This is a genomic window from Roseobacter sp. HKCCA0882 (assembly GCF_037805225.1).
Taxonomy (GTDB): domain Bacteria; phylum Pseudomonadota; class Alphaproteobacteria; order Rhodobacterales; family Rhodobacteraceae; genus M30B80.
The window spans coordinates 788,563-844,279 of sequence record NZ_JBBLYI010000001.1; the positions used below are offsets into that span (position 1 = coordinate 788,563).

A 55,717-nucleotide genomic window follows, 5' to 3' on the forward strand; every position below is an offset into this window, starting at 1 on the left:
GATTGCCGCCCTTGCCCCGATTGCTGAAACCGCAAGTTTGGATGATTTGCACAGCACCGCCTTTCTTTCTGACATTGCCGCCGCACACCACGGGTTGGCCCCTGCGAGGATGTTTCAATCATGACCAATCTTTCCCCAAATGGCCCGCTTCGAATTGGGATCGGTGGCCCTGTTGGCGCGGGTAAAACCACGCTGACCGCAAGGCTCGCAGCGCGTCTGAAAACCCAGTTTTCCATCGGTGTCATCACCAATGACATTTACACCCAAGAAGATGCAGAGGCGCTGATGCGGATGCAGATCCTGCCCCTTGATCGGATCATTGGGGTTGAGACGGGGGGGTGCCCCCATACGGCCATCCGCGAGGATGCCAGCATCAATTTGGCCGCAATTGCGCAAATGCAGGCGCGCCACCCTGACCTTGAGATCGTGTTGATCGAAAGCGGCGGCGATAACCTATCGGCGACCTTCAGCCCTGAATTGGCGGATTTGACGATTTATGTGATTGATACGGCATCGGGCGAGGATATTCCGCGCAAAGGCGGGCCTGCACTGACACGCTCGGATATCTTGGTGATCAACAAAACTGATCTCGCGCCTTATGTCGGGGCGCGGCTTGAGGTGATGGAGGCTGATGCCAGCCGCGCACGCGCAGGGCGGCCTTTCGTGATGGCGCAATTGCGCAATGAGCAAGGCGTGGAGAAGATCGTTGATCTGATCCTTGAGATGGGCGGCTTGCCTAAGGTGCAGTCTGCAAAAATTGCCTAATAGAGTGCTGTGATTATCAAAGAAACCCGAAAACTGCCTTCGTGCTTTTTGGGTGCGACAGCGTCGCAACAAGCGCCTATCATAGCCTCAGTTTTCAATGTGAGTTGCCCTTTATGAGCCCCAAATATTTCGCCCCCACAGGCGGCCATCCCCCGCAGGAACAGCTTTTGACAGATCGCGCGGTCTTTACCGAGGCCTATGCCGTGATCCCACGCGGCACGATGCGCGATATTACCACCAGTTTCCTGCCCTTTTGGGAGAAAACCCGCCTTTGGGTGATTGCGCGGCCCCTGTCGGGCTTTGCTGAAACCTTTTCGCATTACATCATGGAAGTCGCGCCCGAAGGTGGCAGCGCGCGCCCTGAAACCGATGAGGAGGCCGAGGCGGTTCTTTTTGTGGTGGAGGGCCAAGCAAGCCTGACAGTGGATGGTCAAACCCATCTGTTGGAGGAGGGCGGTTACGCCTATCTGCCGCCTGCCCATGCATGGGAATTATATAACCCTGGGCAGTCGCCTTTGCGGTTTCATTGGATCAGAAAGGCCTATCAAGAGGTTGAAGGTCTTGATCACCCTGATGTTCTAATCTTGAACGAGCGCGATATCGCGCCCACGCCAATGGCGGGCACAGAAGGGAAATGGGCCACCACGCGCTTTGTTGACCCTGCTGACCTGCGCCATGATATGCATGTGACCATCGTGACATTTGAACCGGGCGCGGTGATCCCGTTTCTGGAAACCCATGTGATGGAGCATGGTCTTTATGTGCTAGAGGGCAAGGCCGTCTATCGCCTCAACACGGATTGGGTCGAGGTTGAGGCGGGAGATTATATGTGGCTGCGCGCTTTTTGCCCGCAAGCCTGCTATGCAGGGGGGCCGGGCAAGTTCCGCTATCTGCTTTACAAAGATGTGAACCGCCATATGCCCCTATGAAGGGGCGATAATCACCTCATCAGGCAGCCAATATTCTTCTAAATTGGGGCCTTCGCCGATGCGGTCGATGACCGCGAAAAGACCCGGGTCATGAAGCGGCGTCAGCACCCCGTGCCAGACGCCGCGATGAATATTGATCGCTTGCCCTGCCTCGGTCAGGAAGGCGCGGATGTTCTGCGGTGTGCCGTTTTGATCTTCTGCCACGACCACCAAAAACGGCTGGTGGCTCATCGGAACAAAGGCCTGAGATCCGTCAGGGTGCCGCTCGACCAGATCAAGCTTTAAGGGCAAATCGCGCTTTTCTGCGTGAAAGATACTGATCCCTGCACGCCCATCCGAAAAATCCATCCGCGCGCGGTCGTGGAAACGGCCACATAGGCCTTGATTTATGATCTTATCTGGCGTGCCCTTCGCCTCAAGCAGATCGCCAAACGGGGCGAAGGCATCGGCGGTCATGGGTTCGATGATGATTTTCATTGTGCGAACCGATCTATCAGACGCAATTCTGCGATACGCTCGACCTGACGGCAGGCTTCGGTGAATTCCACATCGCGCGATTGCGTCACACGGCGCTTGAAGGCCTCCAAGATACTGGCCTTGGTGTTGTCGCGCACGGCGATAATAAAGGGAAATCCGAAGGCTTCGGTATAGCGGTCATTCAAGGCGGTGAACTCCGCGCGTTCTGCATCTGTCAGGCTATCAAGCCCGACTGAGGCTTGCTCGGCGGTGGAGTCTGCCGTCAGACGCTTTGCTGCGGCCAGTTTCCCTGCCAGATCAGGGTGGGCTTGCAATACCCCAAGCCGTTCCGCCGCGCTGGCGCTGCGAAAGGCGCGGGCGAGAACCGAATGAACCCCCGCCGCGCAATCATGTGCGGCACCAAGTTCCATCTCAAAGGCACGTTCAGCAATCCACGGGCTATGCTCAAACATCCCGCCAAATTCGGCGACAAATTCCTCTCGTGTCATTTGCGAGGGGGTCATGCGCGCGGTCACGGGGTGGGTCGCGGCCCAATGATCGGCAATCTCCGCTCGGGTGGCGAACCAAACGCCCTCATGTGCTTGGAAATGCGCAAGCGCGCGTTTCAGCGCCAGCGCACGGGCAGGGCGCCCTGCAAGGCGGCAATGCAGACCGATCGACATCATCTTGGGCGCGCCTGCCGCCCCTTCGGCGTAAAGCTGATCAAAGGTGTCGATCAAGCTGCGCTCGAATTGCGCGCCTTCGGTGAAACCTGCTTGGATTGCAAAGCGCATATCGTTGCAATCCATCGTATAGGGCACGATCAACTGATCCTTGCCGCCCGCCTTGACCCAATAGGGTAGGTCATCGGCATAGCTGTCTGCGATATAGGCCAGATCCCCCTCTTGCGCGGCAAGATCCACAGTGTTCATGGAACAGCGCCCCGTATACCACCCGCGTGGCGGGGTTCCGGTCACCTCGGTATGCAGGCGGATGGCCTCGCGGATTTGCGCGCGCTCCTCTTCGGGGGGCATATCTTTGTGTTCCACCCATTTCAGGCCATGGCTGGCAATTTCCCAACGCGCCTGTTTCATTGCCGCCACCTGTTCGGGGCTGCGAGCAAGGGCCGTGGCCACACCATAAACTGTCACGGGCAGGTCGGACATCATGGAATAAAGCCGCCAAAACCCTGCACGCGCGCCATATTCGTAGATCGACTCCATATTCCAATGACGCATCCCAACCCATGGTTGCGCGCCTGTAATCTCGGATAAAAAGGCCTCGGATGCAGCATCGCCGTGCAGGATATTGTTTTCGCCACCTTCCTCGTAATTCAGCACGATCTGCACAGCGATTTTCGCGCCATTGGGCCAAGCGGCAAGGGGCGCGTCTGGCCCGTGGCCGCGTAAATCTCGGGGGTAGCGTGTCATATCAGCCTCGTTTGTTTTTCTATGGCATAATGCAGATAATCACAGATGATTTTAAAAAAAATATATAAGCACTCTTTTGATCGCTCTACACTGTATCAGGCGCATAATCTCGCCTATCATGGGCGCAAGTTTTGAGATTTTCTAGGGTTCATTTACAGGCAAAAGGACGCGCGCCATGGCGGGATATTTGACCACCCATGTTTTGGATACGGCAACGGGCCGCCCTGCGGCAGGCATGAAAATTGATCTTTATCGCATCAGCGATGCTGGGGCGGAGTTGATCAAAACTGTTGAAACCAACGCAGACGGGCGCACCGATGCGCAGATTTTACCAAGCGCGGAATTTGCGCGCGGGGTTTATGAGCTCTGCTTTCACGCAGGCGCCTATCTTGACGCGCAAGGCGTGCCAAAAGAAAGCACCCGTTTCTTGGATATGATCCCAATCCGCTTTGGCATGTCAAAAGACACGCATTACCACGTGCCGCTTTTGCTGTCGCCTTTTGGCTATTCCACCTATCGCGGCAGTTAATCGCGCGCGCTGTTGCGGATCACATCCCCCACGCGGTCGATCATGAATTCCATGAAAAGCCGCGTTTTGGGGTCTTGTCTGCGCCGGTGGGTGAAAAGACAGGCCATTTGAATAGGGGCGGGCGGGGCTTCTGTTGCCACAGGCACAAGCGCGCCTGAGCTCAGATGCTCGGCCACCTCAAAGATGGGTTTCATCACAATGCCATGCCCCGCCAAAGCCCAGTCTGTCAGGACATCGCCATCATCGGATTCGTATCGCCCTGCCACGCGGAACCGCTCAAACCCTGCTTTGGTTTGCAACCGCCATTTAAATTCCTTTGCCCCTGGAAAGCGCAGGTTGAGGCATTCATGCCGCTCGGTCACGAGGTCAGCCCCTGATTTGGGCATCCCCCGCGCGGCGATATAGGCAGGCGCTGCACACAACACCCGCGCGACATCCGCAATCTTGCGGATGCGCAGATTGCTATCCTCGGGTTCCCCAAGGAAAAACGCCAGATCAAGCCCTTCGGTGGTTAGATCAATCTTGCGATCTGACAGGCGCAGACGCACATGAATTTCAGGGTATTGCGCAATGAAATCTGGCACATGAGGCGCGATCAAGCGCCGACCCACCCCCAAAGGTGCGGCCACGTAGAGACTGCCTTTGAGGTTCTCAGTGATGTTAACGATCTGCGCTTCGGCGTCCTCGACCGACTCCAAAATCCGCGTTGCCCCCCGATAAAAGGCTTGGCCCTGCTCGGTCGGGGTGAGGTTGCGGGTTGTGCGCTGAAACAGACGCACGCCCAAATGTTCCTCTAATTGCGAAATCCGCGAAGATGTCACGGCAGGTGAGATGCGCAAATCGCGCCCTGCCGCCGACATTGACCCAAGCTCGTAGACACGGACAAAGGTTCGGATATTATCAATATAGGACATTGTTTTGCTTTTTTTGATACTGCTTGGCGTTTGCTCGTAATAGCAGAATAAACCTCAGCCGCCTAGTATGCAGGAAACACAAGTAACAACAGGGAGATGCCGGTATGTATGATCTGGCCATCATTTGGGATTGGATCGCGTTTTCCGTCAGGTGGCTGCATGTCATCACGGCGATGGCGTGGATTGGCGCATCCTTGTTTTTCATTGCCTTGGATTTGGGGCTGCGGCCTGTGCCGAATATGCCCAAAGGGGCCTATGGCGAAGAATGGCAGGTGCATGGCGGTGGCTTTTATCACATTCAGAAATATCTGGTCGCCCCTGAAAACATGCCCGAGCATCTGATCTGGCACAAATGGCAAAGCTATATGACTTGGGTCTCAGGTGCAGCTTTGTTGATGATTGTCTATTGGGTCGGGGGCGAGTTGTTCTTGCTTGACCCGACAAAGGCCAATCTGGCGCTGTGGCAGGGGATTTTGATCTCGGGCGGCTCGCTGGCCTTGGGGTGGGTTCTATATGACCAATTGTGCAAATCGCCTTTGGGTGAGAACCCCACGACCTTGATGTTGATCCTGTTTGTAATCCTTTTGGTGATGTCTTGGGGGTATCATCAGGTCTTTACGGGGCGGGCGGCGCTGCTGCATTTGGGGGCCTTTACCGCGACCATTATGACGGGGAACGTGTTTTTCCAGATCATGCCAAACCAACGCATTGTGGTGGCAGATCTCAAGGCGGGGCGCACGCCTGATGCGAAATATGGCAAGATCGCCAAGCTGCGCTCGACCCATAACAATTACCTCACGCTGCCCGTTATTTTTCTGATGCTGTCCAATCATTATCCGCTCGCCTTTGCGACCGAATATTCGTGGATCATTGCAAGCTTGATCTTCCTGACGGGTGTGACCATTCGCCATTATTTCAACACGATGCACGCCACGGGCAAGGGGCCGCATTGGACATGGGCGGTTACGGTCTTGCTGATGATTATCATCGCTTGGCTATCAATCCCGCGCATGGCGGAAACCTACGAGGCCGCCGCAAGCCGCGCCTTAACGCCCTATGAGGCCGAGATGGTTGCGGCAGACGGGTTTGAAGAGGCCTATTATGCCGTGATCGGCAATTGCTCGATGTGCCATGCCCGCCAACCCGCATGGGATGGTATCCGTTGGGCACCAAAAAATGTCTATCTCGAAACCGAGGCGGATGTGGCCCGTCATGCCAGCCAGATTTATACACAGGCGGGCGTTTCCCATGCGATGCCGCCCCCAAATGCCTTTGCAATGGATGAGGAGGCGCGCCGCGCCATCGTGGCATGGGTGCAAGCCGCGCGCTAGGGCGCTTTAGGGGCAGCGCCCCCCAATAGCGGCGGTGACCTGATCGGCGGCTTCGCGCACCATACTGCCAAAATCCATTGAACGGGTCAGAGACAGTCGAAATGCGGGGCCAGAGATTGAGATGCCCGCCACAGGTTCGCCATGCACATTGAAGATCGGGGCTGCAATGCAGCGCATTCCCTCGGCGCGCTCTTGGTCATCAATGGCAAATCCGCGCGCGCGGGCCTGATCAAGATCGGCGCGCAAGGCTGCCTCATCTGTTAGGCTATGCGGGGTAAAGGCCGACAAGCCCCGTTTGAGGATGATTGACTGCACATGGGCGGGCGGAAGCCATGCCAATAGCGCCTTGCCAATTCCAGAGACATGCATCGGCGCGCGGGTTCCAGGTGGAAAAAAGGCGCGGATCGCCTCGTGGGTTTCGACTTGGGTCAGGAATAAAACCTCATCCTGCATTTCGACACCCAAATTTGCAGTCTCGCCCGTTTCGCGCATCAGCCGCGTCATGCCTGCGCGGGATCGTTCCACAACATTGGTGCGGCGCAAAAAAGCAGACCCGATTTGAAAGGCGCCTGCGCCGATATGCCAGACCTGCTGCATCTCATCGCATTCGACCATCCCGCGCGTCTGCAATGTGGTCAGCGCACGATAGAGCGTTGCGGTGGCCTGACCTGTTTCCTCGGCCAGTTCAGAAAGCCGCAAACCAGGTTTTTGTGCCACCACCTCCATCACCGCCAGCGCGCGATCTAGGGCCTGCACCGTGTTTTGTTCGGTCTTATCATGAAAGGCCTTCGGACGGCCCCTTTGACGCGTGGTTGATGTCATATTTGCGGCCCTTTCATCTGCAAAGAGAGAATTGAAAAACTGCAACACTCTGAAATTTAACATGAAAAAGTATTTTTTCACCTATTAAAAAATTATTTCGAAAAAATTGCGAGCTGTAAAGCCCCCCTGCTAATCTGCATCCAACCTTTGAAGGGAGGGCCGCACGAAATGTCGTTTCAACATCCAGTTTTCATTCCTGGGCCAACCAATATCCCAGAGAGCATTCGCAAAGCCTGTGATATGCCCACGCTTGACCACCGCAGTCCCGCTTTTAGCGCGATGTTCAAGCCTGCCGTGGCGGGGGTGCGCCGCGTGTTGAAGATGACCGAGGGCGAAGTGATCTTGCTGCCCTCGACAGGCACAGGCGGGTGGGAGGCGGCCATCACCAATACATTGAGTGCGGGTGACACTGTCCTTGCCGCGCGGTTTGGCATGTTCAGCCATCGCTGGATTGATATGTGCCAACGCCACGGTCTGAACGTCCAGATCATTGATGTGCCATGGGGGCAGGCGGCCCCGATTGCGCAGATTGAGGCGGCATTGCGTGCGGATGTTCAGGGTAAGATCAAAGTCGTTCTTGCCACCCATAACGAAACCGCGACAGGGGTGCGCTCCGATATTGCGGGGATACGCGCGGCCCTTGATGCCGCAGGTCATGATGCGATGCTGTTTGTCGATGGCGTGTCGTCCATTGCGTCTATGCCGTTTGAGTTTGACGCATGGGGGGTCGATATTGCCGTGGCAGGTAGCCAGAAAGGCTTCATGCTGCCTGCAGGTCTTGCGATTTTGGGCGTCAGCCCCAAGGCCTTGGCGGCAATGGACAGTGCCACCTTGCCGCGTTGTTTCTTTGATTTCCGCGATATGCTTAAATCCTACGCGGCGGGGGGATACCCCTATACCCCTTCTGTTGGTCTGATCGCGGGCCTGTCTCACTCTATCGCACTTCTTGAGGGCGAGGGGTTAGAGGCTGTTTATGCCCGCCATCATCGACTGGCCGAAGGGGTGCGCCGCGCTGTTGCGGCATGGGGTTTGCAGATTTGTGCAACTGATCCTGCCTCGGCCTCTGACACAGTGACGGCGGTGATGGTGCCTGCGGGGAAATGTGGCACCGAACTCGCGCAGCTTGCCGCCACCAAATACGGCGTGGCCTTTGGTGTGGGGCTGGGCGAGGTCGCAGGCAAGGTGTTTCGCATCGGCCATTTGGGGATGCTGACCGATGTTATGGTTCTTTCTGGTCTGGCCACTGCCGAAATGTGCATGGCCGATCTGGGATGGGACATTCCGCTTGGTTCGGGGGTTGCCGCTGCGCAGGATTATTTCCGCGCGGATCAGACCGCCCTTCGCCAAGCCGCTGAATGAAAGGGTAAAAATATGAACGACCTTAGCCCAATTTCCGTGCCAAGTTATCAAGACAGCCTTGATGCCTACGCACGGATCACGCCGCATATCCACCGCACGCCCATTCTGACCTCGCGCTTCTTGAACGAGTTGGTCGGGGGTGAGATGTTCTTTAAATGTGAGAACTTTCAGAAGGCAGGCGCCTTCAAGGTGCGCGGTGCGTGTAATGCGGTGTTTGGCCTGTCCGATGCCGAGGCCGCGCAAGGTGTTTGCACCCATTCGAGCGGCAATCACGCCTTGTCTTTGTCCTACGCTGCAGGGCGGCGGGGCATCCCGTGCCATGTGGTGATGCCGCATAGCGCGCCGCAGGCCAAAAAAGATGCAGTGCGGGGCTATGGCGGGATCATCACGGAATGCGAACCTTCGACAACCTCGCGCGAGGCGGTCTTTGCCGAGGTGCAGGCCAAAACAGGCGGCAATTTTGTGCATCCCTATAATGATCCGCGCGTGATTGCAGGCCAAGCCACCTGTTCGCGCGAATTGATCGAAGATGTGCCCAATCTTGACGCTGTGGTGGCCCCAATTGGCGGGGGTGGTATGATCTCTGGCACCTGTTTGACGCTGTCAAATATCGCCCCTGAAATCAAAATATATGCCGCCGAACCAGATCAAGCGGATGATGCCGCGCGCAGTTTTCGGGCAGGCCATATCATCGCGGATGACGCGCCCCAGACCATCGCGGATGGATTGAAAGTGCCGCTGAAAGACCTGACTTGGCATTTTGTGAAATCCCATGTCACCGATATTCTGATCGCAAGCGAAGATGAAATCGTGGATGCGATGAAACTGACTTGGGCGCGCATGAAAATTGTGATCGAGCCAAGCTGTGCTGTGCCCTTGGCGGTGATTTTGAAGAACAAACATCTTTTTGCGGGCAAGCGCACTGGGGTGATTATTACAGGCGGCAATGTCGATTTAGACCGTTTGCCATGGATGAAAGGCTAAGAGCATGAACACCCATACAAGTTTTGAAAATCTGGAAGTTGGCTATGACATTCCCGCGCTGCCTGGCATGGCGGAGGCGGATATCCAGACCCCGTGCTTGATCCTTGATCTCGATGCGCTTGAGCGCAACATCAAGAAAATGGGCGACTATGCTGCCGCCCATGGCATGCGTCACCGCGTGCATGGCAAGATGCATAAATCGGTCGATGTGGCGAAGTTGCAAGAAAGCCTGGGCGGGGCCTGTGGTGTCTGTTGCCAAAAGGTGAGCGAGGCCGAGGTCTTTGCCCGCGGCGGTATTCGGGATGTCTTGGTCAGCAATCAGGTGCGCGACCCGCAAAAAATTGATCGCTTGGCCCGTATCCCGCTTTTGAGCGCGCGCGCGATTTGCTGTGTCGATGATCTGAGCAACATCGCCGATCTTTCTGCGGCTGCCATGCGTCATGGCACGGTCATCGAATGTCTGGTTGAGATTGACTGCGGGGCAGGGCGCTGTGGTGTCACCACCACCCCCGAAGTTATGGCCTTAGCCCGCGTCATTGATGCGGCCGAGGGGCTGAAATTTGCGGGCATTCAGGCCTATCAGGGCGCAATGCAGCATCTTGATCACTATGAAGACCGCAAAGCGAAAAATGCGGTTGCCGTGGCCATGGTCAAGGACGCGGTCGATACATTGGCCGCAGAAGGGATCACCTGCGATATCGTGGGCGGTGGCGGCACAGGCAGCTATTATTTCGAAAGCACATCAGGCGTCTATAACGAGCTTCAATGTGGCTCTTACGCTTTCATGGATGCGGATTATGGCCGCATTCTAGATGAAAGCGGCAACCGCATTGACCGCGGCGAATGGGAAAATGCCCTGTTCATCCTGACCTCAGTGATGAGCCATGCCAAGGCCGATAAGGCGATTGTCGATGCTGGGCTCAAGGCGCAATCAGTCGATAGTGGCCTGCCCGTGATTTATGGGCGCGATGATGTCGAATATGTCAAATGCAGCGATGAACATGGCGTGGTGGCCGACCCTAAAGGTGTTTTGGCCATCAATGAAAAGCTGCGCCTTGTGCCAGGTCACTGTGACCCGACCTGCAATGTCCATGATTGGTATGTCGGCGTGCGGGGCGGCAAGGTTGAGGTGGTTTGGCCCATCTCGGCCCGTGGCAAGGCCTATTGAGGCGGCGGGACGATGTATATCATTCCAGAACGTTTGATTGCCGATCTTGTCAGTGCCGAAGATGCGTTTGATGCGATGCGCGGGTGTTTCGCCGCGATGGCCGATGGGGATGCCTATAATTTCCCCGTGATCCGCGAGGCCTTGGGCGAGGGGCGTCAATACGGGTTCAAGTCGGGCTTTGATCGTGCGGGCGCGGTGATGGGTGTGAAATCGGGCGGGTATTTCCCCGGAAATGCCGCGCGCAGTTTGATCAATCATCAATCCTGCGTGCTGTTATTTGATCCTGAAACAGGCCGCCCCACCGCGATGGTGGGGGGGAACCTGTTGACGGCCCTGCGCACCGCCGCCGCATCGGCCCTGTCGATTGATCAATTGGCGCGTCCCGATGCCCAAGTCTTGGGCATGGTGGGCGCGGGGCATCAGTCGGCGTTTCAATTGCGCGCGGCCTTGCGGGTGCGCAAATTCACCCGCGTTTTGGGATGGAACCGCAATCCTGACCGCCTGTCCCGCTTGGCGGAGGTCTGTGCCGAAGCGGGGGTTGAGTTCACCCCCGTTGATTTGGCCGCGATGCAGGAGGCCGATGTGATCATCACCATCACCTCATCCAATGCCGCAAGCCTGCTTGCGGATCATGTTAGTGCGGGCTGCCATATCTCTGCGATGGGAACCGATACAATCGGCAAGCAGGAGATTGATCCTGCACTCTTTGCGCGCGCTGCGGTCTTTACCGATGAGGTGGCACAATCTGTCACCATCGGCGAGGCGCAACACGCCGTGGCGCAAGGCTTGATTGGGCGCGAGGATATCACCCCCTTGGGGGCGGTGGTCACAGGGGCGGCCGAGGGCCGTGTCTCGCCCGATCAGATCACAATTTTCGATGGCACGGGTGTCGGGCTTCAGGATTTGGCCGTAGCCCAAACTGCCCTCAGCCGTGCCCGCGCGCAGGGTCTTGGGGCAGAGGTCGTGTTTTAGGGCAAGACATAAGGCTGGAGCGGGTAGCGGGAATCGAACCCGCGCCAAGAGCTTGGGAAGCTCGTGTGATACCATTTCACCATACCCGCGCATGGCCTTGATGCGCCAGTCGATACGATAAGGCAGGGGTTTCGTCAACCTCTGCCTTTCGCTCCGTCAGCCCCGCCGTCTGCGCCGCCGCCCGTCATCATTGCCCCCACCGCCAGAGGCGCCGAAATTCACATCGGGCAGGCTGACCACAGTGGCCAGATTGGGCATGGAGGCGGTTTTATGCGGGATTGCGTTTGCGGCCACGAAATGTTCCTGAAACCTTGGCTCAATCGCGGTTTCAACCTTTTGGATAGCGCGCACGCCCCCCTCAATGCGCTTGCGCGCTGCACGGTTGCACAGCGCAATGCGCGCGCCATGGCCTGCGGCATTGCCTGCGCTTGTGACTTTCTCAAGCGGGGCATCGGGGATCATTCCCAAAATCATAGCGTGTTTTGGGCTGATATGTGCGCCGAAGGCCCCCGCCAAAACCACGCGGTCGACCGCGTCTACATCCATCTGATCCATCAACAAACGCGCGCCTGCATAAAGCGCGGATTTCGCTAATTGAATGGCGCGAATATCGCCTTGAGTGACCGTGATGCGTGGCCCGCCCGTGGCGGTGCCGTCAAAGATCAGATATTCATGGGTGCGCCCTGTGGGGATAGACCGCGGGGTTCCTGTCTGCTCGGCACTGCCAATCAGACCTGACCCGTCCAATAGGCCCGCGGCGCGCATTTCCGCCACAGCCTCGATGATGCCAGAGCCGCAAATGCCCGTAATGCCTGTCTGCGCGGTGGCCTCGGCAAACCCTGCCTCGTCAGACCACAGATCACAGCCAATGACGCGGAACCGCGGTTCTTTGGTGGCGGGGTCGATTTCGATATGCTCAATCGCACCAGGCGCGGCCCGTTGCCCTGACGAGATTTGCGCTCCCTCAAAGGCAGGCCCCGTGGGCGAGGAGCAGGCGAGAACCTTGGTCTTATTCCCAAGCAGGATTTCAGCATTGGTTCCGACATCCACGATCAGCACCAAATCCTCAGATTGTTCTGGGGCCTCAGATAGGGCCACGGCGGCGGCATCGGCCCCCACATGGCCCGCGATACAGGGCAGCAGGTAAATCTGCGCTTGTGGGTTCAATGTAGACAGCCCCAAGTCAGGCGCACTGAGACGCAAGGCATCCGAGGTTGCCAGCGCAAAGGGCGCTTGGCCCAATTCCACAGGATCAATCCCCAAGAGCAAATGGTGCATCACAGGGTTGCAGACGGCTACGGTTTCCAAGATCAGCTTGGGGTCAATGCCCGCATCCTCGGCAATTTGCCCCGCTAATGTGTTCATGGCCTCGCGCACCGCGCGGGTCATCTCAGTGGCACCGCCTTCTTGCATCATGGCATAAGAGACGCGGCTCATCAGATCCTCACCAAAACGGATTTGTGGGTTCATGATCCCCGCAGAGCCCATCACCGCGCCCGTGGTCAAATCGCACAGATGCGCCGCGATTGTGGTCGAGCCAAGATCAATCGCAAGGCCGTAAATTCCGCCCTCATGAAGATTTGGCCAAATCTCAAGAATTTGCGCCACGCCGCCCTCATCGGGTTGAAAGAGGGCAACTGAAATTTGCCATTTGCCTTTGCGCAAAACGGTTTGCAGCTTGGCCAAAACGGGCAGGGCGGCGCTGACCTGATGCACATCCCATTGGTGTGCGAGGGCATCTTTCAAGCGTTCAAAATCGCCCGAGGGTTCATGCATATCAGGCTCGGCCACCTCGACCATGACAATCCGCGTGGCAGGGTCCATGGTAATAGGCTTGGTTGAGGCCTCTTTGCGCACGACCTGACGATGCACCTGACTGGTTTCAGGCACATCAATCACAACATCGCCCAATACCTTGGCCTGACAGCCCAAACGGCGGCCTGAAATTAGACCTTTCACGCGGTCATAGCGGGCTTCAACCTCGTTCCATTCGGAAAGGGCATCTTCGCGCACTGTGACGCCATGTTTGGCAAATTCACCAAAACTGGGGGTGATCTGGCATTTTGAACAAATGCCGCGCCCGCCACAGACACTATCCAAATCCACCCCAAGCGCGCGCGCCGCCTGCAGCACGGGCGTGCCTTTGGCAAAGCGACCGCGTTTGCCAGAAGGGGTAAAAATCACCAAAGGGTCTTTGTCATCTGTGCTTGCGCTGCCCATCGGGAAGGATCCTGTTTTGGTCTTTCATTGCTTTTATTGGCGTAAAAGCCAGAGCATAAGGTTAAATATGCTCTGGCCCGCGATTTTCAAAAAATGGTGCCTTAGCCGCGGCGGCGACCCCCTGCGCGGCGGTTGGCGCGGCCCCCTTGCACGGCGGCATCTGGATCTTTGTTGAAATTGATCCAAGCAGCCCCGCCGTCATCTTGGTTAAGCAGCAGGTTGGCGGCGCGGATCGCCTCCATCTCCTTGCCCGCGCGCGGCTTGGTCGAGCCCATGCCGAACAATTTGACGAAGGTTTCATCGTCCAGATCTGCGGGCAGGATAATTCCTGCGGCTTCAATCGCGGCTTTCTTTTCGGCAATCGCTTTGGGGCCAACGGGCAGGGCGACTGGGTTCATGATCGCACTGGTCATGCCTGCTGCATAGGCCATGGGCAAAAACGCGTTATTCACGCCGTGGCGGTTGGGCAAGCCAAAGCTGATATTGGATGCGCCGCAGGTGGTGTTCACGCCCAATTCCTCGCGCAAGCGGCGCACAAGGGTAAAGACCTGATGGCCCGCTGTGGCCATTGCGCCAATGGGCATGACCAATGGGTCAACCACGATATCATGGGCGGGAATGCCATAATCAGCCGCGCGTTCTACAATCTTCTTGGCAACGGCAAAGCGCACTTCGGGGTCTTCAGAAATGCCTGTGTCATCGTTAGAAATCGCAACAACGGGCACATTGTATTTCTTGACCAAGGGCAAAACCATCTCAAGGCGTTCTTCTTCGCCTGTGACCGAGTTCAAAAGTGGGCGACCCTTAGCAGCGGCCAAACCATTTTCCAACGCACCCGGAACCGAGCTGTCGATGCACAAGGGGCAATCGGTCACTACCTGCACGCATTCGACCAAGGCCTTCATCAAGGCAGGCTCAACAAAGTTATTGTCAGCATAGCGGGGGTCTTCGGCCATTTTGTTCGAGAACACTGCGCCAGAGTTGATGTCCAACACGGTCGCACCCGCCGCCACCTGTGCAATAGCATCCGCTTGCACGCGTGAGAAGTCACCGCGTTCTAGCTCCTCGTTCAAGATTTTGCGCCCTGTGGGGTTGATCCGTTCGCCAATCACGCAAAACGGTTCGTCAAAACCGATCACAGTGGTTTTGGTTTGGGATTCAATGATGGTGCGGGTCATGCTGGCTTATACTCCTTCAACGGCTCGACGCGTGGATGCGCCGCCATGGTCGATGGCCCATTGGGCATTTGTCTTGATCCCGCCAAGCGGGAAGAAATGGACGGATTCAATTCCGAAATCAGGATTTGCGGCCTTATGCGCGGCGAGTTCTGCGATGATCTCGTCAGGCTCAAACGGCAAAAGAAGTTTCGAGACATCCTTGGCGCGTTTTTGCAAAACCGACAGAGATGGGCCAACGCCGCAGGCAATGGCGAATTTGATCAAGGTTTGCAGCTTGGCGGGGCCTGCAATACCGATATGGACGGGCAGATCAATCCCCGTGGCCTGCAAGGCATTCACCCACGCAATCACGGGCTTGGCTTCAAAGCAGAACTGCGTGGCAAGAGCCATTTTTGCATCTGTGCGCGCGCTAAAGGCCTGTTTCCAACGCAACGCCTCCATCACATTGGCATCGCTGCCATCTGGGTCGATGTCGCGGTTGCCTTCGGGGTGGCCTGCCACATGCAAGCGTTTGAACCCTGCCTGATCAAACAGCCCCGTTTCCAACAGCTGCATCGAGCTTTCAAATTCACCATGGGCCTGTGGGATGCCGCCCGCCAAGATGAGGCCAGAGGTGACACCTGCCTCGCCTTGATAGCGGGCGATCCAATCGCCAAGCGTGGCCTTGTCTTTGATCGAGCGGGCGGGGAAATGCGGCATCACCTCGAACCCGTCACGGGCAAGGCGCGCTGCGGTCGCGACCATGTCATCAATCTCGGTGCCATGAATATGGGCGATATAGACGCGGGTGCCCTCGGGCAAAAGGGCGCGGAAATCTTCCACCTTTTCGGCGGTGCGCGGCATCACCTCAATCGAATAGCCTTGAAGAAAGGCCTCAACCTGAGGGGAATGGGGCGCGACTGGCGCGCTTGGTTTTTTAAAGTTTAACAAGGCCATAATCTGATCCCTCACGCGCTCAAGCCTCATCAGGCTGCCTCAACCCCATCGCCCGCGATCAAACGCTTGAGGCGGTCGGTGTCATAGTCGGCATCCAAACGATCTGCATAGACGCGCGCGATGTCGGATGGGTCACCTTCGACCTCGGCCTCTACCACGCGGCGCCACTCGGCGAGATAGGCTTCGTCATCTTTTGCCCCAACCTTCATCGCGCAGCGGTCGATTGCCTGCTCGAACCGTTCGGGTAGAGGCAATTTGGCTGCAGCGCGGCCTTTGCCCACAATCACTTGGGCAGGGATGTCGCGCCAGTAAACGATGGTCACAGATGGCATTGGATGCGATTCCTTTCTCGTAAGGCGCACCATATGGGCGTAACCCCCGCGCAATGGGACTAATTTCGACACTAAAATCGGCGCAACCGACCTTGTATGAGGCACATAGCCCGCGCATACGCACATTGCGAGTGGCCGAACATCCCAAAATTTTCATGATGATCATGTGCCAAAGCGCCGAACTGCCCCCGAATGCCACGCAAAAGCAGTTGTCGCTTTTTCATGGGGGCGCTACCATGCCCATGAAGGAGGGGCAGAAATGGCCCGCAAACGGCGCAACCCAAACCGACCGAAAGACGCAAAAGAGGGCGGGGTGAACCCTGCGCCTGTGGCGCATATCTCTGATCCAAGCGGCCTTGATTCGAATATGGGGCAGGGGCAGCGCAGATTCTATAGCAAACCCAAACCTGCCGCCCCCGCACAGATCGAAAAAGCAGACCCGGCTGATCTTTACGCCGCCCTTGATTTGGGCACGAATTCCTGCCGAATGTTGATTGCACAGCCGAAAGGCACGCATCTGCATATCGTTGATAGTTTCTCGAAATCGGTGCAACTGGGGCAGGGGCTAGAGGCCTCGGGTCGCTTGTCGCGCGCCTCGATGGCGCGGGCGGTTGGGGCGTTGAAAATCTGTCAGCGCAAACTGGCCCAACACCAAGTGCGCCATATGCGTATCGTAGCCACCGAGGCCTGCCGCCGTGCCACCAACGGGGGCGAGTTCCTCAACCTTGTGAAGCGCGAAACGGGCTTGCAGATGGAAATCATCAAGCCCGAAGAAGAGGCGCAACTGGCGGTGATCTCCTGCGCGCCATTGGTGTCAGCGAAAACCGAACAGCTTTTGGTGGTCGATATCGGGGGGGGATCAACCGAATTGGTTTGGATCGACCTGTCTCGGGTTGCGCCCTCGGAACGCGCCCGCGCGATCATGCGCCTGCATCAAGGGTTTGGGCATCAGGAAACCATTTTTCCCCGCGCGAAAGTCGTGGATTGGATTTCTGTGCCTTTGGGCGTGGCAACGCTGAAAGACCTTTATCACGATGTCGAAGATGACGGGGCGCGGTTCGCGCTGATGTCATGGTATTTCGAAGAACAGCTTGCCAAATTCTCACCCTATGTCGATGCGGCAGATCAAGCGCGCGAAGGGTTCCAGATCATCGGCACTTCTGGCACTGTCACAACCGTTGCGGCCAGTCATTTGGGCCTCAAGCGCTATGACCGCAACAAGGTCGATGGTCTGCGGATGACATCGGATCAGATTGACACTGTGATCCAAACCTATCTTGTCTTGGGGCCAGAGGGGCGGCGCAATGACCCGCGGATCGGGCGGGATCGGCACAGTCTGATTATGTCGGGCTCTGCGATTTTGCAGGCGTTGTTGCGCGCATGGCCAACGGATCGGTTATCTGTGGCAGATCGTGGCCTGCGCGAGGGCTTGCTCTATGCGCAGATGTGCCGCGATGGGGTGATGGAAGACGGGCTGCTGTAACAACCACCCGTCTTGAAAACGGCCGTTACGCGGCCTTTTGCAGTTCAAGCCGAACAAGGGTTTGGTTCAGCAGCATATAGGCGATTTCCCCAAAGGTCATTGGGCCTGTGAACCCTGACACTGATTTGCCCTCCATCTCGCCGTAGAGATAGTTCAAGATGTAATTACAGCTGTAATCAGCGCCTGTGACCTTATCGCTGAGCGAGGCGCCAACGGTTTGGCACAGCTCATCGGTCAGGCGTTCATCCCCCGTTTCTTGCGCGACACGCAGGGCCTCTTGGGCCAAGGCATCTGCGATTTCTTCGGCAAGACGGTTGCTCATCGTGGATTACCGCGTGTTTTCCGTCAGGCGCCGCTTCACATAGGCCTTAACCATGTCGATCATGGGGTTCATCTGTGTCTCTTCATCTTCAAAGAAGTGACCCGCCCCCTCCATCTCCTCATGGGTGATGGTGATGCCTTTTTGCTCGTGCAGCTTATCGACCAAAATACGGGTGTCTTGGGGTTTGGCCACGCGGTCGGCGGTGCCGTTCACGATCAAACCTGACGCGGGGCAGGGCGCAAGGAAGCTGAAATCATACATATTCGCGGGCGGTGCGACCGAGATAAAGCCCGTGATCTCAGGGCGCCGCATCAGAAGTTGCATCCCGATCCATGCACCAAAAGAAAACCCCGCAACCCAACAATGTTTCGAGTTGGGGTTCATCGTTTGCAGATAGTCCAAGGCCGATGCCGCATCAGACAATTCGCCCTGACCTTGGTCATATTCGCCCTGACTGCGCCCGACACCGCGGAAGTTAAAGCGCAGAACGGTGAAGCCCATGTTGTAGAAGGCGTAATGCAGATTATAGACCACACGGTTGTTCATCGTGCCGCCAAATTGCGGATGCGGATGCAGGACAATGGCAATCGGGGCATCCTTTGCCTTTTGTGGATGATAACGGCCTTCAAGCCGCCCTTCTGGGCCTTGGAATATCACCTCGGGCATGTCGTTCCCCTTGTCGCTTTCTGGCGCATGCGCGTCATGCTTGACCTGCGCAATCGCCCTACCTAGAACCTGTATCACCGCGATGCTGCGGTTTTGCCCCTAAACGCGGGGCGCGCGTGTGTGCCTGCGGTTTGCACCACGTATTGCAGTTAAGCGTGACGGATCAAAAGGTCAATCACGGGCTTGGTCTGAATAAGGGCGCGCGGCAAAGTTTCTGTGAAACATGGCCGCCAAAATGGCACAATTCGGGGGGCAAGATGAAGCTCAGTACAAAAGGCCGATACGCGATGGTGGCTATGGCCGATCTTGCCTTGCAAGAGGAGGGCGCGTTGACCTCTCTTGCGGATATTGCCAAGCGGCAGGATATTTCTTTGCCCTATCTTGAGCAGCTGTTTGTAAAATTGCGCCGCGAGGGTTTGGTGGTGTCTGTGCGCGGGCCCGGCGGGGGGTATAAACTGGCCAAAGCGCCCGCAGAAATTCGCGTGGTCGATATTTTCTCGGCGGTCGAGGAAACGGTGTCAGCGCTGCATAAAGGGGCGGGCGCCTCTGGCGGCATGTCGGGCAGTCGCGCGCAGAGCATGACCAATCGTCTGTGGGAAAGCCTCAGCGCCCATGTCTATGTCTATCTGCATCAAACACGGCTTTCGGATGTGATCCGCAATGATCTGACGCCATGCCCTGCGGTTCCGACCCTCTTTACAGTGGTGGATGGGGCCTGATGGCGCGCGTCTATCTGGATCACAACGCCACAATGCCGCTTCGGCCCGAGGCGCGCGCGGCGATGATCGCTGCAATGGATGTGGTGGGTAACCCGTCCTCCGTTCATCAAGAGGGGCGTGCGGCCAAGGCTTTGATGGAACGTGCGCGCAGTCAAATTGCCAGTGCCATCGGCGCAGAGGCCGCCGATATCGTGTTCGTGTCTGGTGCGACCGAGGGCGCCGCATTGGCCCTTTCTGGGCGCAATCTTAAAGGAGCCGCGATTGAACATGACGCTGTGCGCGCGTGGATCCGTGAGGAGTTAGAGGTCGATGCGCAAGGTCAGGTACATGTAACAGATCCCGCAGACGCGACCCTGCAACTTGCGAATTCCGAAACGGGGATCATCCAATCCCTGCCCGAAGGTTTGGCCGTATCTGATTGGACGCAAGGCTTTGGCAAGCTGCCGCTTGCCTTTGATTGGTCGGGGGTCGATATGGCGTTTATCTCAGCGCATAAAATTGGTGGGCCAAAGGGAATCGGCGCGCTGATCTTGCGGCGTGGCCTTGATGTGGCGGCGCAAATTCGTGGCGGAGGTCAAGAAATGGGGCGCCGATCTGGAACCGAGAATTTAATTGGCATTGCAGGATTTGGTGGTGCTGCGCAGGCCGCCATACAAGATATTGAAAATGGCCTGTCGAAAAAGCTGGAAAAACTTAGAAATATTCTAGAAAAGACACTGGAACATCGCGCCAAAGATACTATTTTTGTCGGGAAAGATGTCGCGCGGCTTCCCAATACCAGCCTGATGGTCACGGAGGGGTGGAAAGGGGAAAGCCAAGTGATGGCAATGGATCTGGCAGGATTCGCGATTTCCGCAGGCTCTGCGTGTTCCAGTGGCAAGGTCAAATCCAGCGCCGTTTTGCAGGCGATGGGGCTGACGCCAGAGATGGCAAGATGCGCGATCCGTGTCTCTCTTGGGCCACAAACGCAGGAGGCCGATGTAATGGCCTTCGCGGAAGCTTGGGCCGATGCCTATGACAGGCGCAAGGCGCGGGCAGGGTTAAACCGCTAGGGGGCCGCATCATTATAAGATGCGGCAGGGCCACCGCGCCGCACCCCTTGCGATCGAATAGATGCACGAGGGGGTGGGTGGTCTATACGCACCCATCAGGAAGAAACAGGAGTTGATCCCATGACCGCACTCGACAGCGATATCCGCGAAGGTGTCGATCGCGAAACCGTTGAAACCGTCAAGGCAATGGGTGGCGCGTATAAATACGGTTGGGAAACCGACATTGAGATGGAGTTCGCCCCAAAGGGCCTGAACGAGGACATTGTGCGCCTCATCTCGGAGAAAAATAACGAGCCCAAATGGATGCTTGATTGGCGTCTGCAGGCGTTCAAACGCTGGAAGCAGATGGCTGAACCTGATTGGGCGATGCTGAATTACACGGCGATTGATTACCAAGACCAATATTACTACGCCAAACCCAAAAGCATGACCGAAAAGCCCAAAAGTTTGGACGAGGTCGACCCAAAGCTTTTGGCGACTTATGAGAAACTGGGCATCCCCCTGAAGGAGCAGATGTTGCTCGCAGGGGTTGAGGGCGCAGATGCCGAGGCCGCACCGCGCAAAGTGGCGGTTGATGCGGTGTTTGACAGTGTCTCGGTCGGCACGACATTCAAGGATGAATTGGAAAAGGCAGGGGTCATCTTCTGCTCCATCTCCGAGGCGATCCAAAAGCACCCAGATCTGGTGAAGAAATATCTCGGCTCGGTCGTGCCTATTTCGGATAATTTCTTTGCCACTTTGAACTCTGCTGTGTTTTCGGATGGCTCCTTCGTTTATGTGCCGCCAGGCGTGCGCTGCCCTATGGAATTGTCCACCTATTTCCGCATCAATGCGGAAAATACGGGCCAATTTGAGCGCACGTTGATCATTGCGGATAAAGACGCCTATGTGTCCTACCTTGAGGGCTGCACCGCGCCAATGCGCGACACCCACCAATTGCACGCCGCAGTTGTGGAATTGGTCGCCCATGATGATGCTGAGATCAAATATTCCACAGTGCAAAACTGGTATCCGGGCGATGAAAACGGCAAGGGTGGGATCTACAATTTCGTGACCAAACGCGCCGATTGTCGTGGGGATCGCTCTAAGGTGATGTGGACCCAAGTGGAAACTGGGTCGGCCATTACATGGAAATACCCGTCCTGCATCCTGCGCGGTGATGACAGTCAGGGGGAATTCTACTCCATCGCCATCGCCAATAATGCGCAGCAGGCCGATACAGGCACCAAGATGATCCATTTGGGCAAGAACACCAAATCGCGAATTGTCTCCAAAGGTATCAGCGCAGGGCGCGCGCAAAATACCTATCGCGGTCAGGTCTCGATGCATCCAAAGGCGAAAAATAGCCGCAATTACACCCAATGCGACAGTTTGCTGATTGGCGATAAATGCGGTGCGCATACTGTGCCCTATATTGAGGTCAAGAATAACTCCTCGCGGGTTGAGCATGAGGCCACCACTTCGAAAGTGGATGATGATCAGCTGTTCTATTGCCGCTCCCGCGGGATGGATGAGGAAGAAGCGGTGGCCTTGGTGGTCAACGGCTTCTGCCGCGAGGTGTTACAGGCGCTGCCGATGGAATTTGCCATGGAAGCGCAGCAATTGGTTGCAATCAGTCTTGAGGGGAGTGTCGGCTGATGAACTGGAAATATTGGCTCTCAGCAGGGGAACCACGCCCGCGTTATGCGCTGTTGGTTGCCATTGGTGTGGTTGTGATGATGGCCTTGACCTATTCCATCTGGCATCCAGGTGGGCCAGGTCTGGCGGCCTTCGCCGCCGTGGCGGCCACCATTATCAGCCATGTGTCGGCAAAAATGATCATGCGGAAATAAGCCCATGTTGCCAGAGCTGTTGCATCAAACCGCGGGGATCGGTGTTGGCACCTTTCTTGGGGCGCTGATCGGCCTGTCCGTGCGGGCGCGCCAAGGCAAGCGCGGTGGATTGGTGCGCGGATCGGTCTTTTTGACCTCGGTTCTGGTGGGCATGGCGGCTTGGGTTGCAATGGCCGTGCTGCGCGGCGTTATGGGGTGAGGCGGATGATCGTTACAACAACACAATCTATCGAAGGTCGAAAAATCACGGACTATCGCGGTATCGTGGTGGGTGAGGCGATTTTGGGCGCAAATGTGTTTCGCGATATTTTCGCAAGCATCACCGATATTATCGGCGGGCGCTCAGGGGCCTATGAGGGCGAATTGGCCCGTGCGCGCGAAACCGCGCTGGCCGAAATGCAAGATCGCGCGCGCGAGCAGGGCGCAAATGCGGTGGTCGGTGTCGATCTGGATTACGAAGTTATCAATAATATGCTGATGGTCAGTGCCTCAGGCACGGCTGTCACGGTGGAATAAGGGAAAGGGCCTGCGCCCTTGAAGGAGAAGATAATGCTTGAGATCAAGAACTTACATGTCGAACTTGAGGAAGAAGGAAAGCAAATCCTCAAAGGTGTCGATCTGACCGTAGAGGCGGGCAAGGTTCATGCGATCATGGGGCCAAATGGCTCGGGCAAATCGACCTTGTCCTATGTGCTGTCGGGGCGCGATGGGTATAGCGTCACGGATGGTTCTGCCACTTTGCTGGGCGAAGACATCCTTGAGATGGAACCCGAAGAGCGCGCCGCCGCAGGCCTGTTCTTAGCATTCCAATATCCCGTTGAGATCCCCGGTGTTGGCAATATGACCTTCCTGCGCACAGCACTGAATGCGCAGCGTAAACTGCGCGGCGAGGATGAGGTGAGCGCGGCAGAGTTTCTGAAACTGGTGCGCGAAAAGGCCAAGACCCTCAAGATTGACACAGAAATGCTCAAGCGTCCCGTCAATGTGGGCTTCTCGGGCGGTGAGAAGAAGCGCAATGAAATCCTGCAAATGGCGATGCTAGAGCCCAAGATGTGCATCTTGGACGAAACCGATAGTGGCCTTGATGTGGATGCGATGAAACTGGTCTCGGATGGCGTAAACGCGCTGCGGGATGCGGGGCGCGGGTTCCTTGTGATCACTCACTATCAACGCCTGCTTGACCATATCAAACCTGATGTTGTGCATATCATGTCGGATGGCCGTATCATCAAAACGGGCGGGCCAGAATTGGCCTTGGAAGTTGAGAAAAACGGCTACGCGGATCTGTTGGCGGAGGTTGCGTGATGGCCTTGGCGCAGGCACGCATTGACTTGACCGAGGCGCGGATTGCGGCGCTTGAGTTGCCGCACGGGGCCAATTGGGCCAATGAGGCGCGCCACACAGCCCTCACACGGCTGCGCGCCATGGGTTTGCCGACCGCGCGGGATGAATATTGGAAATACACAAACCCCGCCGAGTTGACCGTGGCCGATGCGCCGGCAGCGGCGCTGTTTGATCCGGGCCAAGATCGCCGCGTCTTTGAAGACATTGACCGCCTCAAGATTGTCTTTGTGGATGGTGTTTTTGATGCGGCTCAATCAGATGATCTCAGCCTAGAGGGGCTGGAAATCTCGCGCCTGACGGATGTTTTGAAAACCGACATCCACTGGGCGATGGAGCTTTATGGTCATCTCGAAACCCATGGCCAAGACCCCGTTGCACGCCCCTTGGCCGCGCTGAACACGGCCTTTGCCACGGATGGCATTGTGATCCGTGCCACGGGGCGGGTGTCCAAGCCCGTCAGCCTCATCTATCTGCATCAGTCTGAAACCTCCGATGCCTTGCTGCACCATGTGATCCGCGTTGAGGAAGGCGCAGAGATGACCTTGCTTGAACAGGGCCCTGCGGCGGCGCGGTTCAATAAATGTACTGAGGTTGATCTGGCCCCAACCGCACGCTTTCATCACATCCGCGCACAGGGGCGCGATCACGCCCGCCGCGCCGTGACCCATAGCTTTGTGCGCGTGGCCGAGGCGGCGCATTACAAAAGCTTTACCCTCACCTGCAACGGCGTTCTGACCCGCAACGAGCATGTGATTGATATCGTTGGGGATAATGCAGTTGCCCATGTGGCGGGTGCGGCACTTGGCGATGGCAAGCGGGCCGAGTTCCATCATGACGACACGGTCTTTGTGACCCATCGGGGTGAGGATTGCGAAAGCCGTCAGGTGTTCAAAAAGGTGTTGCGCAACGGGGCCTCTGGCGTGTTTCAGGGGAAAATCCTTGTGACGCCCGGTGCGCAAAAGACCGATGGCTATCAAATCAGCCAAGCCCTGCTTTTGGATGATGACAGCACGTTCTTGGCCAAGCCTGAGCTTGAGATTTACGCCGATGATGTGAAATGCAGCCACGGCTCGACCACTGGCGCGATTGATGAAGAGGCGTTGTTCTATCTGCGCTCTCGCGGGGTGGACCACTCAACAGCCACCGATCTTTTGGTTCTGGCCTTTTTGGCCGAGGCGATTGATGAGATCGAAGATGAGACGCTGCGCGCAGATATACTGGCCCAGCTGGAGCTGTGGTTGGCACGGCGGCGCGGCTAAAGGGTAGGGTCTGCAATGTCAGTCAGCCGCGATATTGTCGCCTCTTGGCGTCGCCCGCGACAGGTGCTGCGGTCTATGCTGAACCATGGCCGCCGCGAGGATCGGGCGATTGCCTTTGTCATGATCGCGTGTTTCCTAATGTTTGTGGGGCAATGGCCCAAACTCAGCCGTGAGGCGTTTTTGGATCCATCGGTGCCACTGCAGGCGCGCCTTGCCATTACATTTTTCGCAATGATGATGGTGATGCCTTTGATGCTCTATGTCTTTGCAGGGATTTCGCATCTGGTGGCGAAATTGTTTCGCGGGCGCGGTACGTTTTATTCTGCGCGGCTGGCGCTGTTTTGGTCGCTTTTGGTGACGGCACCGCTATTTTTGTTGAACGGGCTTGTGGCAGGGTTCATTGGACAGGGGCCTGCATCCGATACCACGGGTTTGGTGACATTGCTTGGCTTTTTGGTGATTTGGCTGGCGTGCCTAATTGAGGCAGAACGCGCACCAGAGGCCGTAACAGAAGGGGTTTAGGCGCGTGAACCTGTCAGAGATTCTCACCCTATCGGGTCTGTGGCGTCACACGCGCGACTCGATCCGTGCCCCGCAAGAGGCGGCGCAGGCGGTTCTTGCCCTTAATCTGCCGCGCAATGTTTTGTGGTTGGGCTTGGCCTTGGTCATTACCCTATCAACCCTGTTGGCAAGTGCGGTGTTGTTGATGGTGCCGATGCCAGAGGCGGGCGCAGGCGTGCCGATGCCTGTCGTGATGGGCATTGTTCAGGCGGTTTTCCTTGTTTTGGTGTCCCTTGGCATTGCGGTGATTGGCGCGCGCTTTGGGGGCAAGGGCGATTTTGACGGCGCGCTTGCATTGATGGTCTGGTTGCAGGCCGTGTTTCTGGTCGTGCAGGCCTTTCAAATCGCGGCCATTGCCATCGGTTTGTCGGTTCTTGCCGATATTGTTAGTCTTGCCTCTATCCCACTATTCTTTTGGCTCATGGCGCAGTTTGTCACTGTTTTGCATGGGTTTTCGTCCGTTTGGAAAACCTTTTGGGCGATTATCATGTTTCTCATCGCCTTTGCCTTTCTTCTTTCGCTAGTCGTGACAAGTTTCGGCTTTGTCCCAATGATGCCGTAAAGGGTTTCCATGTTTGATGTTGATAAAATCCGCGCTGATTTCCCGATCCTCTCCCGTGAGGTGAACGGAAAGCCATTGGTCTATCTCGACAATGGGGCGAGTGCGCAAAAGCCGCGCGCGGTGATTGATGCGATGACCCATGCCTATGAGGCGGAATATGCCAATGTGCATCGTGGGCTGCATCATCTCTCTATGGTGGCGACCGAGGCCTATGAGGGGGTGCGCGGCAAGATTGCGCGCTTCCTAGGCGTGGGGGACGAGCGCGAGATTGTCTTTACCTCAGGGGCCACCGAAGGGATCAATCTTGTTTCCTATGGTTGGGCCGCGCCGCGCCTGCAAGCGGGGGATGAGATCATCCTGACCATTGCCGAACATCACGCCAATATCGTGCCGTGGCATTTTCTGCGCGAACGTCTTGGCGTGAAATTGGTCTGGGTCGAGACAGATGTGAGCGGGGATTTGGATCCGCAAGCGATGATTGATGCGATCACCCCGCGCACGCGGCTGATTGCGATGTCGCATATGTCAAATGTGCTTGGCACAGTATTTGACGTCAAAACTGTGATTGATGCCGCCCATGCCCGCGATATCCCCGTGTTGGTGGATGGGTCGCAGGCGGCTGTGCATATGCCACTGAACCTTGATGCGCTTGGCGCGGATTTTTATGCAATTACAGGGCACAAACTCTATGGCCCGTCAGGATCAGGTGCGATCTATATCAAATCGGCGCGCATGGCTGAGATGCAGCCCTTCTTGGGCGGGGGGGACATGATCCGCGAAGTGCATCGTGATGAGATCACATGGAATGCCCCCCCAATGAAATTCGAGGCGGGGACACCGGGCATCGTGCAGCAAATCGGTCTTGGCGTTGCCCTTGATTACATGAGCGCCGTGGGTATGGAGGCGATTGCCGCCCATGAGGCCGATCTGACCCAATATGCGCGCACCCGCCTTGCGGGGCTGAATTGGCTGAATGTTCAGGGGAATTCTGCGCATAAAGGCGCGATCTTTTCCTTCACCATAGATGGGGCTGCGCATGCCCACGATATTTCCACTGTGCTTGATAAAAAAGGTGTGGCCGTGCGCGCAGGCCATCATTGTGCCCAGCCTTTGATGGACCATATGGGGGTGACGGCCACCTGCCGCGCCTCCTTTGCAGTGTATAACACCCGTGCCGAAGTAGATGCCTTGGTCGAAGCCTTGGAACTGTGCCACGATCTTTTCGCCTAAGGTCACATGGATTGATGATTGCGAAACCGCGCCCGCGCGGCTAAAAGCGGGCTCAGGCACCCGTAGCTCAGCTGGATAGAGCGCTGCCCTCCGAAGGCAGAGGCCAGAGGTTCGAATCCTCTCGGGTGCGCCAGTTTTCTTTTTCATCTGGAATGCCGCCCCACCGATCCTATAGCATATCGGCAGATATGATTGTGGAGGGCGCGAGATATGGGCAAGATTGCGATTGTGGGGGCAGGGCTGATTGGTCAGGCATGGGGGGCTGTGTTTGTAGCAGCGGGCCATGATGTTGTGCTTTATGATCCTATCGCGGGTGTTGCCGATGGCGCGGCGCCAAAGGTTTTGGCGCGTTTGCAGGATTTGGCCGATCACGGCCTGATTGCCGCACAAGAGTATCGCAGTCAGATCAGTGTGGCTGCGAGCTTGGCCGCGGCGCTTGAGGGGGTGATATATGTCCAAGAAAGTGGCCCAGAAAAACGCGATGTAAAGGCGGCCCTGACTGTGGAGATGGATGCAATTCTGCCGCCCGATGTGCCGATTGGCAGTTCAACCTCGGGCATTCCTGCCTCGTCCTATGCGGCTGATGTCGCGGGGCGCGCGCGCTGCTTGGTCGTGCATCCGATCAATCCCCCCCATCTGGTGCCCGCCGTTGAGATTGTGCCTGCCCCTTTTACCGCATCTGAGGTCACCCAAAAAGTGCGCGATTTGATTGCACAGACAGGGCAAATTCCCATTACATTGAAGCGCGAGATTGACGGGTTTGTGGTTAACCGATTGCAAGGTGCGCTGCTGATTGAGGCGTTTAAGCTGCTGCAAAATGATGTGGCTGCGCCCGAGGATATTGACCGCGCCATTTGTGATGGTTTGGGGATGCGATGGTCGTTTATGGGGCCGTTTGAAACGATCCACCTGAATGCACCGGGGGGCGTGTCGGATTATGTCACGCGCTTTGCGGGCATGTATCAGACCATGTTTGAGGGCGACACAAAGATCAGCGATTGGTCGGCTGCCTTAGACCAAGGACTGACGTCTTATTTGGATGCTCTGCACCCGCAAGACAGCCTGCCCAAGGCGCACCGCGCGCGCGATCTAAAGCTTATGGATCTTTTGCGCGCGCGGCGTGCGGGGGGGCGCAGGGGATAAGCCTGTTAGCTTGCCCCTGCCTTTGCCATGTCGCGCAGTTGGAATTTCTGGATTTTACCCGTGCTTGTGCGCGGGATCTCCGTGAAAATAAAATCACGCGGGCATTTATAATGGGCAAGGCGGTCGCGGCACCATTCGCGCAGATCATCGGCGCTTGCGCTTTCCCCTGATTTCAATTCGATAAAGGCGCAAGGCGTCTCGCCCCATTTCTCGTCTGGCTTGGCCACCACGGCCACGACAGCCACGGCAGGGTGTGCATAAAGCACCTCCTCCACCTCGATTGAGGAAATATTCTCGCCGCCCGAGATGATGATATCCTTTGAGCGGTCTTTCAGCTGAATATACCCATCTGGGTGGATCACCGCCAAATCGCCCGAATGGAACCAACCGTCCGCAAAGGTTTTTTCGGTGGCGCTTGGGTTGCGGAAATATCCTTTCATCACGACATTGCCGCGGAACATGACCTCGCCCAAAGTTTCCCCATCGCGCGGGACGGGCTGCAATGTATCGGGATCAAGCACATCCAACTGTTCCAGCGGCGTGTACTTTACGCCCTGACGCGATTTAAGCCGCGCTTGTTCGGGCAGGGGCAAATCTGACCATTCCTGATGCCATTCATTGACCACGGCGGGGCCATAGGTTTCGGTCAGGCCGTAAAGATGGGTCACATCAAACCCCGCCTGTTGCATATCGGCCAAGACCCGCTCAGGCGGCGGGGCTGCGGCGGTAAAGAAATTCACCTGTGATGGCAGTTGCTCTCGCTCGGGCGCATCCAAGATCACTGACATCACAATTGGCGCGCCGCATAGATGGGTTACGCCATCCTCGGTCAGGGCGCGCCAAATCGGCGCGCTGCGCACTTGGCGCAGGCAGACATGGGTGCCGATAATGGCGGAAATTGTCCAAGGAAAGCACCAACCGTTGCAGTGAAACATCGGCAAGGTCCACAGATAGACCGCGTGTTTCTGCATCGAAGTGATCAGCGCATTCCCCTGTGCCAGCAAATAAGCCCCACGATGGTGATAAACCACACCTTTGGGATCGCCCGTGGTGCCGGAGGTGTAGTTAAGCGCAATCGCATCCCATTCATCATCGGGCAGGGCCCATTGATAGTCAGGATCGCCTTTGGCTAGATAGGCTTCGTAATCTTCGGCTATTACATCGCTGCGCGGGCCGTCATATTCGGGGTCATCATATTGCACCAACTCCGGCTTGGATTTCGCCAGTTGTAGCGCCTCTTGGGCCAGTGGAATGAATTCCGCATCTACGATCAGAATTTTGCTTTCGGCATGGTCGATCTGAAAGGCGATGATGGCCGCATCAAGCCGCGTGTTAATAGAATGCAGAACAGCGCCGCACATTGGCACGCCGTAATGGCATTCCAACATGGCGGGTGTATTGGCAAGGATCACCGATACATTATCGCCCTTGCGCACCCCGTCTTGTGTCAGGCGAGACGCCAATTGCCGCGCGCGCGCATAGAAATCGCGGTAACTGCGGCGCAAGGGGCCATGAATAATGGCCACATGATCCGGGTAACTGCCTGCAGCGCGCTCAAGAAAACTCAGCGGGCTGAGGGGTTGATGATTGGCCGCGCGCCGCACAAGGCTTGGGTCATCGTGATAAATCTGGTTCATTTGTCCTGCCATTGTGGATGACGTTTTTCGATAAAGGCCCCTATCCCTTCTTCGGCATCATGGGTCAGCATATTATCCACCATAACCTGCGCGGCATAATTATAGGCTTCGGACAGCCCCATTTCAGCTTGGCGATAGAAGGCCGATTTTCCAGTGGCGAGGGTCATTGTGGATTTTCCGGCGATTTTGGCGGCCATCTCCTCGGTTGTGGCGCTGAGTTCTGCCTCAGGGACGGCCTTGTTCACCAACCCCATCTCAACCGCACGCGGGGCCGCGATCATATCGCCCGTCAACAGCATCTCCATCGCGTGTTTATTGCTGACATTGCGCGACAAAGCGACCATGGGGGTCGAGCAAAATAGCCCAATATGCACCCCTGGTGTGCCAAAGCGCGCGCCGTCTTCGGCCACCGCCAAATCACAGGTCGCAACCAATTGGCACCCCGCCGCCGTGGCCACGCCCCGCACCTCGGCAATCACGGGCTTGGGGCAGGCCACAATCGCCTGCATTACGGATGCGCAAAGCGCCATGATTTTGGTGAAATAGGCGCGCCCCCCATCGCCCTCAGCGCGGGCGGCGGTCAATTCCTTTAGATCATGACCCGCACAAAAAGCGGGGCCACGAGAGGCAAGAATGACCACCCGCACCTCAGGATCATCGCCTGCCGCATGGATCGCCTCAAGAAGGCGATTCAGCATCGCCTCAGACAGCGCATTGCGGCGTTTTTCGTCATTTAGGGTCAGACGTAAAATCCCCCGCGCATCAAGCGCGCTGTCTAGGATATTGGTTTGGCTGGCTATGGTCATGGCATCCTCTCCCAGATTAGGGGCTTAGCTGATCGTCACCTCAACATAGTCGGCGATGGAATTTGCAACAAAGCAATAACGATGGGCGCGGTGCTGCATCTCGTCAAGCGTTTCCTGATCCATCGAAAAGCCCGTATCAAATGTCACTTTGGGGTGCAGATCAATATGGGTCACGGCTATGCGGCCTTTTGGGCTTTTGCCCAAATGGGCCACGGCATGGTCTCTGTAGCTTGCCACAGGCCAACCTGCTTTCGCGGCAAGGGCCAGAAAGGTCATCATATGGCAACTCGACATCGCAGCGGCCAAGGCCTGTTCTGGATTGGTATAGGCGGCATTCCCGCCCCAATCGGGCGCGGCATCCCCCATCACCTTAGTGTCATCAGTATAGGTGATCTGATGGGCGTTGCTGTATTTCTGCGGGGTCAGCGTGGCCTCTTGGCGCTGCCAGTTTAGGGTGATGGATAGGCTCATGACGCGGCAACCTTTCTCTCGTTACAATCAGATAAATTTGGTTTTGAAATCGGTGTCATACCCCTCAGGGGCGAGGGATTGGCCTGTGGCCGCCAAAGCCCCCAGGCGACCGATTTCATCACAGCTTTTCGCGGCGGCCCCATTGCCCCCTGTCAGAATGGTCAGGTGATCATCGAGCCGCTCGATATAGGGGTATCCTGTAGCGGTGAAACTGATGACGCATGTATCGGTGTGATAGGATTGCACTGGCAGATCAGGTAAAATTGCCGTCAAATAGCCTTGCAAACGCGCAGCGGCCTCTGCGCTGCCCTGAGAGCGGAACCATGCGGTCATCTCAGCCTGAGTGGTCAGGCTTGGCGAGGCAGGTTCGCCCCCGATTTTCAGATAATATTTCCCATCGGGATATTGGATCGGGGGCAGCAGATACAGGTCTTCATCCATGCGCCCATCTTCGGGCATGGAAATCAGCGTGGGCATCTCGGCCAAGCGCGCCACATCATTGGGCGCGATTTCGGCCAAAAGCACGGTGCGTGCCATCACGTTCATATCGGGGCGGGCGGGCAAAAGCCTGTCAGTGCGCGCATAGCCCCCCGTGGCGATGACGACATGCCCCGCATCCACTGTTTCGCCCGTTGTAAGGGCGACTGTGCCCTGATCCTGGGCCACGGCGGCGGCGTCAATCACTATGCCCCCCGCCTGTTCCATCGCGCGTTCCTCTGCGGCGCGGAATAAGCGGGGGTTGATCCAACCGCCTGCGGCCTCCCATGCGGCGGCTGTTCCTACGGGAAACCGCATAAAGGGAAAGCGCGCGGCAAGCCCTGCATCATCAAGCCGCTCATGGGGAATGGCCAAGGCCTCAGCAGCCTGCAGAAAGGCGCGCGTAAAATCCGCAGCGGGCCCTGCGATTGGCCCTGCCATCATCACCCCGCATGGGGTGTAAAACCTTTGCCCTAATGCCGCCTCAAGTTCACGGTATCGCGCCATTGAACGCAAGGCGAGGCGGGACCAATCCGCCTTTTCAGCAAGGCCGCGCGTGATCCTGCCTGCGTCATGGTGGCTGCCAAAGGGGCCATCATGGGTTGCACGGTTTTGCGGCTCGGAGGGGCCGATTAGGGCCACGCGATGACCCATTTGCGCCAGATACCGCGCGGCGGCTGTGCCCATCAGGCCACGACCGACCACCGCGATATCAAAGCGCCCCGTCACAGCGACAATCCTGTTGTCTTGATCAGTTCGGCAAAGCTTGCTTGGGTAACAGGGTCAAGGGGGATGCCCTTTTGAGCGCGTAAGGCTGCCACATCCCATTCGCGATCCCCAGGCGCCATGACGCGCGCGCCTGTGCGGGGCGTGCTGGTGCGTAGCTTGGTCAGGTAATGCTCCATGCCCGCAATGAACATCTGGCCTGTCAAAAAGGCCTCAGGGTCAATCGCAATCACAAATCCCCCCACGCCCCGCGGACGGGTCATGTCACCGCCCACCATCGCATCGAGATCGGGCGAGATTTTCATGCCCGTGAAAACCGCCGAAAAGATTTCTGCAACGCCCCCCAATGCGGCCCCCTTAAACCCGAATTCGCCCCCGAGCGGGGCCAACATTTCAGCTTTATTAGGGTCGGTTGTGTTCACACCTGCGGCGTCAGATGCGACATCTTCGGGCAAGGCCACGCCAAGGGAGGCATAAAGTTGCACGCGGTTATAGGGCACGGAACTGGTCGCCATATCCAGAAGCCAAGGGTTGCCTGCGGTGGGAAAGGCGATGGAGATCGGATTGGTGCCGTGAAACCGTTCGGCCCCGTCATGCAGGCGCACAAGACTGTCTGAATTTCCAAAGACCATCCCACCCATCCCGCGCTTGGCCAAGGCCATGGTATAGGCCCCCGCAGCGCCGTAATGCGAGCTGTTCATCACCCCAACCGCACCAATGCCCGCCTCACGGGCTAAATCGGCGGCATGATCCGCTGCAGCATAAAGTGCGCGCGCACCATGCGCATCATCCGCGTCCAACATGCCCGTGCCTGCACGGGTTTTGGTGAATTTGAGATTGGGGTGCGGGTTGACACGCCCGCCGCGCATCACCGCCTGATAATGCGGCAAAAGGCGGAAGCCGTGGCTGTCTACGCCATGCAGGCTGGCATGCATCATGGCATCTGTAGTGGTGGTGGCCGTGGCCTCATCTGCGCCCGCAGCGCGCAATATGGCGTGGCTGAAATTTGTTATTGCCTCGGCACTGACCCAAATTTGATTATCATCCTGCCCTTGCGCTGTCATTTTATCCTCCCGCCAGCTTACAATTTCGCGCATGTTGCCTCAGCGCCACGGGCGATGCCAGTTAAGAATTTATCTCTCAATCCAATGCGGCAATCAGCTGGGGGATTTTCTGTTTTACCTTGAAGAAACCCGCCGTGGCATGGGGCCATATCCTTTGATCCCAAGGGTCGCACCATTCGGCGAAGGCGATATTTGCGGCCTCAAGGGGCCTGCGCGCCTTGGTCATCCAATCGAATAACGGCCCTTGCGGGATATAGGGAGTGGCGATTTGCACGGCCCCAAGCCGCGTGGCCATTTGCGCCAAGAGTTTTGGATCGCGCGCCTCGACCATTTCAGCGGTCAGGCCAAGCTGATTTGCACAATCGCGAATGGCCTCGGCCTCGAAGGCGGCGACATCTGGGCTTGCAAGGCGTAAATGCGATTGGGTCAACCCCACCACGGCAACGACATCAAGGCCCGCGATATCCGCGCCTGTGATCCCGCAGTCTTCATCAGTGATCAGCAAAAGGGTTTTCGCCCCTGCCTGTGGCGCAACGGGGCGGCGCAGCGGTAGGGTTGGGGGCAGACCATCAGGTTCGGTCGCTTCAAGCCCTTCTGTCACCACGGCCAAATCTACATCGCGCGGGTTAAATCGGTTTTGCGTGAATTTTGCGATGTTCCACGCCTCCGCCGCGTAGAATTTGCCCCGCGTATGTAGGCCCGCGACCCATCGCCAGCCCAAGGTATTAGAAGCTGCATCCCCATCCATAAGATGACGATAAAAGAAATCCGCGCCAAGCCGCCATGGCAATCGCAGCGTGAATATCCAGATCGAGGCAAACCACATCCGCGCGTGATTGTGCAGATAGCCTGTTTCAACCAATTCGCGCGCCCAATGGTCAAAGCAGTCTATCCCCGTGCGCCCTTCGATGGCGCGGGTATAGGCGCGGGACAAGTTGCGATCTTGGTCGAGCGCGCCCATATCGGCCTCAAGACCTGATACGTAACTGCGCCATATGGCGGGGCGCATCTCAAGCCAGCCCTTGAAATAGCTGCGCCAAATCACCTCTTGAATGAATTTTTCAGCGGAAACCGCGCCATGTGTGCCAAGCGCGGTTTTGACAACCTCTGCTTCGCGGATCAGGCGGCGGCGGATATAAGGCGACAGGCGCGACACAGATTTATGTGCGCCATGTCCCAGATCGTAATTGCGGCCATTGGCATAGGCCTTGCCCATTTTGGGAGTAAATTCTACTAGACGTGCCTCTGCCTCTGCCCGTGTGGCCTGCATGTTTTTGCCTCGCTTGGATGTGCTTTGCGCATCTAGCTAAGGCAGCAGGGGGCGAGGTCAACTGCGCCTAAGCGCCCTCAAACGGCGTTTCGCGCAGCTCGCGCGCGACCGCCTCATCCAGCGGTGGGGGGAAGGAGTTAAGGATAAAACCAAGCGTGCTGTAAAAGCCCACTGTGGCAATCAAATCAAAAATGCCCTCTTTGCCAATTTCCGCCTCAAGCGGCCCCTGCATCTGGGGGGGGATCGCGCGCGTGGTCATCAGGGCATCGACTGCGCGGGCGATGGTTTGATCTTGACCTGTGATCTCGTCAATTGGGCCTGCGAGACGCGCGATGCGGTGATCTTCAAACCCAAGGGCGCGCGCACGGCTGACATGATGCGCCCATTCATAATCCGAGCCCATCCAATGCGCGGCACGAAGGATCACCACCTCGCTCAATTCGGGGCCAAGCGCGGTTTTGACCACCACATGATCCCGCAAATCCGCCCAAGCCCGTAATAATGCAGGGTGATGTGCCATCACCCGATAGACATTCAACCGCCCCGCAAACCCCGCTTGCATATCCGCGATTTCGGCGGGCCAATGGGTGTTGTCTAGGGGCGGGTAGCGGGTCATTTTTGGGCTCTTTCCTTAGAGGCTGCGCGCAAGGCGCAACCCATCATAAATTGCGGCATGAGTGTTGCGCGGTGAGACTGCATCACCAATGCGGTAGAGGTCAAACTGCCCGTCTGGATTTCTGATAATCTTTTGGGACTGCCCTGTAAGAAAGGCATGGTAATCCATCTCGCCCAGATTGCGCGACTGTGGTTTGAGCGCAAAATAAAGATCATCAAGCGGCGTTGTGCCTTGATTGACCACGACCTGATCCACCTCGCGGGTTTCGATTTTGTCGCTATAGTCACTGATTAAATGCGCGGTCAGGCGATTGCCTGTGCGCGTTACATGGCTGAGATACCATGTGATGGTCATCTGCGCGCCTGAGTGTTGCAGCGCACGAATATAGGGGGTGAGGTTCATGCCCATCACCTCGGGCGCGATGGCGCGGTCGCGGGTGACGATCTCAATGCTGCGGGCATGGGGGGCTGCAAATTCCGCGGCCTGCAACCCCGCGTGATCGCCTGCCTCATCAAAGATCAGCATATCGCCTTCGGGTTTGACATCGCCCGATAAAATATCCCATGCGCTGCAAATGAGGTCGCTGCCCGTCTCTAACCCCCCTTCGCGGGCCATCCCGCCTGTGGCCACAATCACCACATCGGGCGCAGTCGCCAAAACATCTTCGGGTTCGGCATAGGTGTTATATTGCAGGCGCACGCCCAGCTTTTCGCATTGTGCAACCCGCCATTCGGTGATCGCCAGCATCTCGCGGCGGCGGGGCGATTGCGCGGTGAGGCGAATTTGCCCGCCTGCCTGCGGGGCGGCCTCAAGGAGATGCACCTGATGCCCGCGCGTGGCCGCAACCCGCGCGGCCTCAAGGCCCGCAGGGCCCGCGCCGATAATGGTGACGCGGGTCGGGGTGTCCGTTCGGGCAATCTTATGCGGTTGGCTTAATTCCCGCCCCGTTGAGGGGTTATGCAAACACAGCGCCTTTTCGCCCTGATAGATGCGGTCGATACAGTAATTTGCCCCCACGCAGGGGCGAATATCCTCCTCGCGTCCTTCGAGAAGTTTTGCCATGATATGCGGGTCGGCAATATGTGCCCGCGTCATCCCCACCATATCCAACTTGCCCGCAGCAATGGCATGGCGCGCGGTCGATAAATCGGGAATACGCGCGGCGTGAAAGATCGGGATGCCCGTTTGCGCGCGTAACTCGCCCGCAAAATCCAGATGCGGGGCCGAGGCCATGCCCTGCAACGGGATCACGCGGGTCAGGCTTGCATCGGTGTCGATATTGCCCCGAATGACGTTTAGGAAATCGACCAACCCGCTGTCGCGCAGGCGGCGGGCAATCTCTTGGCCTTCGGTGGCAGAAATACCGCCCTTGATATCTTCATCGGCCACAAAACGGACGCCAACGATGAAATCATCCCCAACGCGGGCACGAATGGCGCGCAGGACATTCATCGAAAAGGCCATGCGCGTCTCAAGCGTTTCAGCCCCGTATCGCCCGTCTAGGTGATTGAGGCGGGGCGACCAAAACGCATCCATCAAATGGCCGTAGGATTCCAATTCGATCCCATCTAGCCCTGCATCCCTCATCCGTTCAGCCGCATCGGCATAATCACTGATGATCCGCGCGATGTCCCAATCCTCAAGCACTTTGGGATAGGCGCGATGTGCGGGTTCGCGCAGCGCACTTGGCGAGAGGACAGGCAGCCAATCGCCTGTGTCCCACCGCGTGCGCCGCCCCAGATGGGTGAGTTGGATCATCACAGCCGCGCCCTCGTCATGCACCTCGCGGGCAAGACGGGCCATATGCGGGGTAATCTCGTCCCGATATGCCAAGAGATTGCCAAAGGCGGGTGGGCTGTCGCGGCTGACCACGGCAGAGCCCGCCGTCATGGTCAGCGCAATGCCAGCACGGGCGCGCTCCACATGATAGGCGCGATAGGCATCGGTGGGCAGGCCATCCTCGCTATAGGCGGGCTCGTGGCTGGTGATCATGACCCGATTGCGCAAGGTCAGATGTCTCAGCTGAAACGGCTGCAAGATCGGGTCTGCCATAGGATGCCTCTTAGCGGTTCGCGACTGTGTCAGCCTAGGCTGGCCGTGACGGGCTCTGCTTGTCAAGGAAGGGGCGCGTCAAGACAAGGCGCGTTTGCGCCATTTGCGCCTAGGCGGCCTCTGCCATGACCCAATCTGCCGGCAGGGCATTGGCCAAGACCAATTCGGCATTTGGCAGGTCATTCGCATCGCGCCTTGCGCGGGCCGCTTCGGGTGTGTGGCCGTGATCAATCCATCTCTGCAACAGCCGCGCCTCGATTTCCGCGCGTGGAGGCATCAACATAATTGCGCTGTCCCAAAACTTGCGCAAATCACGCCATCCGTCTTGATCCAAAAGCAGATAATTGCCTTCGACAATGACAAATTCCGCGGAGCGGGGCAGGGTGGCTGTCCGCGCGGCACTGCTCAATGGATCAGATGTTATGGCCGATCCTGCCCCCCCCCTCAGATGCAGGATCATGGGACGAAGCAGGCGCCAGAAAAGCCCGAGATCATCCCCACACCGCAACGCCCGTATCTGCAACGTGAGGCCAGCACGGGCGGTGTTGTTTGGGAAGATTTTTAAACTTGATGGAACCGCAGAACGCAAAAATGGGCCAGCGATTTGGCCCATTTTTTGATCTAATCGGTTGTCTTTTAGGCTCGCTTTGGCAAGACCCAATCAGGGCGCGGGAAATGACAGGTATACCCATTGGGAAGGCGCTCAAGATAATCTTGATGTTCAGGTTCTGCCTCCCAAAACGGGCCCACAGGCGCCAATTCAGTCACAACCTTTCCAGGCCAAAGCCCCGATGCGTTGACATCTGCGATAACCTCTAACGCGGTTTCGCGTTGTGCTTCATCGACATAAAAAATCGCAGACCGATAGGACATCCCAATATCATTTCCCTGACGGTTCAATGTGGTGGGATCATGAATTTGAAAGAAAAACGCCAACAGATCACGATAGGTTAAGCGCTCGGGATCAAAGAAAATTTCAATGGCCTCGGCATGGGTGCCATGGTTGCGATAGGTGGCATTTTGAACATCGCCCCCCGAATAGCCAACACGGGTTGCACACACCCCATCCATGCGGCGGATCAATTGTTGCATCCCCCAAAAGCATCCACCTGCTAAAACCGCCCGTTCTTGCGCCATTGTTTACGCCTCCAACATCATCAGATAATCGCCATACCCTTCGGCCTGCATATCTGCTTCGGGAATGAAACGTAAAGCGGCTGAATTGATACAATAGCGCAAGCCCCCGCGATCCTGCGGCCCATCGGGAAAAACATGGCCCAAATGGCTGTCGCCATATTTCGAACGCACCTCAACGCGCACCATCCCATGGCTGAGGTCGCGCTTTTCGACTACCATTTCATCGCTGACGGGCTTTGTGAATGAGGGCCAACCACAGCCAGAATGAAATTTGTCATTCGACAAAAACAGCGGCTCGCCAGATACGATATCCACATAAATCCCGCGCGCCTCTAAATCGGTATAGGCCCCCGTAAAGGGGCGCTCGGTGCCATTTTCTTGGGTAATGTGGTATTGCTCGGGCGTCAGTGCCGCGATGGCCTGCGGCGTCTTTTGATATTTCGTCATGAGGAACGGCTCACTCCTTGTGGGGTTCGAGCCATAATGTGGGGGTGCTGCGCAAATTATCCAGTGAGAATGGCAAGTGACACAAAGACGTTACGCCGAAACGAGCACGTCTTTTGCCGAATTGGGCCGAATATTGGCTGACTTACCCGCCCCAATGGCGGACATCGCCGCAATCCATATGCACAAAGTTCGAGCGCGAATACCGCCCAACCCCACCTGCGGCGCAGCTTTCGGCCGCGCGCGCAATTTGACTGACGCTGCGGGAGGTGAGGCGCAAATCAGCCGCCTCGCCAACCATATGGAGTGAGTTGCGCGCAACACCTGACGAGCGTTGACGCAGCATCGCGTTGGTTGCAGGCGAGCGATAGCCAGACAACAACAGATACGGTTCATTCGTATCCAAAAGGTTATGAGAGGCCGCCATGATGTCGAGGGTGCGCGGGTCAATCGCATGCACCTCATTTTGGCGCCAGTCGCGCATGAAGTAGCTGATTTCTTCAATTGCGGGGCGAATATAGTCGCCATCAATCCAGTAAATCATATCCAGCGTTTCGCCCGTGCGGCCATTATGCATGCGCAATTTGCGAAAATCGCCTGCGCCGCGCAAAATCCCAAAGGCGTTGGCCGATACAGGTGCCGCCGCGATCGTTGTCGCAGCAAATGCCCGCAATAAACCCCGACGGCTAATCAATTTCATTCCAGTCCCCATGCTTCTGCCCTGATTACCACTACACTTCCTACGGGTGCCTCTGTCCCTGAGCTGGACGGATCCAGCGTGAATGGCAGCGGGCGGTTTTTTATTCGCACGTTACATCACAAAATATGACACAGGTGAAATGATTGTGAAAGTATTGATTAACCTCTTGGCGGAAAGGGTCTTTCGATTCGGCGGAAATTTGCCAATCGGTGTAATGTGCTGTTTTTGCGTAAAAATTCACCTGCCCCTACTCGGGTTTGGCCTCCTGGCGGCCATCAGACCCTCGTGAAGGGTGAAAAACATCTGTTGCAACGCTGCATAGGCGTGACGCCTGAGCGATCGTGCGGCCGCGATTGAACATGGACGGCGCGGGCCTTCTTCCCCATATTTGGCGTAGGGGTTCGTTTGAAGATAGGTATTATCGTGAGTGTTGAAAGAACTGGTTTTTGGGTTGAGTTGGTGGCTGGGGCGGGCTTAGGCCTGATCATCTCGGGCGCTGCTGTGGCGCAAAGCCTGCCTGCCACGGTGGTCACCTCACCGCCATCATCGGCGCAGTTCTGGCAAGATGTCGCCGCGCGCGAGGCAATGGCGGCCCGCTTTGCCAATAATCCTGAGGTATTCGCCTTTTATGCCGCACGCGACTTTGCGCCAATTTGGACGGGCGAGGGGCCTGAATTTGAGCTGCGCCGTGCTGCGCTGCTTGCGGCCCTTGAGGCATCTGGCGATCACGGCCTGCCGCGCGCGACTTATGACATCGCAGGTTTGCGCGCGGGCTTTGCAACTGGGGCGGATATTGCAACCGAGTTGCGCGCGGCTTTGACCTATCTGGACTATGCACAAGATATCAGCGCGGGGGTCCTAGAGCCTGCGACCTTGGCCGAAGACATTTATAAAACCACCCCACGCCAAAGCAGTGAGGCCTTACTTTCAGGTTTTGCTTCGGCCGATAATCCAATGATATATTTGTCAAATTTGACGCCGCAGCACCCGCAATATGCCCGTCTTCAGCGCGCAATGTTTGATTTGGCGCGCGTGGTTGAAGCGGGCGGATGGGGGGCGCCTGTGGTGGCGGAAAGACTGGAATTGGGCGACCAAGGACCCGCTGTCGCGGCCTTGATCACGCGGTTGCAAGCGATGGGATATCTCGCCGAAGAGCCCAGTTCTGCATCCGTAACCCCATCAACCGCCAATGATGCGCAAACGGCGACCGAAGCGCCCGCGCCAGCCCGGTTCGATGATAGGCTGGTCGGGGCGGTGATACGCTTCCAAGCGGATAACGGGTTAACCCAAGATGGAATTGTTGGCGCCAATACATTGGTCGCGATCAATGTGGATGCCGAAACGCGCCTTAAAGATGTGATCTTGGCCATGGAGCGGCAACGTTGGATGAATTTTGACCGCGGTGAGCGCCATGTTTTGGTCAATATCCCTGACTTCCATGCGACTGTGGTGGATCAAGATGTCGTGACCTTCTCAACCCGTTCGGTTGTTGGCCACCCCGACCCACGCCGTCACACGCCCGAATTCTCGGACGTTATGGAATATATGGTCATTAACCCCAGTTGGACGGTGCCCCGTTCAATCACCACACGCGAATATCTGCCGCAATTGCAAGAAGACCCCACCGCGCAAAGTCAGTTGGAATTGTGGAGCGGGGGGCAAGTTGTCGATCGCGCGCAGGTGGATTTCACCCAATACACGGCAAGCACCTTCCCCTATACGTTGCGCCAAGCCCCCTCAACGAGCAATGCCTTGGGGTTGGTAAAATTCATGTTCCCCAATCCGTGGAACATTTACCTGCATGACACACCTGCAAAAAACCTCTTCGCGCGCGAAACGCGGGCCTACAGCCATGGCTGCGTGCGGCTGCAGGATCCGTTTGATTTCGCCTATCATCTTTTGGCCCCTCAAGTGGACGATCCCGAAGCCTATTTCGCGCATATGATTGCAACGGGCCGCGAAACAACGGTGCGGCTCGAAACGCCGATCCCCGTGCATTTGGTCTATTGGACATCCTTTGTGGACCCCGATGGGCGACTGCAGTATCGCGCCGATATTTACGGGCGCAATGCCGATTTGTGGCAGGCCCTTGAGGCGGCGGGGGTTTCCGTTGCGGCAATCTCAAGTTAAAGGCAAAGGGTGGCCCCGTGGTTGGGCCATAGCAAGAATAAGGCGCATCCCACATGGCTGGCAGCAGCATTGAGCATATCGCCAAAGAATTGGGCGCAAAAGCCGAAGGCGCGGTTGGATTGGTCGTCTCGCGCCTGTCCGAGCCCGCCACTGCGGCCGCTGATCATCTGGCCTTGGCGATGTCAGAAAAATATCTTCCCGATTTGGCCAAAGGACAGGCCAAGGCCGCGATTGTGGCCGAGGGCACGGATTGGAAGGCCCTTGGATTAGAGGCTGCGATTTTAATCGCCCGCCCGCGCTACGCGATGGCGGGTGTCACGGCCCTCATGGATCAAGGGCCACATATTGTGGCCGGAATTCACCCCAGCGCGGTGATTGACCCAAGCGCCCAAATTGGCGCGGATGCCGCCATCGGGCCTTTTGTGGTCATCGGGGCGGGCACCATCATCGGGCCCCGCGCCCGCATCGCCCCGCATGTCAGCATTGCCGAAGGCGCGGAAATTGGTGCTGATGCGTTGATCCATGCGGGTGTGCGCATCGCGCATCATGTGCAAATTGGGGATCGTGTGATCATTCAACCCAATGTGGTGATTGGGGGGGATGGGTTCTCTTTCGTCACCCCAGAAAAATCCCAAGTCGAAATTGCCCGCCAATCCTTGGGGAAATCAGACGCGGCGCAGACCCCGCAATCTTGGGCGCGCATTCACTCCTTGGGGCGTGTCGTCATCGGGGATGATGTCGAAATTGGCGCGGGCGCTGCGATTGACCGCGGCACAGTGGCCAATACGGAAATCGGATCAGGCACAAAGATCGATAATTTGGTTCATATCGGCCACAATTGCCGCATTGGTCGCGATTGCCTGCTCTGCGGGCAGGTCGGGTTTGCGGGATCTTGTAGTGTGGGCGATCGCGTGGTTTTGGGCGGACAGTGCGGTGTCTCTGATAATATCGAGATCGGCTCTGATGTGGTCGCCGCAGGGGCCACCAAGATTTATTCTAGCCTTCCATCGGGCAGAATGGTGATGGGCAGCCCGGCTGTCAAAATGGAGACACATATCGAGATGTATAAGGCGCTAAGGCGATTGCCGCGTCTTGCAAAAACTGTGGCGGCGCTTGAGAAGAAATTGACCAATCCGAAAGGCTAGGCCTTTGGATATGCTGATGGAGGCAAGGTTTTATGTCTGGAGATATTTCTGAGCGGATCATCAAGATCATTGCAGAGCAAGCGGTGCTTGAGACAAGCGATGTCTCGCCTGAAAAAACACTCGAAGATTTGGGGGTCGACTCGTTAGGGTTGGTCGAAGCCATCTTTGCCATCGAAGAAGAATTCGACATTCAGGTGCCGTTCAACGCCAATGAGCCTGACAAAAGTGATTTTGATATCTCATCGCTTGCGGCCATTGTGGCGGCAGTAGAAAAACTCGTGGCCGAGCAGCACGGATGAGACGTGTTGTTATCACGGGTCAGGGCACAATTAATGCATTAGGGCATGATGTGCCGACCACTTTGGCGGCGATGCGCGAAGGCAAATGCGGGATAGGCCCGCTTGATTTGCGCGATGTGGATCGGCTGTCCGTCAAAATTGGGGCGCAAGTGACGGGCTATGATCCAGAGGCGCTGTTCAACCGCCAGCAAATAGCATTCTATGACCGCTTTACGCAATTCACCTTAATCGCTGCGCATCAAGCCTTGGATCATTCTGGCCTTGTCTTTGGCGGCGAGGCGGCCACGCGGGCGGGCGTGGTTCTGGGCACGGCAGGGGGCGGTGTTAATACATGGGACGAGAATTACCGCACTGTCTATGAAGAGGGGAAAAATCGCGTTCACCCCTTTGTTGTTCCCAAGCTGATGAACAATGCCGCAGCCAGCCATGTGTCGATGGAATGGAACCTTAAGGGGCCATCCTTTTCGGTGGCTACCGCCTGCGCCTCGTCAAACCATGCGATGGGTTTGGCCTTTCAATTGATCCGCGGCAGGGCCTGTGACGTGATGGTCACGGGCGGGTCTGAGGCGATGCTCTCCTTTGGTGGGGTGAAAGCTTGGGAAGGGTTGCGGGTCATGTCCAAAGATGCCTGTCGCCCGTTTTCGGCCAACCGCAATGGGATGGTGCAGGGCGAAGGGGCGGCGGTGTTTGTGTTCGAAGAATATGATCACGCCAAACGGCGTGGCGCCGAGATTTTGGCCGAAGTGGTGGGGTTTGCCATGACATCGGATGCGGCGGATATCGTTATGCCGTCCAAACAAGGGGCAGGTCGTGCGATTTCAGGCGCGCTAAAGGATGCGCGGCTGAACCCTGAGGATATTTGCTATATCAATGCGCATGGCACGGGCACGGCGGCCAATGACAAGGTGGAATGCGCGGCTGTTGCCGATGTCTTTGGCCATCACGCCGATGATCTGATGATATCCTCCACCAAATCGATGCACGGGCATTTAATCGGTGGCACGGGCGCGGTCGAGCTGTTGGCCTGTATCATGGCGCTGCGCGATGGGGTGATTGCGCCCACCATCGGCTATGAGGAGCCCGACCCTGAATGCGCCCTTGATGTTGTCCCCAATGAGGCACGAGAGGCCAAGGTTGATGCGGTTCTCTCCAACGCCTTTGCCTTTGGCGGGTTAAACGCGGTTTTGGCGTTAAAAGCAGCGCCCTAAGCGGGGCGCTGCTCATGATGGTTTATTCAGGTTGAAGGCTGGCAAAGGCTGCGGTGAACCCGTCAAAAGACAGGGTTAGGGCAACCTCTGCATCGGGCGCTGGAATTGGCACAATGGTGACAGCCGCCGCCGTGGCCCCCTCGAAGGCGTCAATATTGTCTTGGGTCAGACCGATTTGCACCACGCATCCACCGGGTTGGCAGAAATTGAACGGTAGGCGGTTTTCATCGAATTCATCGACCTTGAACCGAACACCTGGCAAAAGCAGCGTATCAATCGGGGTTGCGATGCTGATCGCGCCCACCGTATCGCCGCCGTCAATGACATCGGCAATACTGACCTCGGCCACGTTATTGCCATCCGTATCTTGCAGCACCTGCGAAATCAGACAGGTTTGCGCGTCGCCTTCGCCGCTGCAAATTTTTGTCCATGCGCCAAAGGTTTCAGTGTCTTGCGCGATTGCCTGTGGGGCCACGCCCCCGCAAAGCGCCAGAGCCAGAACCGTGTGCGAAAGGTGACGTGAAAATCGGGTCATAATATCCTCATATGCCATATGACCCCTGCGCTAACATAGCATGGCACCATTGTCAGCGGGTGCAGCGCGATGTGATCTAAATTCTTGGCCGGCGGGGCAGAATTGCCATGTTTTCCACGCCGCGCATTCCAAATAAAAAAGAGCCTCAAAACGAGGCCCTTTTTTGTTCAGTCTTTGCCACTGATTTATCGCTCCCTGTCGGACCGGCCGACTTATTGAGACGAACGCTATGTCAGGATTTTCATTCCGTCAACAGGGTTTTTTTTATGAAACTGCGATTTTTTGCTGCGGGCCGATGGGGCACAAAAAAGCCGCGCCAGCAGAGAGGCGTGGCGCGGCCAGTCCACAGGTAGAACAATGATGCCAACACCCAAGAGGAGGATACAAAACACACTAGCATCAGCATCACTGCAAATCATACTGGCACAAAAGCATTAAGAATGTATTGTTTGGGCAGGGTTACGAAATTTTGGGGTTACTTATGTCGGATGAGGCCATTTTTATCGGTGGCGGCGGGACGAATTATGCCACGGCGCAGCAGTTGCTTTTGAAATACGCCAATCGCCACGGGCTGATTGCGGGCGCAACGGGAACGGGAAAAACCGTCACCCTTCAAATCATGGCTCAGGCCTTCTCCACGCAAGGCGTGCCTGTGTTTCTCTCCGATGTGAAAGGGGATCTGTCGGGTCTGGCCGAGGCGGGCAGCGCCGGGTTCAAATTGCATGATGCCTTCATGTCGCGCGCGCAGAAAATCGGTCTTGCGCCCCATGAATATCGCGCCTTTCCCGTCAGCTTTTGGGATATTTTTGGCGAAAAGGGCCATCCTATCCGCGCCACGGTGACCGAGATGGGGCCTGTCCTTCTGTCGCGTCTGTTGGAATTGACCGAGGCGCAAGAGGGTGCGTTGACCATTGCCTTTCGCCTTGCGGATGAAGAAGGAATGGATCTTCTTGATCTTAAGGATTTACAGGCCCTGTTGGTTTTTGCGGGCGAAAATGCAGATCAATTGCAATTGCGATACGACAATATCGCGGCCGCCTCTATCGGTGCGATCCAGCGCCGTCTATTGGTGTTAGAGGATCAGGGCGGGGCAGGTTTCTTTGGGGAACCTGCATTGGAATTGGCAGATTTAATGCGCTGCGATGCGGATGGCCGTGGAGTGATCAATATCTTAGCGGCGGATCGTCTGATGATGTCACCGCGCCTTTATGCAACCGCGCTTTTGTGGCTGTTATCAGAACTTTTTGAAACGCTGCCCGAGGTGGAGGATCCCGATAAGTCAAAATTGGTGTTTTTCTTTGATGAGGCCCATTTTCTGTTCAATGACGCGCCAAAGGCCTTGGTTGAAAAGGTCGAACAGGTCGCCCGTTTGATCCGATCAAAGGGGGTGGGGGTGTATTTCGTCACTCAAAACCCCGCCGATGTGCCCGATGAGATTCTAGGCCAACTGGGCAATCGGGAGCAGCACGCATTGCGGGCCTTTACCGCCAAAGACCAAAAAGACCTGCGTCAGGCGGCGGACACCTATCGCCCGAACCCGAATTTCGACACCGCCGAAGCCATCCGCGAGGTAGGGGTGGGGGAGGCTGTAGTGTCCTTCCTTGAGGCAAAAGGCGCACCAAGCGTGGTTGAACGCTGTTTGATCCGCCCGCCATCGTCCAAATTGGGGCCAATGGATGAGGGGGCGCGGCAGGCGATGGTGAAATCCGCGCCTCTGCAGGGCAAATAGCACCCTCTACTCGATCGTGAAAGCGCCTATGAGATCTTACAGGCCCGTGCCGCAAAGGCCGCAGCCGAGGCAGAAGCCGCCGCTGCACGCGAAGTCCAAGAGGTCGCTGAGGCAGAAGCCGCGCGCTAGTTTACCGCAGCGCGCCGTTATACTGCGGGGGGCAGCCCCAAGCGAGAAGCACCCTCGCGTGGCGATAGTGTTGGCACAGCCTTTGCCAAAAGTTTCGCCCGTCAAATGGGCACAAGGGCAGGGCGCGCCGTGATGCGCGGTGTCTTGGGGGCATTCACAGGGCGCTAAGATGTCCCCTGGTAGATCACGGCGCTGTGATCGGGGGTGCGGCTCTTTCGCGCTAACCCCTTGGATGCGGGTGGCTTTGTCGTTACTCTTTGGCGCGAACGGACGGCAAAATCTAGATCATGCGGGTCGCGCTGTGATGAAGGAGGGCAGAGATGATCGTTGAATTTGGCCATTTTGCTTTGGTTTTGGCCTTTGCCGTGGCTGTGTTCCAAATGATTGTGCCCATGATTGGCGCACATAAAAATTGGAGCGCGTGGATGGCGGTTGCCAGCCCTGCGGCCAGCTTGCAATTCGCGCTTGTGGCGATTTCCTTTGCCGCGCTGACCTATGCCTTTGTGACCTCTGATTTCTCGCTGAATTTGGTTGTTGCCAATTCCCATACCGACAAGCCGCTGCTGTATAAAATCAGCGGTGTCTGGGGCAATCACGAAGGCTCGCTTCTTCTATGGGTTTTGATTTTGGCGCTATTCGGGGCCTCAGCCGCGTGGTTTGGTGCAAACCTGCCGCCGCGCCTGCGCGCGCGCGTCTTAGCCGTGCAATCTTCGGTGGGGGTTGCGTTTTACGCCTTTATTTTGTTCACATCGAACCCGTTTTTGCGGCTCGAACTGCCGCCCTTTAATGGCCAAGATTTGAACCCGCTTCTGCAAGATCCTGGTCTCGCCTTTCACCCGCCGTTTTTATACTTGGGGTATGTTGGCCTTAGCATGGCGTTTTCTTTTGCTGTGGCGGCCTTGATCGAAGGGCGCGTTGATGCAGCATGGGCCAGATGGGTGCGCCCTTGGACTTTGGCGGCATGGGTGTTTCTGACCATCGGGATCGGACTTGGGTCTTGGTGGGCCTATTACGAGCTTGGTTGGGGCGGGTTCTGGTTCTGGGATCCAGTTGAAAACGCCTCTTTCATGCCGTGGTTGATTGCGGCGGCTCTGTTGCATTCGGCAATTGTGGTCGAAAAACGCGAGGCGCTGAAAAGCTGGACAATTCTCTTGGCGATTTTGGCCTTTGGTTTCTCGCTGATCGGCACATTTATCGTGCGCTCGGGCATAATCACATCGGTTCACGCCTTTGCTAATGATCCAGAGCGCGGGATGTTCATCCTACTAATCTTAGCCGTTTTCATGGGCGGAGCCTTTACGCTCTATGCCTTCCGTGCTGGCGCGATGGAGGCTAAGGGCGTGTTCTCAACTGTGAGCCGCGAAAGCGGTTTGGTCTTGAATAACCTTCTTTTGGCGGTGTCATCCTTTGTTGTGTTCATCGGCACAATCTGGCCCTTGGTGGCAGAGATGTTCTGGGGCCGCACAGTTTCGGTGGGGCCACCTTTCTTTAATGCGGCCTTCACGCCTTTCGCCTTTGCCATTGCGGTGGCCTTGCCTATTGGGGCGGTGTTGCCGTGGAAACGCGCGCAGCTTGGCCGTGCCATGCGCCTGATGAGTGGTGTGGCCCTTTTGACCATCGCGCTTTTGGGGTTGTTTTATGCGCTTGGAACGGGGCGCTCCTTGGCGGGGTTGATTACCATCGCGCTTGGGGTTTGGCTGGTTGCAGGGGCCGCGGTTGATCTGTGGCAGCGCACAGGGCAGGGGCGTGAGATTGCCGCGAAATTTGGCCGCCTGACCCGCCTGCCGCGCGCCGATTGGGGCAAGGCCGTGGCCCATGCAGGGCTAGGCATCACCTTTATTGGTGTGGGGGCCTTGGTTACCTATCAAATCGAAGATATCCGCGTGGCGCAAATCGGCGAAGAGTTCGATGTGGGCGCCTATCATTTGACAGTGCGCGATGTGCGCGAGGTGCAAGGGCCAAATTACATCTCAACCATGGCCTTTGTCGAAGTCGCCAAAGACGGGCGTATCGTGGATCTTTTGACCCCTGAAAAGCGGATATATCCCGTGGCGGGCATGCCCACCACAGAGGCAGGGATCGACAGTGGCTTTACCCGTGACGTTTATGTGGCGCTTGGCGATCCCCAGTTGGATGGGGGGTGGGCCGTGCGCACATGGATCAAACCTTTTGCAAATTGGATTTGGGGGGGCGCAATTATCATGGCGCTTGGCGGGGCGCTCAGCCTGACCGATCGGCGCTATCGTGTCGCGGCGGGGGCCGCGCGGGATCGCGCGGTTGTTGGGGTGCCTGCGGAATGACGCGGGCCTTAGTAAAAGCCGCGCTTGCCGCAGTATGGTTGATCGCAACCCCCGCGCTTGCGGTGCAGCCTGATGAGGTTTTGCCTGATCCTGCCCTCGAGGCGCGGGCGCGTGAGATTTCAGCAGATTTGCGCTGCGTGGTGTGTCGCAATGAATCGATTGACGAAAGCAACGCCACAGTCGCCCGTGATCTGCGCATTTTCGTGCGCGAACGGATCATGATGGGCGATAGCAACGAGCAGGTCATCGCAGAGGTGGTGGATCGATATGGTGAATATGTGCTGATGCGTCCGCCGATGTCGGGCAGCAATCTGGCACTTTGGCTCGCAGGGCCTGCCTTGCTTTTGTTGGGCTTTGGTGTGGCCTTTGCCTTTATCCGCACGCGAGCGCGCAGCACGAACCCCACAGAAGCAGAGCTCACCCCAGAAGAGCAGGCCGCGCTTGCGCGTATTCTTGGCGACAAGCAAAGTTGAGCCTTCCAAACCCAAATTGAGGCGATCATGAACTACGAGCGGATTCTCTATGAATTGGATGATGGCATTGCGGTGATTACGCTCAATCGTCCCGATGTCTTAAATGCGCTCGACACGCAGATGCGGGCCGAATTGACCTATGCAATTGGTCAGGCGGGGGCCTCTGCGCGGGTTTTGGTGATCACAGGCGTAGGTCGCGCCTTTTGCGCGGGACAGGATCTGGGCGATGCGGGTCGTGTGGCTGATCTCAATCTTGAGCGGGTTTTGCGGGATGAATACATGCCGCTGATCTCGGCGATTGCCGATTGCCCGATCCCTGTGATTGCGGCGGTCAATGGCGTGGCGGCGGGGGCGGGTGCAAGCCTTGCCTTGATCTGTGATGTCGTCATTGCCGCCGAAAATGCGCGATTTATCCAAGCTTTTGCGCAAATCGGCCTCATGCCTGATGCGGGGGCAACTTGGGTTTTGCCCCGCCTCGTGGGGCAGGCCCGCGCCATGGGGGCCGCACTTTTTGGCGAACCTGTCACCGCGCGGGGGGCCGAAGCGATGGGGATGATTTGGCAAGCCACTAGTGAGGCCGAATTTGACGCCACATGGCGCGCCCGCGCCGCGCATTTGGCCAGTGGCCCCACACAGGCCTATAGCAAGATAAAATCTGCACTGCGCGCCTCTGCGCAACAGGGGCTTGAGGCGCAAATGCTGCAAGAAGCCGCGCATCAAGGCGCGCTCAGCCGCACGCGCGATTTCAAAGAAGGCGTTTTGGCGTTTAACGATAAGCGCAAACCCACATTTGAAGGGCGCTAAGGCCGCTTGCGCAGGCTTGCCCCAAGGGGCGCCAAAGTGCTAGAGATGCAAGGCCGCGGGGGGATGCGAACGTCCCACCCACGCAAGGCGGAATTTGATAAAGGAAGACCAAAATGACGGGCGAGAAGCCGAAAGAGGCAGATATTCATCTGATCCAGCGGATTATTCCGCATCGCTATCCGTTTTTGTTGATTGACCGCGTGCGCGATATCGAAGGGTATCATTCGGCCACGGGCATCAAGAATGTCACCTTTAACGAGCCTCATTTTCAGGGTCACTTCCCATCCGCCCCCATTATGCCCGGCGTCACCATCATCGAGGCGATGGCGCAAACCGCCGCAGTGATGGTTGGGGTGGCTATGGATATGGCGGATCGCAATTTGCTTGTGTATTTCATGGGCATTGATGGTTGCAAATTCCGCCGCAAGGTTGTGCCGGGCGATGTGCTCGAGCTGAAAATCGAAACCACGCGCGGCAAACCCGGTGGTAAGGTCTGGCGCTTTAAGGGGCAGGCCACTGTCGAGGGGGAAATGGCAGCTGAGGCTGAATTTACCGCGATGATGGATCTTGAGGGTGCCACGGGTGAGGCGGCGTAATGGCGATTGATCCTTCGGCCTCGATCCATCCATCGGCTGTCGTTGAAAACGGGGCAAATATCGCTGCGGGCTGCCAGATTGGTCCGTTTTGCCATGTTGGCCCTGAGGTGACCTTGCATGAGGGGGTGGTGCTTAAATCCCACGCCGTGGTCACAGGATTGTCCGAAATTGGCGCTGAAACCGTGATTTTCCCCTTCGCGAATATCGGCGATATTCCGCAAGATTTGAAATATGCGGGTGAAAAGACGCAGCTGATTGTGGGCAAACGCAACCGCATCCGCGAAGGTGTGACCATGAATACGGGCACAGATGGCGGGGGCGGGATCACCCGTGTTGGTGATGACAACCTCTTTATGACAGGCGCGCATGTTGGCCATGACGCAATCGTGGGCAACCATGTTGTGGTGGCCAACCAATCCGCCATTGCAGGCCATTGCATCATTGAGGATGGCGTGATCATCGGCGGGCTTTCGGGCATCCACCAATTTGTGCGCATCGGGCGTGGGGCCATCATCGGCGCGGTCACGATGGTAACCAATGATGTCATTCCCTATGGCCTTGTCCAAGGCCCGCGCGGGGCCTTGGATGGACTGAATTTGGTGGGCCTAAAACGCCGTGGCGTGGCCAAGGAAGATATCACCGCATTGCGCGCCGCCTATCAGGCCTTGGCGCAAGGCGAAGGTGCATTTCAGGAACGCGCGCGCCGTCTATCAGAGGAGGCACCAAATTCCCAATATGTGCGGGATGTGGTGGATTTTGTGCTCAAAGGCTCGGATCGGTCATTCTTAACGCCGGGTTGAACGGGGGAATCATGCCAAAACGCGCAATCTTGGCAGGTGGGGGTGCCCTTCCGCAGTCGCTGGTTGAGGCGGGGGACGCGATATTGGTTACCTTCCACGGCACGCCGGTGGACGCCCGCGCATCGCAGCAGATTGAGGCGCGGTTTGAGCAATTGGCCTCCCTATTTGCGCGTCTGAAATCCGAAGGCGTGACGGAGCTGTGCCTTGCAGGTGCAATGCGCCGCCCCGTGTTTGAACCCACCGCGCTTGATGCGGGCACGGCCGCGCTAATGCCGCGCCTTATGGCGGCCTTGCAGCAGGGCGATGACGGGCTGTTGCGCGCCGTGATCGCGCTGTTGGAGGAGCAGGGATTCACCATTTGCGCCCCGCATGACATCCGCCCCGATCTCTTGGCGTCCGAGGGCGTGATGGTGGGCGAGGTCAGCGCAGCTTTGCACGCTGATGCACATCGCGCTGCCGCCGTTTTGGCGGCCCTTGCGCCCCAAGATGTCGGCCAAGGCGCCGTGGTGGCCAAGGGCCAAGTTCTGGCGATTGAAACGCTACCGGGCACAGATGCGATGCTGGAATTCGTGGCGCAGACCTGCCCCAATTCGGGGGGTGTTCTGATGAAGCGCCCCAAGGCAGGACAGGATTTGCGCGTTGATATGCCCGGAATTGGCCCGCAGACAATTGCGATGATGCAACAGGCGGGGCTGTCTGGCTTGGTGGTGCAGGCAGGTGGCGCGCTGATCCTTGAGCGGGCCGATGTTCTCGCCCGCGCGGCATCGGCGGGCATCACCCTATGGGCCGTGCCGTGAAACTGTTTCTCATTGCGGGCGAACCTTCGGGCGATGCGCTTGGGGCCAGCCTGATGGCGGGGCTGAAGGCCGCGCGTTCTGACATTGAATTCTCAGGCATTGGTGGCCCGTTGATGCAGGCCGAAGGGCTAAACAGCCTCTTTCCCATGTCTGATCTGTCGGTCATGGGGCTAGCCGAGGTGCTGCCGCGCCTTCGGCATTTGTTCAAGCGCCGCGATCAGGCGGCCAATGCGGTGATTGAGGGGCAGATTGATGCGCTCATCACTATAGACAGCCCTGATTTTTGCTTGCGCCTGGCAAAGCAGGTCAAGAAACGTGCAACAAAGCTTCCTGTGATCCATTATGTCGCCCCAACTGTCTGGGCATGGCGGGCGGGGCGTGCGCGTAAAATGGCACGCTTTGTTGATCATGTGCTAGCGCTGTTCCCGTTTGAGCCGCCATTGATGCAGGCTGTGGGGATGGGCTGTGATTTTGTGGGGCATCCAGTCGCGCAGATGCCGCAAGCCGCGCCCGAGGACTGTAGCGCCTATCGCGCGGGCCTTGGTGTTGGGGCAGGGGATCCGTTGCTGTTGATGTTGCCTGGTTCGCGGCGGGGCGAAATTGTGCGGCTTGGCCCCCGATTTGGGCAGGTTGCTCGCGGGTTCCTGCAGGCGCATCCACGCGCCCATCTCGTTTTGCCTGCGGCCCCCGCCATTGCCGATGATGTCGCGCAGATGATGGCCACTTGGGATCTTGGGCCCAGGGCACACCTGCTCGATCCGCGTGCCGCAGGCGCGGACTATCCGTATCAAAAATCCTGCGCTTTTGGGGCGGCGGATCTGGCGCTTGCGGCTTCGGGGACAGTGTCTTTGGAATTGGCTGCCGCAAAAACCCCGATGGTGATTGCTTATGATATGGCGCCGCTGTCACGGGCTTTGATGCGGTGGATGTTGAAAATTGACACGGTCACTTTGGTCAATTTGATCAGCGAAACCCGCCATATCCCAGAATTTTTGGGGAAAGCATTTGAACCTGCGCCTGTTTTGACGGCGCTTGAGCGGTTGGTGAGCGATCAGACCGCGCGCAACGATCAAATTCAAGCTGCCGAAGTGAGCATGGCGCGGCTTGGGGCAGGGGATCGCGACCCAAAGGCCCGCGCGGCAGAGGCAGTTTTGCGGGTTTTGGGGAAGGAAATTGTGGGGTAAAATATAACCCCATATTCAAGTAATTGATTTTTATTAATTAATCAGAATTTAGGCGTGCCAAAAAGGCTTGACCTCACCCCGTCTCTGCCGCATAAGCCTGCCATCTTTAACGGGGGTCGCACAGGCGGCCTCTTTTTCGGTCAAAATCTAAGACCAAGGAACGTATACATGAAAACCTTTACCGCAACTCCTGCGGATATCGACAAGTCATGGATCGTGATTGACGCTGAGGGCGTTGTTCTCGGTCGTCTTGCCTCGATCATCGCCATGCGGCTGCGCGGCAAGCACAAGCCGTCCTTCACGCCCCATATGGATATGGGCGACAATGTCATCGTCATCAACGCTGAAAAAGTGCAGGTGACGGGCAACAAGCGCAACAAGCCAAACTATTGGCACACAGGCTATCCCGGCGGGATCAAGAGCCGCACCACAGGCCAGATCCTCGAAGGTGCGCATCCTGAGCGCGTTGTGATGCAGGCGGTCAAGCGCATGCTTCCCGGTGGCCCGCTGTCGCGCCGCCAGATGACCAATCTGCGCGTCTATGCAGGTGCAGCGCACCCGCATGAGGCACAAAACCCCACAGTTCTGGATGTAACATCCATGAACAAAAAAAACACGCGGAGCTAAACCATGGCCGAGACACTCTCTTCGCTCGATGAGCTGAAAGGCGCCGTGGCTGAGGGCTCTGCCCCCGCCGCAGGTGCGACATCCATTTCCATGGATGCCTCCCCCCGCGAGCCTGTGCGCGATGCGCTTGGCCGCTCTTATGCAACGGGTAAGCGGAAAGATGCGGTTGCCCGCGTCTGGATCAAGCTAGGCTCTGGCAAGGTCACCGTGAACGGCAAAGAGATCAAAACCTATTTTGCCCGCCCTGTGTTGCAGATGATCCTGCGTCAGCCTTTCTCTGTGGCTGGTGTGGAAGATCAGTTTGATGTGATGGCAACCGTCAAAGGCGGTGGCTTGTCAGGTCAGGCAGGCGCGGTAAAGCACGGCATCTCTAAGGCGCTGCAGCTTTATGATCCCTCCTTGCGCGGCGCGCTGAAGGCGGCAGGCTTCCTGACCCGTGACAGCCGCGTTGTAGAACGTAAGAAGTTCGGTAAGCGCAAAGCGCGCCGCAGCTTCCAGTTCTCCAAGCGTTAATCTGGATCAACGCTTTTCAAGATTACAAAAAAGGCCACCCGTTTGGGTGGCCTTTTTCTTTGTCCCTTTGACGCGTCCCCATTCTGTGCGCGGTCAATTTACATGGCGCGCGCATAGTCCTGTGGTGTTGGCATTGGCCCGTTCTGTGTTGGATAGGCGTGGTTATGGCCCTGTGTCGCCCCCCCAAGCTGACAGAACTGCAATTCCCCCGTCAGGCCCGTTGCGGCCTTGGTCATGGTGCCGCTGTCTTTGACCAATTCCTCAGCCATCGTCGCGTTTTCTTGGGTTGCGCGTTCCATATTAAAAATGGCGCTATTAATATCGGCAAGGGCGATGCTTTGTTCGCTGACACCCGCCACGATCCCATCGACCTCATGGGCGACTTGGCCAATATCTTCGAAGATGCGGCGCAGTTTGCTGCCTGTTTTATCGACCAAATTAACCCCGCCTGTGACATGGCGGCGGCTTTCTTCGATCAGGGTGCTGATTTCGCGCGCACTATCGGCGCTGCGTTGTGCCAATTGCCGCACCTCCGAGGCCACAACCGAAA

At 57.1% G+C, this 55,717-nt stretch carries 59 protein-coding genes, 2 tRNA genes and 1 pseudogene (2 of these 62 running past the window's edge); 37 read left to right on the forward strand and 25 right to left on the reverse strand.

Going from position 1 to position 55,717, the window contains the following annotated elements; translation table 11 throughout:
• The 3 genes from AAC622_RS04105 to AAC622_RS04115 form a co-directional block, all read left to right on the forward strand.
• Positions 1-124: the final stretch of an urease accessory protein UreF gene (locus AAC622_RS04105; RefSeq protein WP_340260450.1), read on the forward strand. It extends 563 nt beyond the left edge of the window; only the last 124 of its 687 coding nucleotides appear in the window; its start codon lies off the left edge, out of view; the stop codon is at positions 122-124.
• A complete protein-coding gene (gene ureG / locus AAC622_RS04110) occupies positions 121-765 on the forward strand; it encodes an urease accessory protein UreG (protein WP_340260452.1) in 645 nt (214 codons plus the stop codon). The genes AAC622_RS04105 and ureG overlap by 4 nt, the downstream gene beginning before the upstream one ends.
• A gap of 113 nt (positions 766-878) precedes the next feature.
• Positions 879-1,694, forward strand: coding sequence for a bifunctional allantoicase/(S)-ureidoglycine aminohydrolase (locus tag AAC622_RS04115; protein ID WP_340260453.1), 816 nt, complete (start codon positions 879-881; stop codon positions 1,692-1,694).
• On the opposite strand, the gene AAC622_RS04120 is transcribed toward AAC622_RS04115, so the two are convergent.
• Positions 1,689-2,171: an ureidoglycolate lyase gene (locus tag AAC622_RS04120; RefSeq protein WP_340260455.1), complete on the reverse strand. Its 483-nt coding sequence runs from the start codon at positions 2,169-2,171 to the stop codon at positions 1,689-1,691. The genes AAC622_RS04115 and AAC622_RS04120 overlap by 6 nt on opposite strands.
• Positions 2,168-3,580: an allantoinase PuuE gene (gene puuE, locus AAC622_RS04125; RefSeq protein WP_340260457.1), complete on the reverse strand. Its 1,413-nt coding sequence runs from the start codon at positions 3,578-3,580 to the stop codon at positions 2,168-2,170. The genes AAC622_RS04120 and puuE overlap by 4 nt, the downstream gene beginning before the upstream one ends.
• Positions 3,581-3,755: 175 nt before the next feature.
• Here puuE and uraH point away from each other — a divergent pair, with 175 nt between their 5' ends.
• Complete coding sequence (gene uraH / locus AAC622_RS04130; protein ID WP_340260459.1) at positions 3,756-4,109, forward strand: hydroxyisourate hydrolase; 354 nt, start codon at positions 3,756-3,758, stop codon at positions 4,107-4,109.
• Here the strand turns inward: uraH and AAC622_RS04135 are convergent.
• Positions 4,106-5,023, reverse strand: coding sequence for a LysR family transcriptional regulator (locus tag AAC622_RS04135; RefSeq protein ID WP_340260460.1), 918 nt, complete (start codon positions 5,021-5,023; stop codon positions 4,106-4,108). The genes uraH and AAC622_RS04135 overlap by 4 nt on opposite strands.
• 104 nt (positions 5,024-5,127) lie before the next feature.
• Between AAC622_RS04135 and AAC622_RS04140 the strand changes: the two genes are divergently transcribed.
• Entirely contained in the window at positions 5,128-6,354 is a 1,227-nt protein-coding gene (locus tag AAC622_RS04140; RefSeq protein ID WP_340260461.1) for a urate hydroxylase PuuD, read from the forward strand.
• A gap of 6 nt (positions 6,355-6,360) precedes the next feature.
• Here the strand turns inward: AAC622_RS04140 and bhcR are convergent, their stop codons facing one another.
• Positions 6,361-7,176 (reverse strand): HTH-type transcriptional regulator BhcR, encoded by an 816-nt coding sequence (gene bhcR, locus AAC622_RS04145; RefSeq protein ID WP_340260462.1) that lies wholly within the window; start codon positions 7,174-7,176, stop codon positions 6,361-6,363.
• 168 nt (positions 7,177-7,344) lie between these two features.
• Here bhcR and bhcA point away from each other — a divergent pair, with 168 nt between their 5' ends.
• From bhcA to bhcD, 4 genes are read left to right on the forward strand one after another with little or no spacing between them, the layout of a single operon-like run.
• Positions 7,345-8,535: an L-aspartate--glyoxylate aminotransferase BhcA gene (gene bhcA / locus AAC622_RS04150; RefSeq protein ID WP_340260463.1), complete on the forward strand. Its 1,191-nt coding sequence runs from the start codon at positions 7,345-7,347 to the stop codon at positions 8,533-8,535.
• A gap of 12 nt (positions 8,536-8,547) precedes the next feature.
• A complete protein-coding gene (gene bhcB / locus AAC622_RS04155) occupies positions 8,548-9,519 on the forward strand; it encodes a beta-hydroxyaspartate dehydratase BhcB (protein WP_340260464.1) in 972 nt (323 codons plus the stop codon).
• Positions 9,520-9,523: 4 nt separating this feature from the next.
• On the forward strand, positions 9,524-10,687 hold the full coding sequence (gene bhcC / locus AAC622_RS04160; RefSeq protein WP_340260465.1) for a 3-hydroxy-D-aspartate aldolase BhcC: 1,164 nt from the start codon (positions 9,524-9,526) through the stop codon (positions 10,685-10,687).
• A 12-nt stretch (positions 10,688-10,699) separates the two neighbouring features.
• On the forward strand, positions 10,700-11,659 hold the full coding sequence (gene bhcD / locus AAC622_RS04165; RefSeq protein ID WP_340260466.1) for an iminosuccinate reductase BhcD: 960 nt from the start codon (positions 10,700-10,702) through the stop codon (positions 11,657-11,659).
• 15 nt (positions 11,660-11,674) lie between these two features.
• Here bhcD and AAC622_RS04170 read toward each other — a convergent pair.
• The 5 genes from AAC622_RS04170 to AAC622_RS04190 all read right to left on the reverse strand — a co-directional run bounded on the left by AAC622_RS04170 (position 11,675) and on the right by AAC622_RS04190 (position 16,325).
• A tRNA-Gly gene (locus tag AAC622_RS04170) sits at positions 11,675-11,748 on the reverse strand.
• A 67-nt stretch (positions 11,749-11,815) separates the two neighbouring features.
• Positions 11,816-13,879 carry an ASKHA domain-containing protein gene (locus tag AAC622_RS04175; protein ID WP_340260467.1) on the reverse strand — a complete coding sequence of 688 codons (2,064 nt, stop codon included), beginning with the start codon at positions 13,877-13,879 and terminating at the stop codon, positions 11,816-11,818.
• Between the two features lie 101 nt (positions 13,880-13,980).
• Positions 13,981-15,057: a methyltetrahydrofolate cobalamin methyltransferase gene (locus AAC622_RS04180; RefSeq protein WP_340260468.1), complete on the reverse strand. Its 1,077-nt coding sequence runs from the start codon at positions 15,055-15,057 to the stop codon at positions 13,981-13,983.
• A 6-nt stretch (positions 15,058-15,063) separates the two neighbouring features.
• Positions 15,064-15,993, reverse strand: coding sequence for a methylenetetrahydrofolate reductase (locus AAC622_RS04185; protein ID WP_340260469.1), 930 nt, complete (start codon positions 15,991-15,993; stop codon positions 15,064-15,066).
• A gap of 29 nt (positions 15,994-16,022) precedes the next feature.
• Positions 16,023-16,325 (reverse strand): virulence factor, encoded by a 303-nt coding sequence (locus AAC622_RS04190; protein WP_317654931.1) that lies wholly within the window; start codon positions 16,323-16,325, stop codon positions 16,023-16,025.
• 367 nt (positions 16,326-16,692) lie between these two features.
• On the opposite strand from AAC622_RS04190, the gene AAC622_RS04195 reads away from it, so the two are divergent.
• Entirely contained in the window at positions 16,693-17,808 is a 1,116-nt protein-coding gene (locus AAC622_RS04195) for a Ppx/GppA phosphatase family protein (protein ID WP_340261431.1), read from the forward strand.
• A 25-nt stretch (positions 17,809-17,833) separates the two neighbouring features.
• Here AAC622_RS04195 and AAC622_RS04200 read toward each other — a convergent pair whose 3' ends face one another.
• The gene (locus tag AAC622_RS04200) at positions 17,834-18,130 is read right to left on the reverse strand and encodes a DUF6976 family protein (RefSeq protein ID WP_340260471.1); all 297 of its coding nucleotides are present in this window, start codon (positions 18,128-18,130) and stop codon (positions 17,834-17,836) included.
• A 6-nt stretch (positions 18,131-18,136) separates the two neighbouring features.
• Positions 18,137-18,796: an alpha/beta hydrolase gene (locus tag AAC622_RS04205; protein ID WP_317654925.1), complete on the reverse strand. Its 660-nt coding sequence runs from the start codon at positions 18,794-18,796 to the stop codon at positions 18,137-18,139.
• 257 nt (positions 18,797-19,053) lie between these two features.
• On the opposite strand from AAC622_RS04205, the gene AAC622_RS04210 reads away from it, so the two are divergent.
• From AAC622_RS04210 to AAC622_RS04270, 13 genes are all read left to right on the forward strand, one after another.
• Positions 19,054-19,515: an Rrf2 family transcriptional regulator gene (locus AAC622_RS04210; RefSeq protein ID WP_340256538.1), complete on the forward strand. Its 462-nt coding sequence runs from the start codon at positions 19,054-19,056 to the stop codon at positions 19,513-19,515.
• A complete protein-coding gene (locus tag AAC622_RS04215) occupies positions 19,515-20,567 on the forward strand; it encodes a cysteine desulfurase family protein (protein ID WP_340260472.1) in 1,053 nt (350 codons plus the stop codon). The genes AAC622_RS04210 and AAC622_RS04215 overlap by 1 nt, the downstream gene beginning before the upstream one ends.
• Positions 20,568-20,687: 120 nt before the next feature.
• The gene (gene sufB / locus AAC622_RS04220) at positions 20,688-22,205 is read left to right on the forward strand and encodes a Fe-S cluster assembly protein SufB (protein WP_317654924.1); all 1,518 of its coding nucleotides are present in this window, start codon (positions 20,688-20,690) and stop codon (positions 22,203-22,205) included.
• The gene (locus AAC622_RS04225) at positions 22,205-22,399 is read left to right on the forward strand and encodes a hypothetical protein (protein WP_340256135.1); all 195 of its coding nucleotides are present in this window, start codon (positions 22,205-22,207) and stop codon (positions 22,397-22,399) included. Before sufB ends, AAC622_RS04225 begins: the two co-directional genes overlap by 1 nt.
• A 4-nt stretch (positions 22,400-22,403) precedes the next feature.
• On the forward strand, positions 22,404-22,598 hold the full coding sequence (locus AAC622_RS04230) for a hypothetical protein (protein ID WP_340242567.1): 195 nt from the start codon (positions 22,404-22,406) through the stop codon (positions 22,596-22,598).
• A 5-nt stretch (positions 22,599-22,603) separates the two neighbouring features.
• Complete coding sequence (locus tag AAC622_RS04235; protein ID WP_340260473.1) at positions 22,604-22,915, forward strand: heavy metal-binding domain-containing protein; 312 nt, start codon at positions 22,604-22,606, stop codon at positions 22,913-22,915.
• 33 nt (positions 22,916-22,948) lie between these two features.
• Positions 22,949-23,704, forward strand: a complete 756-nt coding sequence (sufC, locus tag AAC622_RS04240) for a Fe-S cluster assembly ATPase SufC (protein WP_340260474.1) — start codon at positions 22,949-22,951, stop codon at positions 23,702-23,704.
• Positions 23,704-25,002: a Fe-S cluster assembly protein SufD gene (gene sufD, locus AAC622_RS04245; RefSeq protein ID WP_340260475.1), complete on the forward strand. Its 1,299-nt coding sequence runs from the start codon at positions 23,704-23,706 to the stop codon at positions 25,000-25,002. Before sufC ends, sufD begins: the two co-directional genes overlap by 1 nt.
• Before the next feature lie 15 nt (positions 25,003-25,017).
• Entirely contained in the window at positions 25,018-25,524 is a 507-nt protein-coding gene (locus AAC622_RS04250; protein ID WP_340260476.1) for a YIP1 family protein, read from the forward strand.
• A gap of 4 nt (positions 25,525-25,528) precedes the next feature.
• Positions 25,529-26,125 (forward strand): YIP1 family protein, encoded by a 597-nt coding sequence (locus AAC622_RS04255; RefSeq protein WP_340260477.1) that lies wholly within the window; start codon positions 25,529-25,531, stop codon positions 26,123-26,125.
• Between the two features lie 9 nt (positions 26,126-26,134).
• The gene (locus tag AAC622_RS04260) at positions 26,135-27,355 is read left to right on the forward strand and encodes a cysteine desulfurase (RefSeq protein WP_340260478.1); all 1,221 of its coding nucleotides are present in this window, start codon (positions 26,135-26,137) and stop codon (positions 27,353-27,355) included.
• A 56-nt stretch (positions 27,356-27,411) separates the two neighbouring features.
• Positions 27,412-27,488, forward strand: a tRNA-Arg gene (locus AAC622_RS04265).
• Positions 27,489-27,565: 77 nt separating this feature from the next.
• Entirely contained in the window at positions 27,566-28,498 is a 933-nt protein-coding gene (locus tag AAC622_RS04270) for a 3-hydroxyacyl-CoA dehydrogenase (protein WP_340260480.1), read from the forward strand.
• A 5-nt stretch (positions 28,499-28,503) separates the two neighbouring features.
• Here AAC622_RS04270 and AAC622_RS04275 read toward each other — a convergent pair whose 3' ends face one another.
• The 12 genes from AAC622_RS04275 to AAC622_RS04330 all read right to left on the reverse strand — a co-directional run bounded on the left by AAC622_RS04275 (position 28,504) and on the right by AAC622_RS04330 (position 39,898).
• Positions 28,504-30,135, reverse strand: a complete 1,632-nt coding sequence (locus AAC622_RS04275; RefSeq protein WP_340260482.1) for an acyl-CoA synthetase — start codon at positions 30,133-30,135, stop codon at positions 28,504-28,506.
• Positions 30,132-30,941, reverse strand: coding sequence for an enoyl-CoA hydratase (locus tag AAC622_RS04280; RefSeq protein WP_340260484.1), 810 nt, complete (start codon positions 30,939-30,941; stop codon positions 30,132-30,134). Before AAC622_RS04280 ends, AAC622_RS04275 begins: the two co-directional genes overlap by 4 nt.
• 24 nt (positions 30,942-30,965) lie before the next feature.
• The gene (locus AAC622_RS04285) at positions 30,966-31,412 is read right to left on the reverse strand and encodes an OsmC family protein (protein WP_340260486.1); all 447 of its coding nucleotides are present in this window, start codon (positions 31,410-31,412) and stop codon (positions 30,966-30,968) included.
• Between the two features lie 27 nt (positions 31,413-31,439).
• Positions 31,440-32,618: an NAD(P)/FAD-dependent oxidoreductase gene (locus AAC622_RS04290; protein ID WP_340260487.1), complete on the reverse strand. Its 1,179-nt coding sequence runs from the start codon at positions 32,616-32,618 to the stop codon at positions 31,440-31,442.
• Positions 32,615-33,679, reverse strand: coding sequence for an Ldh family oxidoreductase (locus AAC622_RS04295; RefSeq protein ID WP_340260488.1), 1,065 nt, complete (start codon positions 33,677-33,679; stop codon positions 32,615-32,617). The genes AAC622_RS04290 and AAC622_RS04295 overlap by 4 nt, the downstream gene beginning before the upstream one ends.
• Positions 33,680-33,755: 76 nt before the next feature.
• Entirely contained in the window at positions 33,756-34,949 is a 1,194-nt protein-coding gene (locus tag AAC622_RS04300; RefSeq protein WP_340260489.1) for an FAD-binding domain-containing protein, read from the reverse strand.
• 67 nt (positions 34,950-35,016) lie between these two features.
• Complete coding sequence (locus AAC622_RS04305) at positions 35,017-35,565, reverse strand: carboxymuconolactone decarboxylase family protein (RefSeq protein ID WP_340260490.1); 549 nt, start codon at positions 35,563-35,565, stop codon at positions 35,017-35,019.
• 15 nt (positions 35,566-35,580) lie between these two features.
• Positions 35,581-37,617, reverse strand: a complete 2,037-nt coding sequence (locus AAC622_RS04310; RefSeq protein WP_340260491.1) for an NADH:flavin oxidoreductase — start codon at positions 37,615-37,617, stop codon at positions 35,581-35,583.
• Positions 37,618-37,726: 109 nt separating this feature from the next.
• A complete protein-coding gene (locus tag AAC622_RS04315) occupies positions 37,727-38,077 on the reverse strand; it encodes a hypothetical protein (protein WP_340260492.1) in 351 nt (116 codons plus the stop codon).
• Positions 38,078-38,253: 176 nt separating this feature from the next.
• The gene (gene msrA, locus AAC622_RS04320; RefSeq protein ID WP_340260494.1) at positions 38,254-38,754 is read right to left on the reverse strand and encodes a peptide-methionine (S)-S-oxide reductase MsrA; all 501 of its coding nucleotides are present in this window, start codon (positions 38,752-38,754) and stop codon (positions 38,254-38,256) included.
• Between the two features lie 3 nt (positions 38,755-38,757).
• Positions 38,758-39,201 carry a peptide-methionine (R)-S-oxide reductase MsrB gene (gene msrB / locus AAC622_RS04325; RefSeq protein WP_340260495.1) on the reverse strand — a complete coding sequence of 148 codons (444 nt, stop codon included), beginning with the start codon at positions 39,199-39,201 and terminating at the stop codon, positions 38,758-38,760.
• 142 nt (positions 39,202-39,343) lie between these two features.
• The gene (locus AAC622_RS04330; RefSeq protein WP_340242585.1) at positions 39,344-39,898 is read right to left on the reverse strand and encodes a YcbK family protein; all 555 of its coding nucleotides are present in this window, start codon (positions 39,896-39,898) and stop codon (positions 39,344-39,346) included.
• A gap of 423 nt (positions 39,899-40,321) precedes the next feature.
• Here AAC622_RS04330 and AAC622_RS04335 point away from each other — a divergent pair, with 423 nt between their 5' ends.
• Genes AAC622_RS04335 through AAC622_RS04350 form a run of 4 tightly spaced genes read left to right on the forward strand, consistent with a single transcriptional unit; the run spans position 40,322 to position 44,680 of the window.
• Positions 40,322-42,028, forward strand: a complete 1,707-nt coding sequence (locus tag AAC622_RS04335; protein ID WP_340260496.1) for a L,D-transpeptidase family protein — start codon at positions 40,322-40,324, stop codon at positions 42,026-42,028.
• A gap of 53 nt (positions 42,029-42,081) precedes the next feature.
• Positions 42,082-43,173 carry a UDP-3-O-(3-hydroxymyristoyl)glucosamine N-acyltransferase gene (locus tag AAC622_RS04340; protein WP_340260497.1) on the forward strand — a complete coding sequence of 364 codons (1,092 nt, stop codon included), beginning with the start codon at positions 42,082-42,084 and terminating at the stop codon, positions 43,171-43,173.
• 32 nt (positions 43,174-43,205) lie between these two features.
• A complete protein-coding gene (locus tag AAC622_RS04345; protein ID WP_340260498.1) occupies positions 43,206-43,472 on the forward strand; it encodes an acyl carrier protein in 267 nt (88 codons plus the stop codon).
• The gene (locus tag AAC622_RS04350) at positions 43,469-44,680 is read left to right on the forward strand and encodes a beta-ketoacyl-[acyl-carrier-protein] synthase family protein (protein WP_340260500.1); all 1,212 of its coding nucleotides are present in this window, start codon (positions 43,469-43,471) and stop codon (positions 44,678-44,680) included. The genes AAC622_RS04345 and AAC622_RS04350 overlap by 4 nt, the downstream gene beginning before the upstream one ends.
• 22 nt (positions 44,681-44,702) lie before the next feature.
• Here the strand turns inward: AAC622_RS04350 and AAC622_RS04355 are convergent, their stop codons facing one another.
• Positions 44,703-45,215, reverse strand: coding sequence for an invasion associated locus B family protein (locus AAC622_RS04355; protein ID WP_340260501.1), 513 nt, complete (start codon positions 45,213-45,215; stop codon positions 44,703-44,705).
• 481 nt (positions 45,216-45,696) lie between these two features.
• Here AAC622_RS04355 and AAC622_RS04360 point away from each other — a divergent pair.
• The 10 genes and pseudogenes from AAC622_RS04360 (at position 45,697) to rpsI (ending at position 55,167) form a co-directional block, all read left to right on the forward strand.
• Positions 45,697-47,241 (forward strand): annotated as a pseudogene (locus AAC622_RS04360) (helicase HerA-like domain-containing protein).
• 152 nt (positions 47,242-47,393) lie between these two features.
• On the forward strand, positions 47,394-49,373 hold the full coding sequence (locus tag AAC622_RS04365; RefSeq protein ID WP_340260502.1) for a heme lyase CcmF/NrfE family subunit: 1,980 nt from the start codon (positions 47,394-47,396) through the stop codon (positions 49,371-49,373).
• The gene (locus AAC622_RS04370) at positions 49,370-49,846 is read left to right on the forward strand and encodes a cytochrome c-type biogenesis protein (protein WP_340260503.1); all 477 of its coding nucleotides are present in this window, start codon (positions 49,370-49,372) and stop codon (positions 49,844-49,846) included. Before AAC622_RS04365 ends, AAC622_RS04370 begins: the two co-directional genes overlap by 4 nt.
• 27 nt (positions 49,847-49,873) lie before the next feature.
• Entirely contained in the window at positions 49,874-50,650 is a 777-nt protein-coding gene (locus AAC622_RS04375) for an enoyl-CoA hydratase-related protein (protein ID WP_340260504.1), read from the forward strand.
• A 113-nt stretch (positions 50,651-50,763) separates the two neighbouring features.
• Entirely contained in the window at positions 50,764-51,246 is a 483-nt protein-coding gene (gene fabZ / locus AAC622_RS04380; RefSeq protein WP_340260506.1) for a 3-hydroxyacyl-ACP dehydratase FabZ, read from the forward strand.
• On the forward strand, positions 51,246-52,046 hold the full coding sequence (gene lpxA / locus AAC622_RS04385; RefSeq protein WP_340260508.1) for an acyl-ACP--UDP-N-acetylglucosamine O-acyltransferase: 801 nt from the start codon (positions 51,246-51,248) through the stop codon (positions 52,044-52,046). Before fabZ ends, lpxA begins: the two co-directional genes overlap by 1 nt.
• Positions 52,047-52,057: 11 nt before the next feature.
• A complete protein-coding gene (locus tag AAC622_RS04390) occupies positions 52,058-52,843 on the forward strand; it encodes an LpxI family protein (protein ID WP_340260509.1) in 786 nt (261 codons plus the stop codon).
• Positions 52,840-54,027, forward strand: coding sequence for a lipid-A-disaccharide synthase (gene lpxB / locus AAC622_RS04395; RefSeq protein ID WP_340260510.1), 1,188 nt, complete (start codon positions 52,840-52,842; stop codon positions 54,025-54,027). Before AAC622_RS04390 ends, lpxB begins: the two co-directional genes overlap by 4 nt.
• Positions 54,028-54,195: 168 nt before the next feature.
• Entirely contained in the window at positions 54,196-54,654 is a 459-nt protein-coding gene (gene rplM / locus AAC622_RS04400) for a 50S ribosomal protein L13 (RefSeq protein WP_340260511.1), read from the forward strand.
• A 3-nt stretch (positions 54,655-54,657) separates the two neighbouring features.
• A complete protein-coding gene (gene rpsI / locus AAC622_RS04405) occupies positions 54,658-55,167 on the forward strand; it encodes a 30S ribosomal protein S9 (RefSeq protein WP_340260512.1) in 510 nt (169 codons plus the stop codon).
• A gap of 98 nt (positions 55,168-55,265) precedes the next feature.
• Here rpsI and AAC622_RS04410 read toward each other — a convergent pair whose 3' ends face one another.
• On the reverse strand, positions 55,266-55,717 hold the end of the coding sequence (locus AAC622_RS04410; protein ID WP_340260513.1) for a methyl-accepting chemotaxis protein. The gene runs 952 nt beyond the window's last position; 452 of the gene's 1,404 nt are visible here — the last part of the coding sequence; its start codon lies beyond the right edge, outside the window; the stop codon is at positions 55,266-55,268.

Bases quoted from the DNA above. Each gene is read 5' to 3' on its own strand.
- lpxA (WP_340260508.1), top strand. From the start codon at position 51,246: ATGGCGATTGATCCTTCGGCCTCGATCCATCCATCGGCTGTCGTTGAA.
- rplM (WP_340260511.1), top strand. From the start codon at position 54,196: ATGAAAACCTTTACCGCAACTCCTGCGGATATCGACAAGTCATGGATC.
- bhcA (WP_340260463.1), top strand. From the start codon at position 7,345: ATGTCGTTTCAACATCCAGTTTTCATTCCTGGGCCAACCAATATCCCA.
- AAC622_RS04390 (WP_340260509.1), top strand. From the start codon at position 52,058: ATGCCAAAACGCGCAATCTTGGCAGGTGGGGGTGCCCTTCCGCAGTCG.
- sufC (WP_340260474.1), top strand. From the start codon at position 22,949: ATGCTTGAGATCAAGAACTTACATGTCGAACTTGAGGAAGAAGGAAAG.
- AAC622_RS04225 (WP_340256135.1), top strand. From the start codon at position 22,205: ATGAACTGGAAATATTGGCTCTCAGCAGGGGAACCACGCCCGCGTTAT.
- AAC622_RS04175 (WP_340260467.1), bottom strand. From the start codon at position 13,879: ATGGGCAGCGCAAGCACAGATGACAAAGACCCTTTGGTGATTTTTACC.
- bhcD (WP_340260466.1), top strand. From the start codon at position 10,700: ATGTATATCATTCCAGAACGTTTGATTGCCGATCTTGTCAGTGCCGAA.
- msrB (WP_340260495.1), bottom strand. From the start codon at position 39,201: ATGACGAAATATCAAAAGACGCCGCAGGCCATCGCGGCACTGACGCCC.
- AAC622_RS04215 (WP_340260472.1), top strand. From the start codon at position 19,515: ATGGCGCGCGTCTATCTGGATCACAACGCCACAATGCCGCTTCGGCCC.
- AAC622_RS04275 (WP_340260482.1), bottom strand. From the start codon at position 30,135: ATGAACCAGATTTATCACGATGACCCAAGCCTTGTGCGGCGCGCGGCC.
- AAC622_RS04115 (WP_340260453.1), top strand. From the start codon at position 879: ATGAGCCCCAAATATTTCGCCCCCACAGGCGGCCATCCCCCGCAGGAA.
- AAC622_RS04235 (WP_340260473.1), top strand. From the start codon at position 22,604: ATGATCGTTACAACAACACAATCTATCGAAGGTCGAAAAATCACGGAC.
- AAC622_RS04195 (WP_340261431.1), top strand. From the start codon at position 16,693: ATGGGGCAGGGGCAGCGCAGATTCTATAGCAAACCCAAACCTGCCGCC.
- AAC622_RS04340 (WP_340260497.1), top strand. From the start codon at position 42,082: ATGGCTGGCAGCAGCATTGAGCATATCGCCAAAGAATTGGGCGCAAAA.
- AAC622_RS04285 (WP_340260486.1), bottom strand. From the start codon at position 31,412: ATGAGCCTATCCATCACCCTAAACTGGCAGCGCCAAGAGGCCACGCTG.
- AAC622_RS04350 (WP_340260500.1), top strand. From the start codon at position 43,469: ATGAGACGTGTTGTTATCACGGGTCAGGGCACAATTAATGCATTAGGG.
- AAC622_RS04230 (WP_340242567.1), top strand. From the start codon at position 22,404: ATGTTGCCAGAGCTGTTGCATCAAACCGCGGGGATCGGTGTTGGCACC.
- AAC622_RS04250 (WP_340260476.1), top strand. From the start codon at position 25,018: ATGTCAGTCAGCCGCGATATTGTCGCCTCTTGGCGTCGCCCGCGACAG.
- AAC622_RS04120 (WP_340260455.1), bottom strand. From the start codon at position 2,171: ATGAAAATCATCATCGAACCCATGACCGCCGATGCCTTCGCCCCGTTT.
- AAC622_RS04345 (WP_340260498.1), top strand. From the start codon at position 43,206: ATGTCTGGAGATATTTCTGAGCGGATCATCAAGATCATTGCAGAGCAA.
- AAC622_RS04260 (WP_340260478.1), top strand. From the start codon at position 26,135: ATGTTTGATGTTGATAAAATCCGCGCTGATTTCCCGATCCTCTCCCGT.
- AAC622_RS04185 (WP_340260469.1), bottom strand. From the start codon at position 15,993: ATGGCCTTGTTAAACTTTAAAAAACCAAGCGCGCCAGTCGCGCCCCAT.
- bhcR (WP_340260462.1), bottom strand. From the start codon at position 7,176: ATGACATCAACCACGCGTCAAAGGGGCCGTCCGAAGGCCTTTCATGAT.
- AAC622_RS04355 (WP_340260501.1), bottom strand. From the start codon at position 45,215: ATGACCCGATTTTCACGTCACCTTTCGCACACGGTTCTGGCTCTGGCG.
- AAC622_RS04310 (WP_340260491.1), bottom strand. From the start codon at position 37,617: ATGGCAGACCCGATCTTGCAGCCGTTTCAGCTGAGACATCTGACCTTG.
- AAC622_RS04200 (WP_340260471.1), bottom strand. From the start codon at position 18,130: ATGAGCAACCGTCTTGCCGAAGAAATCGCAGATGCCTTGGCCCAAGAG.
- AAC622_RS04300 (WP_340260489.1), bottom strand. From the start codon at position 34,949: ATGCAGGCCACACGGGCAGAGGCAGAGGCACGTCTAGTAGAATTTACT.
- bhcB (WP_340260464.1), top strand. From the start codon at position 8,548: ATGAACGACCTTAGCCCAATTTCCGTGCCAAGTTATCAAGACAGCCTT.
- AAC622_RS04140 (WP_340260461.1), top strand. From the start codon at position 5,128: ATGTATGATCTGGCCATCATTTGGGATTGGATCGCGTTTTCCGTCAGG.
- AAC622_RS04295 (WP_340260488.1), bottom strand. From the start codon at position 33,679: ATGACAGCGCAAGGGCAGGATGATAATCAAATTTGGGTCAGTGCCGAG.
- AAC622_RS04305 (WP_340260490.1), bottom strand. From the start codon at position 35,565: ATGACCCGCTACCCGCCCCTAGACAACACCCATTGGCCCGCCGAAATC.
- AAC622_RS04270 (WP_340260480.1), top strand. From the start codon at position 27,566: ATGGGCAAGATTGCGATTGTGGGGGCAGGGCTGATTGGTCAGGCATGG.
- AAC622_RS04205 (WP_317654925.1), bottom strand. From the start codon at position 18,796: ATGCCCGAGGTGATATTCCAAGGCCCAGAAGGGCGGCTTGAAGGCCGT.
- ureG (WP_340260452.1), top strand. From the start codon at position 121: ATGACCAATCTTTCCCCAAATGGCCCGCTTCGAATTGGGATCGGTGGC.
- msrA (WP_340260494.1), bottom strand. From the start codon at position 38,754: ATGGCGCAAGAACGGGCGGTTTTAGCAGGTGGATGCTTTTGGGGGATG.
- AAC622_RS04190 (WP_317654931.1), bottom strand. From the start codon at position 16,325: ATGCCATCTGTGACCATCGTTTACTGGCGCGACATCCCTGCCCAAGTG.
- sufD (WP_340260475.1), top strand. From the start codon at position 23,704: ATGGCCTTGGCGCAGGCACGCATTGACTTGACCGAGGCGCGGATTGCG.
- AAC622_RS04280 (WP_340260484.1), bottom strand. From the start codon at position 30,941: ATGACCATAGCCAGCCAAACCAATATCCTAGACAGCGCGCTTGATGCG.
- AAC622_RS04135 (WP_340260460.1), bottom strand. From the start codon at position 5,023: ATGTCCTATATTGATAATATCCGAACCTTTGTCCGTGTCTACGAGCTT.
- AAC622_RS04370 (WP_340260503.1), top strand. From the start codon at position 49,370: ATGACGCGGGCCTTAGTAAAAGCCGCGCTTGCCGCAGTATGGTTGATC.
- AAC622_RS04365 (WP_340260502.1), top strand. From the start codon at position 47,394: ATGATCGTTGAATTTGGCCATTTTGCTTTGGTTTTGGCCTTTGCCGTG.
- bhcC (WP_340260465.1), top strand. From the start codon at position 9,524: ATGAACACCCATACAAGTTTTGAAAATCTGGAAGTTGGCTATGACATT.
- rpsI (WP_340260512.1), top strand. From the start codon at position 54,658: ATGGCCGAGACACTCTCTTCGCTCGATGAGCTGAAAGGCGCCGTGGCT.
- AAC622_RS04315 (WP_340260492.1), bottom strand. From the start codon at position 38,077: ATGATCCTGCATCTGAGGGGGGGGGCAGGATCGGCCATAACATCTGAT.
- AAC622_RS04375 (WP_340260504.1), top strand. From the start codon at position 49,874: ATGAACTACGAGCGGATTCTCTATGAATTGGATGATGGCATTGCGGTG.
- fabZ (WP_340260506.1), top strand. From the start codon at position 50,764: ATGACGGGCGAGAAGCCGAAAGAGGCAGATATTCATCTGATCCAGCGG.
- AAC622_RS04210 (WP_340256538.1), top strand. From the start codon at position 19,054: ATGAAGCTCAGTACAAAAGGCCGATACGCGATGGTGGCTATGGCCGAT.
- AAC622_RS04330 (WP_340242585.1), bottom strand. From the start codon at position 39,898: ATGAAATTGATTAGCCGTCGGGGTTTATTGCGGGCATTTGCTGCGACA.
- sufB (WP_317654924.1), top strand. From the start codon at position 20,688: ATGACCGCACTCGACAGCGATATCCGCGAAGGTGTCGATCGCGAAACC.
- uraH (WP_340260459.1), top strand. From the start codon at position 3,756: ATGGCGGGATATTTGACCACCCATGTTTTGGATACGGCAACGGGCCGC.
- AAC622_RS04180 (WP_340260468.1), bottom strand. From the start codon at position 15,057: ATGACCCGCACCATCATTGAATCCCAAACCAAAACCACTGTGATCGGT.
- puuE (WP_340260457.1), bottom strand. From the start codon at position 3,580: ATGACACGCTACCCCCGAGATTTACGCGGCCACGGGCCAGACGCGCCC.